Origin of the sequence: Streptomyces sp. CB03238, from assembly GCF_002099185.1 — a bacterium.
Taxonomy (GTDB): domain Bacteria; phylum Actinomycetota; class Actinomycetes; order Streptomycetales; family Streptomycetaceae; genus Streptomyces.
In genome coordinates this window covers 1-56,749 of record NZ_NBCN01000025.1, presented here as the reverse complement: position 1 = coordinate 56,749, position 56,749 = coordinate 1, and the positions used below count along the sequence as shown (strand labels likewise).

Annotated in this window: 51 protein-coding genes, 2 pseudogenes and 1 riboswitch (1 of these 54 cut by a window edge); of the genes and pseudogenes, 16 read left to right on the top strand and 37 right to left on the bottom strand. The window is 71.3% G+C overall.

All coding sequences use genetic code 11. From position 1 onward, the window contains the following. The 7 genes from gatA to BKD26_RS32490 form a co-directional block, all read right to left on the bottom strand. Window positions 1-957: the 5' portion of an Asp-tRNA(Asn)/Glu-tRNA(Gln) amidotransferase subunit GatA gene (gatA, locus tag BKD26_RS32520; RefSeq protein ID WP_084905711.1), read on the bottom strand. 537 nt of this gene lie to the left of the window's left edge; the window shows 957 of its 1,494 coding nt (coding positions 1-957); the start codon lies at window positions 955-957; its stop codon lies off the left edge, out of view. A 4-nt stretch (window positions 958-961) separates the two neighbouring features. Further along, a complete protein-coding gene (gene gatC, locus BKD26_RS32515; RefSeq protein ID WP_016642027.1) occupies window positions 962-1,258 on the bottom strand; it encodes an Asp-tRNA(Asn)/Glu-tRNA(Gln) amidotransferase subunit GatC in 297 nt (98 codons plus the stop codon). 469 nt (window positions 1,259-1,727) lie between these two features. Continuing rightward, window positions 1,728-3,836 (bottom strand): bifunctional diguanylate cyclase/phosphodiesterase, encoded by a 2,109-nt coding sequence (locus tag BKD26_RS32510; protein WP_084905709.1) that lies wholly within the window; start codon window positions 3,834-3,836, stop codon window positions 1,728-1,730. Window positions 3,837-4,062: 226 nt separating this feature from the next. Beyond that, window positions 4,063-6,252, bottom strand: coding sequence for an NAD-dependent DNA ligase LigA (gene ligA / locus BKD26_RS32505; RefSeq protein WP_084905707.1), 2,190 nt, complete (start codon window positions 6,250-6,252; stop codon window positions 4,063-4,065). Window positions 6,253-6,269: 17 nt separating this feature from the next. Beyond that, window positions 6,270-7,274, bottom strand: a complete 1,005-nt coding sequence (locus BKD26_RS32500; protein ID WP_084905705.1) for a methionine synthase — start codon at window positions 7,272-7,274, stop codon at window positions 6,270-6,272. Then, complete coding sequence (locus tag BKD26_RS32495; RefSeq protein ID WP_084905703.1) at window positions 7,271-7,969, bottom strand: SDR family oxidoreductase; 699 nt, start codon at window positions 7,967-7,969, stop codon at window positions 7,271-7,273. Before BKD26_RS32495 ends, BKD26_RS32500 begins: the two co-directional genes overlap by 4 nt. 19 nt (window positions 7,970-7,988) lie before the next feature. Continuing rightward, window positions 7,989-8,528 (bottom strand): TIGR00730 family Rossman fold protein, encoded by a 540-nt coding sequence (locus tag BKD26_RS32490; RefSeq protein ID WP_084905701.1) that lies wholly within the window; start codon window positions 8,526-8,528, stop codon window positions 7,989-7,991. Window positions 8,529-8,579: 51 nt separating this feature from the next. Here BKD26_RS32490 and BKD26_RS32485 point away from each other — a divergent pair, with 51 nt between their 5' ends. Continuing rightward, window positions 8,580-8,903: a DUF427 domain-containing protein gene (locus BKD26_RS32485; RefSeq protein ID WP_084905805.1), complete on the top strand. Its 324-nt coding sequence runs from the start codon at window positions 8,580-8,582 to the stop codon at window positions 8,901-8,903. Window positions 8,904-8,945: 42 nt separating this feature from the next. Further along, entirely contained in the window at window positions 8,946-9,734 is a 789-nt protein-coding gene (locus tag BKD26_RS32480) for an alpha/beta hydrolase (protein ID WP_084905700.1), read from the top strand. A gap of 7 nt (window positions 9,735-9,741) precedes the next feature. Here the strand turns inward: BKD26_RS32480 and BKD26_RS32475 are convergent, their stop codons facing one another. The 4 genes from BKD26_RS32475 to mnmA all read right to left on the bottom strand — a co-directional run bounded on the left by BKD26_RS32475 (window position 9,742) and on the right by mnmA (window position 13,825). Further along, entirely contained in the window at window positions 9,742-10,221 is a 480-nt protein-coding gene (locus BKD26_RS32475; RefSeq protein ID WP_084905698.1) for a hypothetical protein, read from the bottom strand. A gap of 107 nt (window positions 10,222-10,328) precedes the next feature. Then, complete coding sequence (locus tag BKD26_RS32470; RefSeq protein ID WP_084905696.1) at window positions 10,329-12,077, bottom strand: alpha/beta hydrolase; 1,749 nt, start codon at window positions 12,075-12,077, stop codon at window positions 10,329-10,331. Continuing rightward, window positions 12,074-12,517, bottom strand: a complete 444-nt coding sequence (locus tag BKD26_RS32465) for a hypothetical protein (protein WP_347106025.1) — start codon at window positions 12,515-12,517, stop codon at window positions 12,074-12,076. Before BKD26_RS32465 ends, BKD26_RS32470 begins: the two co-directional genes overlap by 4 nt. A gap of 186 nt (window positions 12,518-12,703) precedes the next feature. After that, window positions 12,704-13,825: a tRNA 2-thiouridine(34) synthase MnmA gene (gene mnmA, locus BKD26_RS32460; protein ID WP_084905694.1), complete on the bottom strand. Its 1,122-nt coding sequence runs from the start codon at window positions 13,823-13,825 to the stop codon at window positions 12,704-12,706. 60 nt (window positions 13,826-13,885) lie between these two features. Here mnmA and BKD26_RS32455 point away from each other — a divergent pair, with 60 nt between their 5' ends. Together BKD26_RS32455 and BKD26_RS32450 are read left to right on the top strand one after the other, a co-directional pair. Next, window positions 13,886-14,569: an N-acetylmuramoyl-L-alanine amidase gene (locus BKD26_RS32455; RefSeq protein WP_084905692.1), complete on the top strand. Its 684-nt coding sequence runs from the start codon at window positions 13,886-13,888 to the stop codon at window positions 14,567-14,569. 160 nt (window positions 14,570-14,729) lie between these two features. Next, a pseudogene (locus tag BKD26_RS32450) lies at window positions 14,730-15,559 on the top strand (helix-turn-helix domain-containing protein). Here BKD26_RS32450 and BKD26_RS32445 read toward each other — a convergent pair. The 3 genes from BKD26_RS32445 to BKD26_RS40645 all read right to left on the bottom strand — a co-directional run bounded on the left by BKD26_RS32445 (window position 15,556) and on the right by BKD26_RS40645 (window position 17,222). After that, complete coding sequence (locus BKD26_RS32445) at window positions 15,556-16,725, bottom strand: cysteine desulfurase family protein (protein ID WP_084905690.1); 1,170 nt, start codon at window positions 16,723-16,725, stop codon at window positions 15,556-15,558. The pseudogene BKD26_RS32450 and the gene BKD26_RS32445 overlap by 4 nt on opposite strands. Before the next feature lie 70 nt (window positions 16,726-16,795). Then, window positions 16,796-17,065, bottom strand: coding sequence for a DUF4190 domain-containing protein (locus BKD26_RS32440; protein WP_084905688.1), 270 nt, complete (start codon window positions 17,063-17,065; stop codon window positions 16,796-16,798). Window positions 17,066-17,075: 10 nt separating this feature from the next. Then, entirely contained in the window at window positions 17,076-17,222 is a 147-nt protein-coding gene (locus BKD26_RS40645) for a hypothetical protein (RefSeq protein WP_179166785.1), read from the bottom strand. A gap of 117 nt (window positions 17,223-17,339) precedes the next feature. Here BKD26_RS40645 and BKD26_RS32435 point away from each other — a divergent pair, with 117 nt between their 5' ends. Continuing rightward, window positions 17,340-17,957, top strand: a complete 618-nt coding sequence (locus tag BKD26_RS32435; protein ID WP_084905686.1) for a TetR family transcriptional regulator — start codon at window positions 17,340-17,342, stop codon at window positions 17,955-17,957. Here BKD26_RS32435 and BKD26_RS32430 read toward each other — a convergent pair. The 11 genes and pseudogenes from BKD26_RS32430 to BKD26_RS32380 form a co-directional block, all read right to left on the bottom strand. Then, entirely contained in the window at window positions 17,926-18,909 is a 984-nt protein-coding gene (locus BKD26_RS32430; RefSeq protein WP_084905684.1) for a YafY family protein, read from the bottom strand. The two genes, BKD26_RS32435 and BKD26_RS32430, sit on opposite strands and share 32 nt — an antisense overlap. A 10-nt stretch (window positions 18,910-18,919) precedes the next feature. Continuing rightward, window positions 18,920-19,738, bottom strand: a complete 819-nt coding sequence (locus BKD26_RS32425) for a thioesterase family protein (RefSeq protein ID WP_084905682.1) — start codon at window positions 19,736-19,738, stop codon at window positions 18,920-18,922. A gap of 26 nt (window positions 19,739-19,764) precedes the next feature. Next, window positions 19,765-20,438, bottom strand: a pseudogene (locus BKD26_RS32420) (trimeric intracellular cation channel family protein). A gap of 565 nt (window positions 20,439-21,003) precedes the next feature. After that, window positions 21,004-22,227, bottom strand: a complete 1,224-nt coding sequence (locus BKD26_RS32415; protein WP_084905801.1) for a dipeptide ABC transporter ATP-binding protein — start codon at window positions 22,225-22,227, stop codon at window positions 21,004-21,006. Window positions 22,228-22,238: 11 nt separating this feature from the next. Then, entirely contained in the window at window positions 22,239-23,303 is a 1,065-nt protein-coding gene (locus BKD26_RS32410) for an ABC transporter ATP-binding protein (protein WP_084905680.1), read from the bottom strand. After that, on the bottom strand, window positions 23,300-24,307 hold the full coding sequence (locus BKD26_RS32405; RefSeq protein ID WP_084905678.1) for an ABC transporter permease: 1,008 nt from the start codon (window positions 24,305-24,307) through the stop codon (window positions 23,300-23,302). Before BKD26_RS32405 ends, BKD26_RS32410 begins: the two co-directional genes overlap by 4 nt. An 81-nt stretch (window positions 24,308-24,388) precedes the next feature. Beyond that, entirely contained in the window at window positions 24,389-26,140 is a 1,752-nt protein-coding gene (locus BKD26_RS32400; RefSeq protein WP_179166784.1) for an ABC transporter substrate-binding protein, read from the bottom strand. 85 nt (window positions 26,141-26,225) lie between these two features. Further along, window positions 26,226-27,224 (bottom strand): ABC transporter permease, encoded by a 999-nt coding sequence (locus BKD26_RS32395; RefSeq protein WP_084905674.1) that lies wholly within the window; start codon window positions 27,222-27,224, stop codon window positions 26,226-26,228. A 327-nt stretch (window positions 27,225-27,551) separates the two neighbouring features. Further along, the gene (locus tag BKD26_RS32390) at window positions 27,552-28,367 is read right to left on the bottom strand and encodes an enhanced serine sensitivity protein SseB C-terminal domain-containing protein (RefSeq protein WP_084905672.1); all 816 of its coding nucleotides are present in this window, start codon (window positions 28,365-28,367) and stop codon (window positions 27,552-27,554) included. Between the two features lie 36 nt (window positions 28,368-28,403). Beyond that, the gene (locus tag BKD26_RS32385; protein ID WP_084905670.1) at window positions 28,404-29,144 is read right to left on the bottom strand and encodes an enhanced serine sensitivity protein SseB; all 741 of its coding nucleotides are present in this window, start codon (window positions 29,142-29,144) and stop codon (window positions 28,404-28,406) included. 73 nt (window positions 29,145-29,217) lie between these two features. Then, complete coding sequence (locus BKD26_RS32380) at window positions 29,218-29,889, bottom strand: AAA family ATPase (RefSeq protein WP_084905668.1); 672 nt, start codon at window positions 29,887-29,889, stop codon at window positions 29,218-29,220. A 172-nt stretch (window positions 29,890-30,061) separates the two neighbouring features. Beyond that, window positions 30,062-30,154: riboswitch (glycine riboswitch) on the top strand. Between the two features lie 155 nt (window positions 30,155-30,309). Between BKD26_RS32380 and gcvT the strand changes: the two genes are divergently transcribed. The 5 genes from gcvT (at window position 30,310) to bla (ending at window position 35,712) form a co-directional block, all read left to right on the top strand. Then, window positions 30,310-31,425 (top strand): glycine cleavage system aminomethyltransferase GcvT, encoded by a 1,116-nt coding sequence (gene gcvT, locus BKD26_RS32375; protein WP_084905666.1) that lies wholly within the window; start codon window positions 30,310-30,312, stop codon window positions 31,423-31,425. A 58-nt stretch (window positions 31,426-31,483) separates the two neighbouring features. Beyond that, entirely contained in the window at window positions 31,484-31,861 is a 378-nt protein-coding gene (gcvH, locus tag BKD26_RS32370; protein ID WP_084905664.1) for a glycine cleavage system protein GcvH, read from the top strand. 12 nt (window positions 31,862-31,873) lie between these two features. Beyond that, window positions 31,874-33,133, top strand: coding sequence for a serine hydroxymethyltransferase (gene glyA / locus BKD26_RS32365; RefSeq protein WP_084905662.1), 1,260 nt, complete (start codon window positions 31,874-31,876; stop codon window positions 33,131-33,133). A 163-nt stretch (window positions 33,134-33,296) separates the two neighbouring features. After that, a complete protein-coding gene (locus BKD26_RS32360) occupies window positions 33,297-34,667 on the top strand; it encodes an L-serine ammonia-lyase (RefSeq protein WP_084905660.1) in 1,371 nt (456 codons plus the stop codon). A gap of 52 nt (window positions 34,668-34,719) precedes the next feature. Beyond that, window positions 34,720-35,712, top strand: a complete 993-nt coding sequence (bla, locus tag BKD26_RS32355) for a class A beta-lactamase (protein ID WP_084905658.1) — start codon at window positions 34,720-34,722, stop codon at window positions 35,710-35,712. Here bla and BKD26_RS32350 read toward each other — a convergent pair. Together BKD26_RS32350 and BKD26_RS32345 are read right to left on the bottom strand one after the other, a co-directional pair. Continuing rightward, window positions 35,705-36,601, bottom strand: a complete 897-nt coding sequence (locus BKD26_RS32350) for a CopD family protein (RefSeq protein WP_241518962.1) — start codon at window positions 36,599-36,601, stop codon at window positions 35,705-35,707. The two genes, bla and BKD26_RS32350, sit on opposite strands and share 8 nt — an antisense overlap. A 62-nt stretch (window positions 36,602-36,663) precedes the next feature. Further along, the gene (locus BKD26_RS32345) at window positions 36,664-36,879 is read right to left on the bottom strand and encodes an EF-hand domain-containing protein (protein ID WP_084905655.1); all 216 of its coding nucleotides are present in this window, start codon (window positions 36,877-36,879) and stop codon (window positions 36,664-36,666) included. 93 nt (window positions 36,880-36,972) lie between these two features. On the opposite strand from BKD26_RS32345, the gene BKD26_RS32340 reads away from it, so the two are divergent. Continuing rightward, window positions 36,973-37,611, top strand: a complete 639-nt coding sequence (locus BKD26_RS32340) for a GNAT family N-acetyltransferase (RefSeq protein ID WP_084905653.1) — start codon at window positions 36,973-36,975, stop codon at window positions 37,609-37,611. Window positions 37,612-37,627: 16 nt separating this feature from the next. On the opposite strand, the gene BKD26_RS32335 is transcribed toward BKD26_RS32340, so the two are convergent. From BKD26_RS32335 to BKD26_RS32305, 6 genes are all read right to left on the bottom strand, one after another. After that, window positions 37,628-38,266, bottom strand: coding sequence for an ADP-ribosyltransferase (locus BKD26_RS32335; RefSeq protein ID WP_084905799.1), 639 nt, complete (start codon window positions 38,264-38,266; stop codon window positions 37,628-37,630). Window positions 38,267-38,375: 109 nt separating this feature from the next. Next, window positions 38,376-39,566, bottom strand: a complete 1,191-nt coding sequence (locus tag BKD26_RS32330; RefSeq protein WP_084905797.1) for a YncE family protein — start codon at window positions 39,564-39,566, stop codon at window positions 38,376-38,378. A gap of 400 nt (window positions 39,567-39,966) precedes the next feature. Next, window positions 39,967-40,482: an ATP-binding protein gene (locus BKD26_RS32320; RefSeq protein ID WP_084905650.1), complete on the bottom strand. Its 516-nt coding sequence runs from the start codon at window positions 40,480-40,482 to the stop codon at window positions 39,967-39,969. A gap of 230 nt (window positions 40,483-40,712) precedes the next feature. Beyond that, a complete protein-coding gene (locus tag BKD26_RS32315; protein WP_084905648.1) occupies window positions 40,713-41,480 on the bottom strand; it encodes an enoyl-CoA hydratase-related protein in 768 nt (255 codons plus the stop codon). 78 nt (window positions 41,481-41,558) lie between these two features. Next, a complete protein-coding gene (locus tag BKD26_RS32310) occupies window positions 41,559-42,824 on the bottom strand; it encodes an Ig-like domain-containing protein (protein WP_084905646.1) in 1,266 nt (421 codons plus the stop codon). Window positions 42,825-43,087: 263 nt separating this feature from the next. Next, the gene (locus BKD26_RS32305; RefSeq protein ID WP_107418076.1) at window positions 43,088-44,290 is read right to left on the bottom strand and encodes an Ig-like domain-containing protein; all 1,203 of its coding nucleotides are present in this window, start codon (window positions 44,288-44,290) and stop codon (window positions 43,088-43,090) included. A gap of 198 nt (window positions 44,291-44,488) precedes the next feature. Here BKD26_RS32305 and glgX point away from each other — a divergent pair, with 198 nt between their 5' ends. Further along, a complete protein-coding gene (gene glgX / locus BKD26_RS32300) occupies window positions 44,489-46,765 on the top strand; it encodes a glycogen debranching protein GlgX (RefSeq protein ID WP_084905642.1) in 2,277 nt (758 codons plus the stop codon). On the opposite strand, the gene BKD26_RS32295 is transcribed toward glgX, so the two are convergent. The 4 genes from BKD26_RS32295 to BKD26_RS32280 are packed head-to-tail and all read right to left on the bottom strand — an operon-like array spanning window position 46,762 to window position 50,310. Next, entirely contained in the window at window positions 46,762-47,418 is a 657-nt protein-coding gene (locus BKD26_RS32295; protein WP_084905640.1) for a response regulator transcription factor, read from the bottom strand. The two genes, glgX and BKD26_RS32295, sit on opposite strands and share 4 nt — an antisense overlap. Next, complete coding sequence (locus BKD26_RS32290) at window positions 47,411-48,643, bottom strand: sensor histidine kinase (RefSeq protein WP_084905638.1); 1,233 nt, start codon at window positions 48,641-48,643, stop codon at window positions 47,411-47,413. Before BKD26_RS32290 ends, BKD26_RS32295 begins: the two co-directional genes overlap by 8 nt. A gap of 21 nt (window positions 48,644-48,664) precedes the next feature. Then, a complete protein-coding gene (locus tag BKD26_RS32285; protein WP_084905636.1) occupies window positions 48,665-49,399 on the bottom strand; it encodes an ABC transporter permease in 735 nt (244 codons plus the stop codon). Continuing rightward, entirely contained in the window at window positions 49,396-50,310 is a 915-nt protein-coding gene (locus BKD26_RS32280) for an ABC transporter ATP-binding protein (protein ID WP_084905635.1), read from the bottom strand. The genes BKD26_RS32285 and BKD26_RS32280 overlap by 4 nt, the downstream gene beginning before the upstream one ends. A 152-nt stretch (window positions 50,311-50,462) precedes the next feature. On the opposite strand from BKD26_RS32280, the gene BKD26_RS32275 reads away from it, so the two are divergent. The 4 genes from BKD26_RS32275 to BKD26_RS32260 form a co-directional block, all read left to right on the top strand. Continuing rightward, the gene (locus BKD26_RS32275; protein WP_084905633.1) at window positions 50,463-52,244 is read left to right on the top strand and encodes an ABC transporter ATP-binding protein; all 1,782 of its coding nucleotides are present in this window, start codon (window positions 50,463-50,465) and stop codon (window positions 52,242-52,244) included. Window positions 52,245-52,582: 338 nt separating this feature from the next. After that, a complete protein-coding gene (locus BKD26_RS32270) occupies window positions 52,583-54,586 on the top strand; it encodes an ABC transporter ATP-binding protein (RefSeq protein WP_084905631.1) in 2,004 nt (667 codons plus the stop codon). Window positions 54,587-54,906: 320 nt separating this feature from the next. After that, window positions 54,907-56,031 carry a hypothetical protein gene (locus BKD26_RS32265; protein WP_179166783.1) on the top strand — a complete coding sequence of 375 codons (1,125 nt, stop codon included), beginning with the start codon at window positions 54,907-54,909 and terminating at the stop codon, window positions 56,029-56,031. Beyond that, window positions 56,016-56,749: hypothetical protein (locus tag BKD26_RS32260; protein ID WP_143662742.1), on the top strand; the 734-nt coding region annotated here is incomplete at its 3' end. The genes BKD26_RS32265 and BKD26_RS32260, both read left to right, overlap by 16 nt.

Here is a 56,749-nt window from a genome sequence, read left to right as displayed (position 1 = left end):
GCACTCGGACGGGGCGATGAGGTAGTACGCCGACAGCGCCAGGTCGAAGGACGGGCAGTCCAGCTCGACGATCTCGGCGCCCAGCTCCTTCAGGAGCTCGACCGACTCGTCGAACCGCTGGAGCACACCGGCCTGGTAGCCCTCGCCGCGGAACTGCTTGACCACACCCACCCGCATGCCCTGCACCGAGCCGTTGCGGGCCGCCTCGACGACCGGCGGTACGGGCGCGTCGATGGACGTCGAGTCGAGCGGGTCGTGACCGGCGATGACCTCGTGGAGCAGCGCCGCGTCCAGGACCGTACGGGCGCAGGGCCCGCCCTGGTCGAGGCTGGAGGAGAAGGCCACCATGCCGTAGCGGGAGACACCGCCGTACGTCGGCTTGACGCCGACCGTGCCGGTGACCGCCGCGGGCTGGCGGATGGAGCCGCCGGTGTCGGTGCCGATGGCGAGCGGCGCCTCGTACGACGCCAGCGCGGCGCTCGATCCACCGCCGGAGCCGCCGGGGATCTTCGTCAGGTCCCAGGGGTTGCCCGTCGGCCCGTACGCGCTGTTCTCCGTCGACGACCCCATGGCGAACTCGTCCATGTTGGTCTTGCCGAGGATGACGACGTCGGCGGCCTTGAGCTTCTTGGTCACGGTCGCGTCGTACGGCGGGATCCAGCCCTCAAGGATCTTCGAACCGACGGTCGTCGGCATGTCCTGGGTGGTGAAGATGTCCTTCAGCGCGAGCGGTACGCCGGCCAGGGGGCCGAGTTTCTCGCCCCTGGCGCGCTTCTCGTCGACGGCGCGGGCCTGGGCGAGGGCGCCCTCGCGGTCGACGTGCAGGAAGGCGTGGACCTTCTCGTCGACGGCGTCGATCCGGGCCAGGTGGGCCTCGGTGACCTCGACGGCGGTGAGCTCGCCGGAGGCGATCTTCTCCGCGATCTCGGCGGCGGTGAGCCTGATGATGTCCGTCATGGTGTTAGTCCTCCCCCAGGATCTGCGGCACCTTGAAACGCTGCTGCTCCTGGGCGGGCGCACCGGAGAGCGCCTGCTCGGGGGTGAGCGACGGACGGACCTCGTCCGCCCGCATGACATTGGTCAGCGGCAGCGGGTGGGAGGTCGGGGGTACGTCTTGGTCGGCGACCTCGGAGACGCGGGCGACCGCGCCGATGATGTCGTCGAGCTGTCCGGCGAAGTGGTCGAGCTCTTCGTCCTTCAGCTCCAGACGTGCCAGCCGGGCGAGGTGGGCGACCTCCTCGCGCGTAATGCCAGGCATGCAGCGATCCTCAGGGGTGAGTGTGATGGTTTTGGCCCAATCCTATGGGGCGGGGCCCCATACCCGTTAAACGGTTTGCCGCGGGGCCTCGCGGGCCGCCCACCAGCCACTGACCCGCAGCCGGCCACCGGCCGGGACGGGGCCGTGCAGGGTCGCCCCCGCGGAGGTTGGCGGCGAAGGACGGGCTCCCGCTGCTGGAACCCAAGGCCGCCGGCCTCGAGAAGGTGAGCCCGGAGGGGCCCCGTCCCCACCCACCGGCGGTGTCCGCACCGCCCCAAGGCGCACCGGGAACAGGCACCGCCCCCGGGGAACCCGGGAACAGGCACCGCCCCGGTCCGTTGTGCCCACCCTCCCCCAAGCTCTCGGCTTCGCTCGAGCAGGGGGACCCCCATCGCCCCTGCGGGACGACTGCCCACAACGAGGTAACCGGCCCGGCGGGGGCGCATGGGGGTGGTCCGGCCGCGGGGGGCTACTGGACCACCTGGTCCGCGTCCTGGGGCGCCGGGGGGAGCTCGCGGGGCGGGCGGTGCCAGCCGGCTTCGCCGCGGGCGCGGAGCCAGGCCGTCGTCTCGGCCGGCGGCATCGCGGCGGCGACCAGCCAGCCCTGGACCGCGTCGCAGCCCAGGTCCCGCAGCCGCTCCCACGTCTCGTCGTCCTCGACGCCCTCGGCGACCACGAGGAGGCCCAGCGAGTGGGCCAGGTCGACGGTGCAGCGGACGATCTCGGCGTCCTCGTTGTCGACCGCCAGCCGTGCCACGAACGAGCGGTCGATCTTGAGCTCGCTCACCGGGAGGCGCCGCAGGTGGACCAGGGACGAGTACCCGGTGCCGAAGTCGTCGAGGGACATCTTCACGCCGTGGCCGGTGAGCCCGGCCAGGGTGTCGGCGGCGCGCTGCGGGTCCTCCAGCAGGACGTGCTCGGTTATCTCCAGTTGCAGGGCGCCCGCCGGGACCCCGTGGCGGGCCAGCCGCGCGGCGACGGCGCCCGCGAAGCCGGGGGTGTGGACGTCGCGCGGGGAGACGTTCACGGCGACGGGGACGTACAGGCCCTGGGCGCGCCACTTGGCGACCTGGCCGAGCGCCGTCTCCAGGACGTACTCGGTGAGGTGCGGCATCAGGCCGGAGGACTCGGCGATGGCGATGAACTCGTCGGGCGGGACCTTCCCCCGCTCCGGGTGAACCCAGCGCACCAGCGCCTCCAGCCCGGCCACGTGGCCGTCGAAGCGGACCTTCGGCTGGTAGTGCAGCTCGACGTCGCCGGCGTCCAGGGCGCGCCGCAGGTCGCCGAGGAGGCCGAGCCGGTCGGGGGTGTTGGAGTCGCGCTTCGACTCGTACACCTCGACGCCCGTGCGGTCCCGCTTGGCCTGGTACATGGCGACGTCGGCCCGCTGGAGCAGCCCTTCCGCGTCGAGCGCGTGGTCGGGGAAGACGGCGACGCCCGCGCTGGCCTCCAGGACCAGCGTGAGGCCGTCGAGGTCGAGCGGCGAGGACAGCTCGGCCGCCAGCTGCCGGGCCACCCGCTGGGCGCTGGTCGTGGAGTCGGCGGTGGGCAGCAGTACGGCGAACTCGTCGCCGCCCAGCCGCGCCACCTCCGCCCCGCGCGGCAGGGCGAGGCGCAGCCGGTCGGCGATCTGGAGCAGCAGCCGGTCGCCCGCGAGATGCCCGAGCGTGTCGTTCACGGACCGGAAACGGTCGAGGTCGATCAGCACGAGTGCCGCCCTGACGCCCTCGCCCTCGGCGTCCTCCAGCGCGGACCAGGTCCGCTCCAGCAGCCACTGCCGGTTGGGCAGTCCGGTGAGCGGGTCGCGCAACTGTTCCTCGGCCCGCGCGCGGGCGATCCAGAGCGTGGAGTCCAGGGCGATCAGCGGTACGGCGAACAGCGGCAGCACCACCGGCAGGGAGACGGCGACGACACAGATCAGCGGTGCGATGCCGAGCAGCGCGACCGCGACGAGCCCCTGCCGCAGCAGCGCCGTACGGGCGGCGGTGGGCAGCCCGCCGCTCTGCGGGGCCAGCGTGTACCACAGCAGCAGCCGGGTCACCACCAGGTACGCGGCGGCCGCCAGTGCCACTTCCGGCACGGCCTCGATCCCCCATTCGAGGGGCCGCCACGGCTGTTCGACCGTCGGTACGTCCCCGAACGCGGCGAGGACCAGGGCCGCCGACCCGATGCCGAGGATGTCCGCCGCGCCGTGCAGCAGCCCCTGCCGCCAGCGGTGCCGCCGCGCCGCGCCGACCAGGACGACGACGGCGAGGCTGACCAGTCCGGCCGGCACCCACCCGTACAGGAGGAGCACCGCGAGGGTGAGCGCGGCACCGGAGCCGGTGCCGCCCCACCAGCGGTCGCGGCCGAGCGCCACGAGGTGGCCGACGATGATGCCGGTGAGCACGGCCAGCGACCAGCCGGCCGTGGAGCCGGGGAAGAGCGCGTGGCCGCCGCTCACGGCGCCGTACAGCCCGGCCATGAGGACGAAGGCGGCGACGGCCACCACGACGGTGGGGAGCCTGGTTGCGATGCCCGTGGAGGCCACGTACGCACGCGGCCGTGAAACCGGGGCGGCACTCTCGGTCGGTTTCATTCCGTCCCTCTCACAGCCGGCGGTGCCGTTGCCACGCGATAGCCCGTTGTCATGCCGGCACGGCCGGAATCGACCCCGCGTCCATGCACGACAGGCGCCGTCTCAACAGTAGGCCGCAGAAGGCTCCGACGGGCAGCGCTCTACTGGTCTTGCCCGAATGCGACCCGGCCACCCTTATCCATCTGGTATGCGCTGAACGGGTGACCTTCCCCGGGCGTTCCCCGCCCTACTGTTCGAGCGGAACCGCCACCTCGCGCGCCGCGTCCGGACCCTGTTCGAGCAGCACACGGAAGCCGTCCTCGTTCAGAACCGGAACCTTCAGCTGCATCGCCTTGTCGTACTTGGAACCGGGGTTGTCACCCACAACCACGAAGGCTGTCTTCTTCGAAACGGAACCCGTCACTTTCGCTCCGAGGCTCTGGAGGGCCTCTTTTGCGCCATCCCTGGTGTGGTTCTGCAGGGTGCCGGTGACGACCACGGTCAACCCTTCCAGCGGACGCGGCCCTTCGTCCTCGCCCGAGCTCTCCTCCTCCATCCGGACCCCCGCCGCCCGCCACTTGCGCAGGATCTCCCGGTGCCAGTCCTCCTCGAACCACTGCTTGAGCGAGGCCGCGATGGTGGGGCCCACGCCCTCGACCGCCGCCAGCTCCTCCTCGCTCGCCTGCTCGATACGGTCGATCGAGCGGAACTCGCGCGCGAGTGCCTCCGCCGCCACCGGCCCCACGTGACGGATCGACAGGCCGGTGATGATCCGGGCCAGCGGGCGCTGCTTGGCCGCCGCGATGTTCTCCAGCATGGCCAGGGCGTTCTTGCGGGGCTCGCCCTGCTGGTTGGCGAAGACCGTGGCGATCTTCTCCTCGCCCGTCTTGGGGTCGCGCTTGGGCAGGCCGCTGTCCTGGTCCAGGACGTACGCCCTGATGGGCAGCAGCCGCTCGATGGTGAGGTCGAAGAGGTCGCCCTCGTCCACCAGCGGCGGCTCGGCCGGCTCCAGGGGCTTGGTGAGCGCGGCCGCCGCCACATAGCCGAAGTTCTCGATGTCGAGGCACTTACGACCGGCGAGGTAGAAGAGGCGTTCACGCAACTGCGCCGGGCACGTACGGCCGTTCGGGCAGCGCAGGTCGACGTCACCCTCCTTCATCGGCCGCAGCGCCGTCCCGCACTCGGGACACTCGGCCGGCATCACGAACTCGCGCTCCGTGCCGTCCCGCAGGTCCGCGACCGGCCCGAGGATCTCCGGGATGACGTCACCGGCCTTACGCAGCACGACGGTGTCCCCGATGAGGACGCCCTTGGCCTTCACCACGTCCTGGTTGTGCAGGGTGGCGAACTCGACCTCCGACCCCGCGACCGTGACCGGCTCCACCTGCGCGTACGGCGTCACCCGGCCCGTCCGGCCCACGCCCACCCGGATGTTGACCAGCTTGGTGTTGACCTCCTCCGGCGCGTACTTCCAGGCGATCGCCCAGCGCGGCGCCCTTGAAGTGGAGCCGAGGCGGCCCTGGAGCGGGATCTCGTCCAGCTTGACGACCACGCCGTCGATCTCGTGCTCCACCGAGTGCCGGTTCTCGCCGAAGTACGCGATGAACTCCCGTACGCCGTCGATGTCGTCGACCACCTTGTTGTGCCGGGCCGTCGGCAGGCCCCACTCGCGCAGCAGCCCGTACGCCTCCGACAGCCGGCTGATCTCCAGGCCCTCGCGCGCGCCGATGCCGTGCACCACCATGTGCAGCGGGCGGGTGGCGGTGACCTTCGGGTCCTTCTGGCGCAGCGAACCGGCCGCCGCGTTGCGCGGGTTGGCGAACGGCTTGTCACCGGCTCCCACCAGGCGGGCGTTGAGCTCCTCGAACTTCTCCATCGGGAAGTAGACCTCGCCGCGGATCTCGACGAGGTCCGGGATCCGGTCGCCCTTCAGCCGGTCGGGCACGTCCGCGATGGTGCGGATGTTCGGCGTGATGTCCTCGCCCGTGCGGCCGTCGCCGCGCGTGGCCGCGCGCGTGAGGCGCCCCTTCTCGTACGTCAGGTTCACGGCGAGGCCGTCGACCTTCAGCTCGCACAGGAAGTGGTAGGCCGAGGTGCCGACCTCCTTGGCGACGCGGTCCGCCCAGGCGGCCAGCCCCTCGTCGTCGAAGGCGTTGTCCAGCGACAGCATCCGCTCGCGGTGCTGGACGGCCGTGAACTCCGTCTCGTACGAGCCCGCGACCTTCTGGGTCGGCGAATCGGGCGTACGGAGCTCCGGATACTCCTCCTCCAGCGCCTCCAGCGAGCGCAGCAGCGTGTCGAACTCGGCGTCGCTGATGACCGGCTGGTCCTTCACGTAGTACCGGAAGCGGTGCTCCTCGACCTGTTCGGCCAGCTGCGCGTGCTTGTCCCGTGCCTCCGCCGGCACGACGTCCTGCTGTTCGACAGCCACCGTCATTCCTCCCGTTACTCACGTCACTCAGGGTTGTCCGCGAGCGATCTCGCCGCCTTGACGCAGTGGGCGAGCGCGGCACGGGCATACGCGGGTGAGGCACCCGCCAGCCCGCACGACGGGGTGACCACGAGCGACTCGGCGAGAGTCCCCGGATTCAGCCCCAGCCTGCGCCACAGCGTCCTGACACCCATGACGCTACCGGCAGGGTCTGACAATGGAGCATCGGCCGACTCGACCACGCCCACCAACAGCCTCGTGCCGCCCTCGACCGCTTCACCGATCTGCTCCTCGTCACGCTCCGTGAACAGCCCGAAATCGAACGAGATGCCCGCCGCGCCCGCGCGCCGCAGCAGTGCGAAGGGGACGTCCGGGGCGCACGAGTGCACGATCACCGGGCCGTCGTTCACGGCCACCACGTCTCTGAGCGCGCTCTCCACGACCTGCCGGTCCACCGCCCGGTACGTCCGGTAGCCGCTCGCGGTCCGCACCTGCCCGGTCAGTACGGCGGTGAGGGACGGCTCGTCGAGCTGGAGCACCACCCGCGCGCCCGGCACCCGGCGCCGCACCTCCGCGAGGTGCGCGCGCAGCCCCTCGGCCAGCGAGGCCGCCAGGTCCCGGCAGGCGCCGGGGTCGCCCAGCGCGGCCTCGCCGCCCCGCAGCTCCAGGGCTGCGGCCAGCGTCCACGGCCCCACGGCCTGGACCTTCAGGAGCCCCTCGTACCCCTGCGTGAACTCCTCCAGGGCGTCGAGGTCCTCGCCCATCCAGGACCTGGCCCGCCGGGTGTCGCGGCCCGGCCGGTCGCTGACGCGCCAGCCGCTCGGCTCGACGTGCGCGTACATCTCGACGAGCAGCCCGAGGGTGCGCCCGATCATGTCGGCGCCCGGCCCGCGCGCCGGCAGCTCCGGGAGGTGCGGGAAGTCCTCGAAGATCCCGGTGACGGTCTTGGCGGCCTCCCGCGCGTCGCCGCCCGGCATGGACCCGATCCCGGTGGCCGGGCCCCAGCTGAAGTCCTCGTGCTCGCTCATCGTCCCGGCCGCACCGTCAGGTCGTTGATCTCCGCGTCACGCGGCAGGTCGATGGCCGTCAGGATCGCCGTGGCGACCGACTCCGGGTCGATCCAGCGGGAGGCGTCGTACTCCTTGCCCTCCTGCTGGTGCACCTTGGCCTGCATGGGGCTGGCCGTACGGCCCGGATACACGGACGTGACGCGCACGCCATTGCCGTGCTCCTCCTGGCGCAGCGAGTCGGCCAGCGCCTTGAGACCGTGCTTGGAGGCGGCGTACGCGGACCATTCGGCGTGTGCGTTCAGACCGGCGCCGGAGTTGACGAACACCACGTGCCCCTGGGAGACGCGCAGTTGCGGCAGGAGCAGCCGGGTCAGCTCGGCGGGCGCGATGAGGTTGACCTCCAGCTGGCTCCGCCAGGCCTTGGTGGTGAGGTCGCCGACGCGCCCGAGGTCGACGACGCCCGCGATGTGCAGCAGCGAGTCGAGCCGGTCCGGGAGGGTCTGGTGGGAGAAGGCCCAGGAGAGCCGGTCGGGACCCGCGAGGTCGCCGACGAGGGTGCGGGCACCCGGGTAGGTGTCGGCCAGTTCCTTGGCGCGCCCGGCGTCACGGGCCAGCAGGACGAGGTCGTCGCCCCGCTCGTGCAGGCGGCGCGCGACGGCCGCGCCGATGCCGGAGCCCGCCCCGGTGATCATGTGTGTAGCCATACGGCCCATGCTCGCATCCGGACGGCGGCTACCGGATCCCCGCACTCTCCTCCAGGTAGGCGAGGGCCGAGACCCCGTCCTCGGCGAAGAACACCAGGTCGGTGAGCGGCAGCGGCAGGAAGCCCTCGGCCTCCATCCGCCGGAACTGCTCCTTCAGGCCGTCGTAGAAGCCCGCCGCGTTGAGCAGCACCACAGGCTTGGTGTGCTTGCCGTGCTTCTTCAGCTCAAGGATCTCGGTGGCCTCGTCGAGGGTTCCGGTCCCGCCGACCATGACGACGACCGCGTCGGACTTGGCGAGCATCAGTGCCTTGCGCTCGGCGAGGTCCTTGGCGAAGACCATCTCGTCGGCCCCGGGTCGCGCCTTGGTGGCCAGGAAGTCCACGGACACGCCGACGAGCCGGCCGCCCGCCTCCTGGACCTCGTCCGCGACGACCTTCATCAGGCCGACGTCGCTGCCGCCCCACACCAGGGTGTGCCCGCCCTTGCCGAGCAGCTCGGCGAATTCGCGGGCGGGCACGGTGTAGCGCTCGTCGAGATCGGCGGCGGACAGGAAGACACAAATGTTCATGACGAAACTGTACGGGGAATGGGGTCGCCGGTCCCGGCCGTTGAACCGGCCATGACGACAGGACACCGCATCACCATCGAGCAGGGCACCGACCATGTACGCGTTGTCCACGACGGTCACGTGATCGCGGAGAGCCGGCACCCGCTGGTGCTGCGCGAGACGGGCTGTCCCGTGCGCTACTACCTGCCCGCCCAGGACGTCCGTACGGAGCTGCTGTCGCCGTCCGACACGCACACGTACTGCCCGTTCAAGGGCACGGCGTCCTACTGGTCCCTGCCGGGCGGGAAAGACGCCGTGTGGGCGTACCCCGACCCCAAGCCGGAGGTCGCGGAGATCAAGGGCCACTTCTGTTTCTACGAAACAGAGGTGGTGTGACGGCGAGCGATGAGTTCCGCGCGCGGCACCGGTCTACCTCGTATGGAGAACCTCAGCGGAAAGATCACGTCTGCCGACGGCACCCCCATCGCGTACGAGCGGCGCGGTGACGGCCCGCCACTGATCCTGGTCAGCGGGGCGCTGTGCACGGCCGCGAGCGAGGCGCCGCTCGCGGACCTGCTGGCGCCGCACTTCACCACGTACACCTACGACCGGCGCGGCCGGGGCGGCAGCGGGGACGCCGCCCCTTACGCCGTCGAGCGCGAGGTCGAGGACCTGGCGGCGCTCGTGGCGGAGGCCGGCGGCAGCGCGAGCGTGTACGGCATGTCGTCGGGCGGCGTAATGGCCCTGGAGGCGGCGGCGGCCGGGGTTCCGATTCCCCGGCTGGCCATGTACGAGCCGCCCTACAGTGCCGACCCGGCGAACCGGGAGAAGTTCGCCGAGCAGACACAGCGCCTGGAGCGGCTCCTCGCCGCCGGGCGGCGCGGTGACGCGCTGGCGCTGTTCCTGTCCGAGATGCCGCCCGCCCAACTCGCGGGCCTCCGCGCCTCCCCCGTGTGGGCCGCGCTGGAGGCGGTGGCCCACACCCTGCCGTACGACCACGCCGTGCTCGGCGACAGCCTGGTGCCCACCGAGCGCCTGGCCGCCCTCACCACGCGCGTCCTGGTCGTCGACGGCGGCGCGAGCCCGTCCTGGCTCCGCGATGCCGCCCGCGCAGTCGCCAGGGCCCTCCCGAACGCCCGCCACAGCACCCTGACGGGCCAGACCCACGCGGTGGCCCCCCAGGTCCTGGCACCGGTGCTGGTGGACTTCTTCTGCGAGCTCGGCTGAGCGCGGCTCAGGAGGACGGCGAGGGCGAACCGGGTACGGGGGTCTCGGCGGACCAGAAGTCGGAGCGGACGTTGGGGGTGGGAATCTTGCCAAGCGGGTAGGCCGGCCCGTTCGGCTTGGTCGTCGGCTCGGCGACCTCGGACTCCTGTACGCAGGGGGTAGCGACCTCGAAGAACGCCTGCCCCTTGTAGCCGAAGCTCAAAGAAAGCTGAAACCCGTCCCGGGACTTGGCAAAAATGGCGGGCATCTCTCGGGACTGGTTCACGGAGGTGATTTTGTATCCACTCTTGTTCCAGAAGCGCTCGACAATACCCAGAAAGCTGCCGCGCCGCTGCTCGGAGATGATGGTCGTTACCGTCCGGCGTCGGTTCACATTGCAGCTTCCAGCCGTCGTGGTGGCATGGTCCCACTGGACTTCCGGTACCACCGCATTCAGGGTCGCGTCCAGCATCGCATCCGCGCGCTCGGCAGCTTCCTGCATGTTCATGTTCGCAGCTCCCCTTCCCTCCGTGCCCCCCAGAATGGTGCAGCCTGAAGCCAGCCCGACTGCCAGCGCAATTGAAAAAACTGACCTTACAGCCCTTCCCACTTCCCTCATCGCCGCTCCTCCTTAGTGATCTCCTCGGGCTTTCCACCAACGATTCTGGCGATGTTCTCCGCGGACTCCAGGTCCAAATCCGGATCGAAGTACTGCGAGTGGGCGTCCATCAGACCAAGCTCCAGCCCTCCCGGAAGACTTATGCCGATGAAAGGAGGCCCGTCGTCCACCTTGAAGCGCCGGGCACCGAAAGCTTCACTGGCCGGGTCCTTGCCGAAATAGTTGTCATCGTCTCGCCAGTCGAATGCCTCACCCACCATTGGCGCTTTGGTGACCAAGTCGTTGTCGGCCGCGCCGACAAAAACGTGGTTTTTGCCGACACCGAGGTCCTCCGCCTTGTCCACTCCGATACCTGGACTGCCGAGCAGAACGACGTCGTCGACCCCGGGGATTCCGCCGGACTGCCTGGCCGCCGTGCCCACCGTAAGAGAGCCGTAGGAATGGCCAATCGCCGTCAAGTGAGGATCCTTATTGCTGTTCGTGGCTTCCAAACCCGCCATGAACTGGTTGTAGGCGGGAGCTCCTCGTTCCGCGTCACCGGTCGTGGCGACGTCTACATGCTGAGGTGCGTCGTAACCGAGCCAGATGATGGCCGCGCTGGACGGATCCACCTTCCGCGCGCCGATCGCCGTGTCCTGGGCGCGCTTCATCGTCTCATCGGCGAACTCGTCGTCCAGCTTGGTGCCGAGACCCGGCACGTACGCCGACACGTTCTTCGACACGTCCGGGTTGCCGTACGAGACGATCGCACGGCCGTTGCCCTCGTCCCCGATACCCAGCAGGAACATGGGCGGGTCGCTCGGCTTGCTGAGCTTGTCCTGGATCAGGCGCAGCGCGTCGAGCTTCGTCTGCGAGTCACCGTCATCGTGCTTCGCCAGGTCGCCGATGAGCATCGGCAGGTACGTCCGGTTCGCCTCGTCGCGCACCACCGCCGGGATGCCGTCCACGCCCCCGATGAGGTCCGGTGCGATGTCGAGGTACTCCCGGCGCTGCTCCTCGGGCAGACTGTCCCACCATGCCTTGCGCTCGGCAGGGGACTTGTCCATCGGAATCTCGCGGCCGAGGTGCGTACCCGCCGTATCGCGTACGCCGGCGGTGTCCTGGGCGACGTCTTTCAAGGTCGCCGCGGTGACGTCGAGGCCCTTCGCCGCCTTGAGCTTGTCCAGCGTTCCGGCGTACCTGCGGTCGATCTCGGCGGCGGACCGCACGGCTTGGCCGATTCGGTCAGCGATTTCCTGAGCCTTCTCCGCGTTGGGATTGAGCGGCTTCAGGGGCGTGTGGCCGCCATCGCCCAGGCCTGGCCGATCCAGGGGGAGGCGCCCGCTGACCTTGCCACCGGGGGCCTCGTTCTTCCCGATGAGCGTCTCGGCGGGGGCGGCCGGATAACTGACCGAGCCGTCCTCGTGGACGGTGAACTTCAGCTCGGCCGCCTCGTCCAGTGCCTGCTTCAACTGCCGCTGCGGTACCGCCAGATCGGCGGCCAGGCCGTTCAGGGTCGTACGGACGAGCCCGCACTCGGTGTGCAGGTACTGGTAGTTGCGGCTGAGCCGCTGCAGCCGGCCGAGGGCCGCCCCCGCGGACTGGCTCTCCTGGGTCTCGCGCAGCTTCGCCGTCATCAGCCGGTCCACCCGGATCCGGTCCGAGTCGGACCGACTGGACACCTCGTGCCACTTGTCGCCCGCGTCCTCGAACTCGGCCGGCTTCAGGTCCCGCAGGAGCTGCCAGGTCAGTGTGGTGCCGGTCACCGGTCCTGGCCGCCCTTCCGGGCCGCGTTGAACGAGCTTTCCACCGCTGTGTCGGTCTCGCCCATTTCCTTGGCGACCTTCGACAGCGCCCCGGTGAGGTACTCGCACTCGTCCCGTACCCCGGCAAGGCGTTCCTCCCAGGAGGTCAGGACGGCCTTGAGGGAGGCCACGGCCGTCAGGCCCGTCGTGCCCGCGTCGATGCCCTCGTGGCCCGGGCCGAGCGAGCTGCGGCTCGTCTCCGTGTTGGTGCGCAGCTCGCCGGCGGTACTGGACGCCTTGGTCCACGGCCCGCCGCTGTGGTTCAGCTTGTCGCCCCCGGGGCCCGGCGCGCTCGCCGAGGCCAGCGACATCCGCTCCTGGCCCGTCCCTGCCGCGGCGCTCGGTGCCGACGCCAACTCGTACAGTTCCTGCCACCGGTCCGAATACGTCACGGACTCCATCCCCCGTATGCCTCCTTGGACGCGTACAGCGGCACGCTGTGCGCCCCGTGACATTAACGCAGGCCAGCGGGGTTTCCGTGACCGTGGATGGATCAGTCCGAAGGTTGACGCCCCGCACGTAGCAGGGTCGGCCGGGCCCGCGCAAGGGTGCGGTCACTCAACCGCACCCCGCGCGACCGCCCCCCTTCAGGCGCTGACGGTCGTCCGCCGGGTCGTCGTGGCGATGGTGGCCGAGCCGACCACGCGGGTGTCGTCGTACAGGACGATCGCCTGGCCGGGGGCGACGCCGCGGACCGGCTCCGCGAAGGTCACCCGCAGCTCGCCGTCCGCCAGGGTGGCCGTGACCGGGGTCTCGCCGCCGTGGGCGCGGAGCTGGGCCGTGTAGGCGCCGGGGCCCGAGGGGGCCGTGCCGCACCAGCGGGGCTTGATGGCGGTCAGGGCGGTGACGTCGAGCGCCTCGGCCGGGCCGACGGTGACCGTGTTGTTCACCGGCGAGATGTCCAGGACGTAGCGGGGCTTGCCGTCCGGGGCCGGGTGGCCTATGCGGAGGCCCTTGCGCTGGCCGATCGTGAAGCCGTACGCCCCCTCGTGCGTACCGACCTTCGTGCCGGACTCGTCGACGATGTCGCCCTCCGCCTTGCCCAGGCGGGAGGCGAGGAAGCCCTGGGTGTCACCGTCCGCGATGAAGCAGATGTCGTGGCTGTCGGGCTTCTTCGCGACCGCCAGGCCCCGGCGCTCCGCCTCGGCGCGGATCTCGTCCTTGGTGGTGAGGGTGTCGCCCAGCGGGAACATCGCGTGCGCGAGCTGCTTCTCGTCCAGGACGCCGAGGACGTACGACTGGTCCTTGGCCATGTCGGAGGCCCGGTGGAGCTCCCGGGTGCCGTCCTCGCGGGTCACGATCGTCGCGTAGTGACCGGTGCAGACCGCGTCGAAGCCCAGCGCCAGCGCCTTGTCCAGCAGCGCCGCGAACTTGATCTTCTCGTTGCAGCGCAGGCAGGGGTTGGGGGTGCGCCCGGCCTCGTACTCGGCGATGAAGTCGTCGACGACGTCCTCACGGAACCGCTCGGCCAGGTCCCACACGTAGAACGGGATGCCGATCACATCGGCCGCGCGGCGGGCGTCGCGCGAGTCCTCGATGGTGCAACAGCCCCGTGCGCCGGTACGGAAGGACTGCGGGTTCGCGGACAGGGCGAGGTGCACCCCGGTGACGTCGTGGCCCGCCTCGGCGGCGCGGGCGGCGGCGACGGCGGAGTCCACGCCGCCCGACATGGCGGCGAGCACACGGAGGGGCTGGGAAGTCTGAGTCATAGCCCTACCAGGGTACGGGCCCCGGGAACCAAGGCGACGTGCGTAGGCGTTGGTGATCACATGGGCGAGAAAAAGCGGGGGGTCGGCCGACGGGCCGTGCTGATCGGCGGCGGGGCGGCCGTCGTGGGCGCGGCGGTGCTGGCGCGCGACGAGCTGCGGCAGGCCTGGTACCGGGTGCCGGGGGTGGAGAAGGAGCGGGTGGCCGGCGAGCTGGACCATCCGGGCGCGCAGTGGACGGCGGCGTCACGGGCGAACTGGCGGCCGGCGGACCGCCCGGACGACTTCACGATCGACCGGGTGGTCATCCATGTCGTCCAGGGCGACTTCCCGACCGCCCTGAAGGTGTTCAAGGACCCGGGCCACGGGGCGGCGACGCATTACGTCGTACGCAAGGACGGGCACGTCGCCCAGATGATCCGCGAGCTGGACGTGGCGTTCCACGCGGGCGACCGGGACATGAACGAGCGGAGCATCGGCATCGAGCACGAGGGGTTCGTGGACCGGCCGCAGGACTTCACGGCGGCGATGTACGCGTCGTCGGCGCGGCTGACGGCCGGGATATGCGCGCGGTACGGCATACCGGTGGACCGCGAGCACATCATCGGCCATGTGGAGGTGGAGGGCACCGACCACACCGATCCGGGGCCGCACTGGGACTGGGACCGGTACATGAAGCTGGTACGGGACGCCTCCCAGGTGCGCGCGGCGGCTGGGGGCGTCCGGCGGATCAGGCTGGATCAGTGAGCGGCGTCATGCGGCTTCGGATCCAAGGCGGAGGAGCGAGTCGACGAGCGGCGGCGACCGACGACAACGCCGGAGACCGAGTCGCAGGGCGTCGCGAGCCCAGCAGGATCCGCCGGACACCCCCTAGTGACCTGAGTCAGAGATTCACCGTTAGTCGGGCATGAGTCGTCCGGGTCCGATGATTCCGCCGTTGTCGGTCACTGATGCCCAGCGGGCGGTGCTGGAGGGCTGGTTACGTCGCCGTACGACGGCCCAGGCTTTGGCTCAGCGGTCGCGGATCGTGCTGGAGTGCGCCGAGGGACACTCGATCATGGAGGTGTCCCGCCGGCTGCGGATCGCTCCGGACACGGTCCGCACCTGGCGGCGTCGCTTCATCGAACGCGGCCTGGACGGCTTGTGCGACGACCCCCGGCCCGGCGTCCCGAGGAAGATCACCGATGCCGACGTTGAGCGGGTCATCGTCAAGACGCTCGAGGAGACACCGAAGAACGCCACCCACTGGTCGACGAGGTCGATGGCCGCGGCCACGGGGATGTCACAGTCGACGGTCTCGCGGATCTGGCGGGCGTTCGCGTTGGCCCCGCACCGGTCGCAGACGTTCAAGCTGTCGACGGATCCGCTGTTCATCGACAAGGTCCGGACAAGGAAGTCCCGGCTGATCTGCAGGTGCATCTGATCCTGGACAACTACGCGACCCACAAGATCCCCGACATCAAGAAATGGCTGTTGGCGCATCCCCGGTTCCATCTGCACTTCACACCGACCAGCGCGTCCTGGCTGAACCTGGTCGAGCGGTGGTTCGCCGAGCTGACCCAGAAGAAGCTCAAGCGCGGCGTCCACCGCTCCGTCCAGGCCCTCGAACGCGACATCCGAGCCTGGCTCGCCGACTGGAACGAGCACCCCAGACCGTTCGTCTGGACGAAGACAGCAGACGAGATCCTCGACAAAGTCGCCGCCTACTGCCGACGAATCTCTGACTCAGGTCACTAGCTGAGGCCCGCCGTCCGGGCCCGCTCCACCGCCGGGCCGATCGCCTTGGCGACCGCCTCGACGTCGGCGCGCGTCGAGGTGTGGCCGAGCGTGAAGCGCAGCGTGCCCCGGGCCAGGTCCGGGTCGGTGCCGGTGGCCAGCAGGACGTGGCTGGGCTGGGCGACCCCGGCGGTGCAGGCCGAGCCGGTGGAGCACTCAATGCCCTGGGCGTCCAGGAGCAGCAGCAGCGAGTCGCCCTCGCAGCCGGGGAAGGTGAAGTGGGCGTTGGCGGGCAGGCGCCCCGCCGGGGCCGGGTCGCCGCCGAGGATCGCGTCCGGGACGGCCGTGACGACGGCGTCGACCAGCTCGTCGCGCAGGGCACCGATCTCGCGGGCGTACCCCTCGCGGCGCTCGGCGGCCAGCCGCCCCGCCACCGCGAACGCGGCGACGGCCGGGACGTCGAGCGTGCCGGAGCGGACGTGGCGCTCCTGGCCGCCGCCGTGCAGCACCGGCACCGGGCTGTACTCGCGGCCCAGCAGCAGTGCCCCGATCCCGTAGGGGCCGCCGATCTTGTGGCTGGAAACCGTCATCGCGGCGAGCCCGGAGTCGGCGAAGCCGACCGGGAGCTGGCCGAAGGCCTGGACGGCATCGGAGTGCAGCGGGACGTCGAAGTCCCGCGCCACCTCGGCCAGTTCACGTACCGGCATGACGGTGCCGATCTCGTTGTTGGCCCACATCACGGTGGCGAGGGCGACGCTCGACGGGTCGCGCTCGATGGCGTCCCGGAGCGCCTCGGGGTGCACGCGCCCGTACCGGTCGACGGGCAGGTACTCGACGGTGGCGCCCTCGTGTTCGCCGAGCCAGTGCACGGCGTCGAGGACGGCGTGGTGCTCGACGGGGCTGGCCAGCACCCGGACGCGGCGCGGGTCGGCGTCCCTGCGGGCCCAGTACAGGCCCTTGACGGCGAGGTTGTCCGCCTCGGTGCCGCCGGAGGCCAGGACGACCTCGCTGGGGCGCGCCCCGAGCGCGTCGGCGAGGGCCTCGCGGGCCTCCTCGACGGTACGGCGGGCCCGGCGGCCGGCGGCGTGCAGCGAGGACGCGTTGCCCGTCACGGCGAGCTGGGCGGTCATCGCCTCGATCGCCTCCGGCAGCATCGGAGTGGTCGCGGCGTGGTCGAGGTAAGCCATGGTGCAACGATTCTACGAGCCCCCCGACCGCGAAGGATCAGCGCCGTACCAGCCGTATCGCGTCAGGCCGTCAGGCGATGCTCCAGGACACCGTGCCGTCCAGTGTGACCAGCGCGGCCAGCACGACGAGGTCGGCGACGCCGAGGCCGAGCCCGAGCAGGGCCCGCCCCCGGCGCGCGGTGCCGCGCCGCAGGGCGAGGACGGCGAGACCGATGGCGATCGGGCCGAGCAGGATGTTCATCACCAGCAGGCCCACCAGCCCCAGGACGAACGCTGCGACGGCCATCCCGTCGGCGTCACGGGTGCCGACGGCACGAGAGCGGATTGCGGCGAGTTGCATGGTGGTCTCCTCAGCGGTGCTGTCGTTCCCGGACGGCGAAGATCAGCAGCCAGGCACCGATGACGGTGGCGGCGACGAGGGTGACCGGGAGCGGCACGTGCGCCACGGTCCCGAGAACGACACCCAGCATGAGCAGGGCGGCGACGATGAAGAACATCAGATGACCTCCCTCGGTCCTCAGTAGGGTTGAAAAGAGAAACAGTTGTTCACTGACTATCCAGTCTAGCGAGCCCCGCACTGGAGCAGCGAGGAGAACAGTTGTTTACTGAATGACATGAGTCACACCTCCGGGATCCGGCAGGCCCAGAAACAGAAGACCCGTCAGGCCCTCCTGGACGCCGCCCTCCACCTACTGGAGGAGCAGAGCCTGAGCAGCCTCGGCCTGCGGGAGGTGACCCGCGCGGTCGGCGTCGCCCCGGCGGCCTTCTACCGGCACTTCCGCGACACCGCGGACCTCGGCGTCGCCCTCGTCGACGAGGCCCTGGGCAGCCTGCACGGCACGATCCGTACGACCCTGGCGGCGACCGGGGACAGCGACGAACGGATCGCCGCCACCGTCGAGTTGATCGCCGGGCTCGTACGCGAGTACCCCGCACACGTCCGGTTCATCGCCCGCGAACGGCACGGCGGCGTGGCATCCGTACGCGAGGCGATCGGCGGCCAACTCGACCGGTTCGCCCGGGAGGTGGCCGACGAGCTGGCCAAGCATCCCGAGAGCGAGGGCTGGGACCGGGACGATCTGCTCATGCTCGCCGGGCTGTACGTCGACCACATGGTGATGACGGCCTCCGCGTTCCTGGCGACGCCTGCCGGCGACTGGGACCGGGTGGCGCGGACGGCCCGCCGGCAGTTGCGGCTGATCAGCCTGGGACGCCGTCACTGGCTGGACTGACGTCCCCGTACAACGCGAGAACCGCCGCCGCCCGCCGCGCCAGTTCGGCCCGCACCTCGGGCGGGTCGAGGACCTCCAGGCTCGGCCCGAAAGCCAGCAGCGCGCGGGTGTGCGGCACGTCCGGGAAGGCGAGCTCGACCCGTGCCCACTCCCCTGCAGGCTCCGGCTCCCGCACCAGATGCGGGCCATGGATCCGTACGAACAGGTCGAGGCGCGACGCCTCCACCCGGGCCCGTACGCGCAGCCCCGCCGGCCGCTCCTCCACCTGCCTGCGCAGCACCTCCCACACCTCCGCCAGTTCCACCCCGGCGCGCCGCCGCACAGGATCCTCGGTGACGGTCGCCCGCCGGATCCGGTCCGCGCGGTAGAGGCGGGACGCGCCGCGGTGGTCGGCGACCAGGTACCAGACGCCCGCCTTGACCACGAGTCCGTACGGATCGACCGTGTACGTCCTGGCCGCCTCCGTACCGCTGTGGCGGTAGCGCAGCCGCAGCCGCCGGTCCGTGAAGACGGCGTCGTGCAGGACGTCCAGGTCGACGGCCGGGCTCGGCCCGCGCAGCCAGCGGTCCGGGTCGACGAGGATGCGGCGGCTGGTCAACTCGGCCGCCGGGCGGTGCGGTTCCGGCAGGGCGGCCATGACCTTGCGCAGCGCGGAGCCGAGGGCCCGGTCGAGCCCGAGCGCGGCGTGGGTGCCCTCGGCGGCCAGCACGAACAGGGCGCGTGACTCGTCGGCGGTCAGGCCGGTGACGTCCGTACGGAACCCCGGCAGCAGCGCGATGCCGCCGTGCCGGCCGCGCTCGGCGTAGACGGGGACGCCGGACGCGGAGAGCGCCTCGACGTCCCGGTAGATGGTGCGTACGGAGACGTCGAGGCGCTCGGCCAGTTCGGCGGCGGGGACCAGACCCCGCGTCTGGAGCAGGAGGAGGATGGAGAGCAGCCGGTCGGACTTCACCCCCCGGACATTAACCCCGTGGTGCGCGCGCGAGTTGACGGGACTGGGCGACCAGCCGGTCGGCGCTGTCCCAGACTTCCGCGTCCTCCTCCAGGAAACCGCCGGCGAGGTTGCGGGTGGTGATGGAGACCCGCAGCGGACCGGGGGCGGGGCGGCAGCGTATGTGGGTGGTGAGCTCGACGGTCGGGGTCCAGCCGGTGAGGCCGAGCTCGAAGGAGGTCGGGGGCAGGGCGTCCACGGTGAGCAGCAGGGACAGCGGGTCGGGCTCGCGGCCGTCGGCCAGGCCGAACCAGCCGCGCATCTCACCCTTGCCGGAGGGGGCGCCGACGGCCCAGCCCAGGGTGGTGGGGTCGAGCTTGATGTCGAGGCGCTCGGTGATGGCGGAGGAGCCGGGGATGGGAGCCGGGCCGTCGGACGGGCCGAGGCAGTGCTCGCGCGGCGGGATGGCGGGCGGCTTGGCCGTCGTCCGTACGTCGTCGGGCAGCGAGTCCAGGTCGCCGTAGGAGGCGAGGACCCGGATGCGCTCGACCTCGGTGCCGTCCTCCGCGTACTGGAAGAGCGAGGCCTGGCCGGTGGAGAGCGTACGGCCGGTGCGGACCGTCTCGGTCCGGATCACGGCGGGGCCCGGCACGGACGGCGTCAGGTAGTGCGCCGAGATCGTGAACGGGTCGGGGTGCGGCAGGGCGTCGCCCAGGGCGCGGCCGAGCAGGGCGAGCAGGTAGCCGCCGTTGACGGCCTGGATGATCGTCCAGCCGGCGGAGAGCTCCGCGCCGTAGACGCCGGGCTCCCGGAGGGTCACCGCGGTGTCGCGGTCGAACTCGCTGTCCATGCCCGGCACAGTACAACAGGAAACTACTAAGCGGTAGCTTTCTCTGGCTCCTCCCTAGCGGCGGAACGACGGTTCCAGGCACGGGGCGCCCGCCAGTGGAAGCGCATCGCGAGGAGACGGAGCAGGAACGTGGTGAGGGCCGCCAGGCCACTGGTGAAAGGGTTCAGCATCTCGAACCGGATGCACAGCGCGACCATCGTGGCGCCCACGATGGCGGGCACCGCGTAGAGGTCCCGGTCCCAGCGGAGCAGGGACGGCACCTCATTGGCGAGTACGTCACGCAGAACGCCGCCGCCCACGCCGGTGGCCAGCCCCAGCACGGCCGAGAAGGTCAGGCCCAGGCCGTGCTCGTACGCCTTGGTCGTACCGGCGACGCAGAAGAGCCCGAGCCCGGCGGCGTCGAAGACGTTCACGGCCGCCTGGGTGCGCTCCACCACCGGATGCAGGAAGAAGACCAGCACGGTGGCGACCAGGGGCATGACGAAGTACCCGAGGTCGGTGAACGCGGCGGGCGGCACGGCGCCGATCACGAGGTCCCGGAACAGCCCCCGCCCAGGGCGGTGACCTCGGCGAGTACGGCGATGCCGAACACGTCGAAGTTCTTGCGCACGGCGAGCAGCGCGCCGGAGATCGCGAACACGAAGATGCCGGCGAGGTCGAGCGCGTGTTGCACGGAGGGGGTGAAGAATTCCTGAAGCACCGCCCAATTGTGCCGGTTCCCCCCGGGGGCTCCGCCCCCGCCGGACGGCTACCCCCGCGCGCCGGCACCCGCGCCGTGCCGACGGGCGCGCGGCGGGGCGCTGCCGAGCCCTGCCGGGCACGCTGCCGGACTCGGCTCGGGCCGGTGGCCTGCCGGGGGTGGGCCGGCCCCAGGAGGCAGGGCGCGGCCGGGACTGCGGTGTGCCGGTTCCCCCCGGGGGCTCCGCCCCCGCCGGACGGCTACCCCCGCGCGCCGGCACCCGCGCCGTGCCGACGGGCGCGCGGCGGGGCGCTGCCGAGCCCCGGCCCGGTGCCCGGCGGGGACCGGGTCCGCCCGGGGGGCAGGGCGCGGCCGGGGCTGCGGTGGGGGGTGCGGACTCTCCCTCGCAAGCTCGGTCTTTTTCCGTCCGCGCACCCCCCACCTCCGCCCCCGTCCCCTCACGCGGGTGGGCGGCAACGGGTTCCCGTCGACCGTCTGGGCGTAAAACGAGTGAGCTTGCGAAGGAAAGCCCAGGACATGCCCCACGGAGCGGACCCAACGGCAACCGACCCGGAGGGCTGACCCGTCAGAGCTTCTTCGGGGCCTCGCCCTCCGTGGACGGCTCCGCGGCCGGGGCCTCGGGGGCAGCCGGCTCCGAGGCCGGCGCCACGCCCTCCGTGGAGGTCCCCCCGGCCGGGGCCTCGCCCTCCGCGGCCGGCCCCGCGGCCGGCCCCGCGGCCGGCTCCGCCGCCTTCGTGGCCGGGACTATCTCGATCGCCTCGCCCGCCGAGGCCAGCGCCGGGTCGCCCGGGGCCTGGTCGGGGGCGTTCTCGGGGTGGTGGCAGGCGACGCGCCGGCCCGGGGCCAGCTCCAGCAGGGGCGGCTCCTGGACGCGGCAGATCTCCGTGGCCTTCCAGCACCGCGTGTGGAACCGGCACCCGCTCGGAGGGGCGATCGGCGACGGCACGTCGCCCTTCAGCAGGATCCGCTCGCTCCTGGCCCCCCGCCGCCTCGGGTCCGGTACCGGGACCGCCGACATCAGGGCCTTGGTGTACGGGTGCATCGGCGCCTCGTACAGCGAGGTGCGGTCCGCCAGCTCCACGATCTTGCCGAGGTACATCACCGCGATCCGGTCCGAGACGTGCCGGATCACCGACAGGTCGTGCGCGATGATCACGTACGTCAGTCCCAGCTCGTCCTGGAGGTCGTCCAGCAGGTTCACCACCTGCGCCTGGATCGAGACGTCCAGCGCCGAGACCGGCTCGTCCGCCACGACGAGGCGCGGCTTCAGGGCGAGCGCCCGCGCGATGCCGATGCGCTGGCGCTGGCCGCCGGAGAACTCGTGCGGGTAGCGGTTGTAGTGCTCGGGGCTCAGGCCCACCCGCTCCAGAAGGCCCTGGACCTCCTTCTTGACCCCGCCCTCCGGCTCGACGCCCTGGAGCCGGAACGGCGCGGAGACGATCGTGCCGATGGTGTGACGCGGGTTCAGCGAACCGTACGGGTCCTGGAAGATCATCTGGATGTCGCGCCGCAGCGGCCGCATCCCGCCCGTGCTCAGGTGCGTGATGTCGGTGCCGTCGAACTCGACCTTGCCGCCGCTCGGCTCCAGCAGGCGCGTGATCAGCCGGCCCATCGTCGACTTGCCGCAGCCCGACTCACCGACCACGCCGAGGGTCTCGCCGCGGCGCACCTCGAAGTCGATGCCGTCGACCGCCTTCACGGCGCCGACCTGCCGCTGGAGCAGGCCCTTCTTGATGGGGAAGTGTTTGACCAGGCCCTGGACCTTCAGCAGGGGCTCGGTGTCCGTCATCGGTTCGTTGGTCACAGCTTCGGCGCAATCTCTTCGGTCCAGATCCGCGTGCGCTCTTCCCGGTCCATGTGGCAGGCCGAGAAGTGGCCGGAGCCCACTTCACGCAGTTCCGGGCGCTCGGTGCGGGTGATCCCGCCCTTGGGCACATCCGCGTACGGGCAGCGCGGGTTGAAGGCGCAGCCGCTCGGTACGTTGATGAGGGACGGGGGCTGCCCCTTGACCGGGATGAGCCGGTCGGTCTGCTCCCGGTCGATGCGCGGCATCGACCCGAGCAGGCCCCAGGTGTAGGGGTGCTGCGGCTCGTAGAAGATCTTGTCGACGGGGCCGCGCTCCACGCACCGCCCGCCGTACATCACCAGGATGTCGTCGGCGATCTCGGCCACCACACCCAGGTCGTGCGTGATGATGAGGACCGCCGAGCCGAACTCCTTCTGCAGGTCCCGGATCAGGTCGAGGATCTGCGCCTGGACGGTGACGTCGAGCGCGGTCGTCGGCTCGTCGGCGATCAGCAGCTCGGGGTTGTTGGCCAGCGCCATGGCGATCATGGCGCGCTGGCGCATACCGCCGGAGAACTCGTGCGGGTAGGAGTCCACGCGCTTGCCGGGCTCGGGGATGCCGACGCGGTCCAGCAGCTCGATGGCGCGGGCGCGGGCGACCTTCTTCGACACCTTGTTGTGGATGCGGTACGCCTCCACGATCTGGTTGCCGACCGTGTAGTACGGGTGCATCGCGGACAGCGGGTCCTGGAAGATCATCGCCATCTCGCGACCCCGCAGCCGCCGCACCTCGTCGGGGTCGGCGCTCACCAGCTCCTTGCCGTCGAGCCAGATCTCGCCGCTCATCCGTACGTTCTTCCCGCGCGCGCCGAGCCGGTGCAGGCCCATGATGGCGAGCGAGGTGACGGACTTGCCGGAGCCGGACTCGCCGACGACGCCGAGGGTCTTGCCCTTCTCCAGCTGGAAGGAGAGCCCGTCGACGGACTTGACCAGGCCGTCGTCGGTCGGGAAGTGGACCTTGAGGTCGCGTACGTCGAGGAACGCGCGCGCTTCCGCTGAGGGCTTGGACAGTTCGGTCATGACACCCTCACGCGCGGGTCGACGACGGCGTACAGAAGGTCAACCACGAGGTTGAGGAAGACGACGAAGAACGCCGCGAGCAGGGTGACGCCGAGGATCGGCGGCAGGTCGTTGGCGACGATCGACTGCACCGCGTACTCGCCGATGCCGTGCAGCGAGTACACCGACTCGGTGATCACCGCGCCGCCGAGCAGCAGGCCGATGTCCATGCCGAAGACGGTGACGATCGGGGTGAGCGCGGCCCGCAGACCGTGCTTGGCGACGACCCGCCGCTCGCGCATGCCCTTGGCGCGGGCGGTGCGGATGAAGTCCTCGCTCATCGCCTCCAGCATCCCGGACCGGGTGAGGCGGGCGTAGATCGCCGCGTACAGCAGGGCGAGCGAGCACCACGGCAGGAACAGGGTGTTGGCCCACTGCGCGGGGTTCTCGGTGAACGGGACATACGTCCGGCCGAAGATCTCCAGCTTGTAGCTGAAGAGCAGCAGGAACAGCTGGGCGGTGAAGAAGATCGGCAGCGAGACACCGGCGAGCGCGCCGCCCATGGCGGCCCGGTCGAAGAACGAGCCGGGCTTGAGGGCGGAGATGACGCCGACGACGATGCCGGAGACCAGCCACAGCACGGCCGCGCCGATGGCGAGCGAGACGGTGATCGGCAGCCGGTCGACGAGCTGCGGCCACACCTCCAGGTTGTTCTTGAAGGAGTAGCCGAAGCAGGGCGCGTCGCACTGGACGGTGGTGGGGCCCCGCTCATAGGTGGCGCCGGTGACGATCCCCTTGATGAAGTCCCAGTACTGCAGGTAGACCGGGTCGTCGAGGCCAAGATTCCGCTTGACCGCCTCGATGTCCTCGGGCGTGGGGTTCTTGCCGATGTACTGCTGGGCCAGTTGATCGGCGGTCTGGCCGGCCAGCTTCGGCAGGATGAAGAAGATGCCGAAGGTGACCGCCGTGACGACCAGCAGCAGGATCACTGCCGCGATCAGCCGGCGGATGATGTACGAGATCACGGGGACCGGCGCCGGTGCCCGCGGGCCGCACCGTGGATGCGGGGGCCCGCGGGCACCAATGCCTTCACCTGCCTTCCGGGGCTACTTCTTCGTGGTGCCGATGTTGAGGTAGTCGTACTGACCGCTCCAGGCCGCCGAGGCTGCCATGTTGGTGCCGTACGGCGAGCGGTAGTTCAGGACCTTGAAGTAGGTCAGCGGGACGATTACCGCCTGCTCCATGACCTTCTTGTCGACCTCGACGTACGCCGCGTCACGCGCCGCCTTGTCGGTGTTGGCGATGGCCGCGTCCAGCAGCTTGTTGACCGTCGGGTCGTCCAGCTCGGAGAGGTTGGTGTTGCCGGACTGGCCGATGGCCTTGCCGTGCACGATCTGCTTCAGGTAGCCGTAGCCGGTCGGCCAGTCGGCGCCCCACTGCATCATGATCAGGCCGATGTTCTCCTTCTTGGTGAAGGACGGGACACCGGCGTAGTCGGTGAAGTACTTGCTGCCCGGGTACTGCTTGATCTTGGCGTCGATGCCGACCTTCTTCAGCGACGCGACGACGGCGGTGGCGGCGTCGATCTCGGTCTGACGCTCACTGCGGGCGGAGATGAAGGTGGAGATCTTCTCCTGGCCGCACGCCTTCAGGTGCTGCTTGGCCTTGGCGATGTCGCCCTTGTGGCCCTCAGTGGGGTACAGGTCGAACTTCTGGTGGCCGGGCAGGTCGTTCGGCATCACCGTGGTGGCGATCTCACCGCGGATCGGTCCGCCCATCGAGGTCTGCACGGAGACCTTGTCGATGGCGTACTGCACGGCCTTGCGGCACTCGACGTTGTCGAACGGCTTCACCTTGGTGTTGATCGCCATGTAGGCGAGCCGGCCGCCGAGCGCGTTGTCGGTGTTGGCCTTCAGGTCCTCCTTGGCGAGGATCTGCGCCTGCGTCTGGGCGTCGACGCCGCCGCCCTTGAGGTCGGCGATGATCTCGCCGGCCATCAGGTCCTTGTCGATGGTCGACTGGTTGACCTTCAGGTTCAGGACGATCTTGTCCGGGTACTGCTTGCGCAGCGGGTCGGTCTTGGCGTCCCAGTGCTCGTTGCGGACGAGGACGACCTGCTTGCCGTCCTGGTAGGTCTCGAACTTGTACGAGCCCGAGGAGAGGATGGACTTGGTGTAGTCCGCGCCCTTGTCCTTGGCCTTCGGCACCGGGGCGGTCTGCGGGGCGCTGACCAGGTAGTCGAAGTCCGCGAACGGTTCCTTCAGCTTGAAGACGATCGTGTGGTCGTCCGGCGTCTGGATGGACGAGAGGCCCTTGTCGCTCTTGTCCTTGTAGGGGCCCTTGTACGTGTCGCCGTCGGCCATCAGCGTCTGGAAGTAGTTGGGGCCGTTGGAGAGCACGTCACGCGCGAAGTTCGAGCGCTCGACGGCGTACTTGACGTCCTTGGCCGTGACCGGCGTGCCGTCGCTGTACTTGACGCCCGGACGGATCTTGTACGTCCAGGTCTTGCCGCCGTCGCTGGGGACACCGAGGCCCGCGGCGAGGTCGGGGACCAGCTCGTTGCCCTTCTCGCCGGGGCCCGGCTTGAAGGTCGTCAGCGGGCGCGCGTACAGCCGGCTGAAGTTGTAGATGAAGGAGTAGTACGTGTCGCCCGGGTCGAACGACTCGGGGGCGTCGGCCATCGCGTAGGTGACCGTACCGCCCTTCGCGTCCGAGGCGTTGACGACACCGGTCGTCGCCGCGTTCGCCTTGGCATTGCCCTTCACGCCGTCCTTGCCGTCGTCCGCCTTGCTGCAGCCCGCGAGGAGCAGGCTGGCACTGCTGACGACCGCGAGAGCGGCCACTGCTGACCTTCGCATTTTCGTCGAACTCCCCTTTGTTTTCGGAAATTGTCGGTACGGTCCCGGCCCGCTGGTGCGGCCGCCGTGGATGACGTGGCAGACGTCAGCGGCTGCGCGGGTCGAGAGCGTCCCGAAGGCCATCACCGAGCAGGTTGAAGGCCAGTACGGTGATGAAGATCGCGAGGCCGGGGACGAGCATGAACTGCGGATCGACTTCGAAGAAGGTGACCGCCTCCCTCAGCATGCCGCCCCATGAGGCCTGCGGTGGCTGGATCCCGACGCCGAGGAAGCTGAGCGATGCCTCGAAGATGATGTTGGTCGGAATGAGCAGTGTCGCGTAGACGGTGATCGGCCCCACGAGGTTCGGCAGCAGCTCGCGGAAGAGGATGTACGGGCCCTTGGCCCCCATCCCGCGCGAGGCGTCGATGAACTCGCGTTCCCGCAGGGCCAGGGTCTGGCCGCGCACGATACGGGCCATGTAGGGCCAGTTGAAGAACCCGATGACGAAGATGAGCACGCTGATGTGCAGGGGCAGGCCCTCCAGGCCGAAGGCACCGCCCTGCAGGGTCGCCGAGATGGCGATGGCGAACAGCAGCAGCGGGAAGGCGAGGAACGTGTCCATGAGCCGGCTGATGAAGGTGTCCACGCGCCCGCCGTAGTACCCGGCGATCAGGCCGAGCATCACGCCGATGACGTTGGACAGGATCGTCGCGCCGAAGGCGACGACCAGCGAGACCCAGGAGCCCTCCAGGATGCGGGCGAGGATGTCGCGGCCGAACTTCGGGTCGACGCCCAGCGGGTGGTCCCAGCTCATCCCGCCGAACCCGCCCTTGGGCAGCGAGGTGTTGGGATCGACCAGGTCCTGCTGGAAGGCGTTCGGGTCGAGGCCCAGCAGCGACTGGAGCGGCCGGGAGAGCACGGCGATCAGGATGAGCAGGATGACGACCACGCCGCCGGTCACGGCCAGTTTGTCCCGCTTGAAGCGGGCCCAGGCGATCTGACCGAGTGAACGGCCTTCGATCTGCTCGGACTTGACGCCTTCAAGTACGGCCTCAGGCGCCGCCTCGGCCTGTGATCCGGTGGTCTCAATGGGTGCGGTCATCGTCCCTCGTGCTCGCCGTGCCGACGGTCGCCGACAGTGCTCGACAGGCCGCCCGGGTCTGCGGTGCGGTCCGTTCAGGGAGTGCGCGAGTGCGCTGCACGCATGTACGACGCCCCCTGGTTGGGGGGAGTCTTCAATGGGTTCACGATCACCCGCCAGACCTCACGGGGAATGTTTGCGCAACCGTGATGCGGGTCGTGGGCTTCCGTTATCCGGACGAGGTGATCGTCTCAGCGGACCAACTCGGCCGCTATTCCACCGAAACGGACAGTGGGCGCGCCGCCCGGTACGCGGGCGGACGCGTCGGCCGGTAGGCCGGCGGACGCGTCAGCCGCGGGGCGGGTAGCCGTACCCCGTACCGGGCACGACGGGCGCGGTGGCGTGGGCCTCGCGGTCGTAGAAGGGGCGCGCGTTGGCCCGCAGCCACATCGTCACCGGGTCGTACTCGTCCGACATCGCCACCGTGGACACGGGCAGGCCGTCGGGGACGGCGGCGATGGACTGCTGCATCATGGCGCGCACCGCGTCGACGGACGCCTGGCCGGTGTCGTACAGGTCCAGGCCGATCGCCAGGTACGGGGTGCCGAGGGCCGGCTGGACCCAGGCGCGGCGCAGCGAGCGGACGGCGGGGGTGCGGTGGGCGTTCTGGGTGAGCAGGGCGTAGAACTGCGGGATCTGGATGCCCGGTTCGGACAGCTTCAGCGGTCCGGCGGGCATCCGGTCCAGGCCGGTGGCGATCCGGCGCAGGTCGGGCCACGGGATGCCGACGCCGCCGCCGGGGGCGTGCGGGTTGAGCCAGATGCCCCAGCGGTCGGGGTAGAGGGCGCGGGCGATGTCCCGGCCGCCGATGATCTCGTGGGCGCGGTTCCAGCCGGAGGCGGCGAGCTCCTGGGCGGAGGTGACGCACGGGGCGTACCCGAGGCCGTCGACCTCCATGTTCCCGTACTGGGCGTCGGGCGAGCCGGCCTGGCCGTGCCAGAGGAGCATCCACAGCCGGCCGTCGGCGAGGGCGTGCAGGAGCGCCTCGTACGTGTCGTAGCGTCCGGGCGTGACCTGGCTCAGCAGGTGCTCGACCTGCCCGGCCGCCGCTCCGGCCGCGTGCCCGGCCGACGCTCCGGCCGCCGCGGTGCCTGACGCGCTCACCCTGGGTCCCGCCCCTCTTCCGTCCACCGGACCAGCTTATGCGTGCCCGCGCTGGTAGAAGGGCCGTACCTTCTCCAGCATCCAGTCGCCCACCGGGTCCTGCGCGACGTCGAGCAGGACCAGGTTGACCGGCCACGGCACCTGGACGCGGCCCAGCGCCCGGCCGAGGGCGTCCATCGGTACGTTACGGTCGGCGCCCTCCCAGGAGGAGAGCTGCACGCCGACGAAAAGGACCGGGCTGTCGCCCTCGATGCTGGCGAGGCAGCGGCGGGCCGTCAGGACGGTACTGGTGGCGTCGAACTCGGCGGCCGCGGCGGACAGGAAGTCGACCGGGTCCTCCTGCCAGTCCGGCTCGAACAGCCGCACCCGGGCGCCGCTCGCGGGCCCGTCCAGCGGGGTGCGGCCGGTGCGGCACAGCTCGGCGACGGCGGGCGGTGGCAGCGGGGCGCCGACGGCCCCGCCGGGGTTCACGGCGATGCCGAGCTGCGGCGGCAGGCCGCGCGCGAACTCGACGGCCGGGGCGACGGTGTACGCCATGTGGGCGCCGACGCAGTGGGTGAACTGCTGCTCGGAGCTGAAGACCGGGACGTACGCCTGCCCGTCGATCTCCAGGGTGGGCAGGTCCAGGTTCGGGCTGTCGGGGCCGCCGCCGTTGGGGAGCGGCACCCAGACGTGGCTGCGGCCCAGGACCTCGACGAGGCGGCCTCCGGCCGCGGGGTTGCCGAGGGAGGCGGCGAGCACCTCTTCGAGCTCGTTGCCCGGCCATGCAGTGTCCACTGGTGCTTCTGGTCCTTCCCGCGCGTGCCTGTCGCTGCCCGGAGCACCCTAACGCGGTCCGCCGTACGGCGGATCAGCCGAACGAGATCCGGGTCAGCGCGGACGCCGCCGGCCGGTCCAGCAGGACGGCGGACGCGCATCCGCGCGGCACCACGCCCCGCTCCGCGTCCCGCACCAGCCGGCCCACCGCCCGGCGGTGCCGCCCGAAGGCGTACCCGGACACGCCGCGTCCCCGCTCGCGCTGCCCCTCGCGGGCCGTGCCGGGCGTGACGTCCAGCAGGAGGAGGTGCAAGGCCTGCCCCCGGCGTGCGGCCTCGCGGGCCAGCCAGCGCCGCACCCAGGCCTGCGTACCGCAGTCGTGGACGACGACGCTCTCGCCGGAGCGCAGCGCCCGCCGCAGCCCCGCGTAGTGCGCGAACCGGACGAGGGGCCGGTAGACGGCGTACGGCAGGAAGCCGGGCACCCGGCGCTCCCACCGCTCCCGGGCGTTCTGCGAGTCGATGCCGCGCCCCTGGGCGGTCCGGGCGATCAGCGTGGACTTGCCGCTGCCGGGCAGGCCCGAGACGACCACCAGGTCACCGGCCGCGAAGGTCAGCGCCCGGGGGACGCGCCCGCCGCGGTCCCTGAGGTCGCGCACGACCGGCAGGGCGGCCGCGCCCGCCGCGGCCCGGCCCCGCGCGGGCAGGCCCGGCTGCCCGGGCACTCCCGTGGTCGTCGCGTACGCCCCGGTCCGCTGCAACGTCATCGCTACTCCCCCTGCTAGGGCCCTGGCGGTCCCTGGGTCGGCTTGTCCCGACCCTTGCCCAAGAAGTGTAAAGAAAGGGTAATAAGGCACAAGCGATTTGCCGACGAGACCCCGCGTGCAATGATGTGCGCGCCGACGCACACACGTGCGCCACAACCGCATACCGGCCGCTTGAATCCGCGCGGGAGAGTTCCGGGTCACACCCGGGCGCCGAAGGAGCAAGTTCCTCCCTTGAATCTCTCAGGCCCCGTACCGCGTGGATGAGGCAGATCTGAAAAGCGGGCCGCCCCGGCGGCTCCACCCAAGGTGCAAGCCGAGGACCGTCCCCGTACGGTCACGGTGAACCTCTCAGGTTCCGATGACAGATGGGGAGGATCGTCTTCGAGCCATGCCCGTCCTGGGACCTGGGAGCCACATCCAATGAGCACTGCCCCCCGCCTGACCGCCCTCGATGCCGTGCATCGGGCGCTCGGCGCGACCATGACCGACTTCGCCGGCTGGGACATGCCGCTGCGGTACGGGAGCGAGCGCGACGAGCACAACGCCGTCCGCACGAAGGCCGGACTCTTCGACCTCTCTCACATGGGTGAGATCACCGTCACCGGACCGCAGGCCGCGGACCTCCTGGACTTCGCGCTCGTCGGCAACATCGGCAGCGTCGGTGTCGGCCGCGCCCGCTACACGATGATCTGCCAGGAGGACGGCGGCATCCTCGACGACCTGATCGTGTACCGGCTCCAGGAGCAGGAGTACATGGTCGTCGCCAACGCCTCCAACGCCCAGATCGTGCTCGACGCCCTCACCGAGCGGGCCGCCGGCTTCGACGCCGCCGTACGCGACGACCGCGACGCGTACGCGCTGCTCGCCGTCCAGGGCCCGGAGTCCCCCGGCATCCTGAAGTCGCTGACCGACGCCGACCTGGACGGGCTGAAGTACTACGCGGGCCTGCCCGGCACCGTCGCGGGCGTCCCCGCGCTGATCGCCCGCACCGGCTACACGGGTGAGGACGGCTTCGAGCTGTTCGTCGAGCCGCAGCACGCCGAGAAGCTGTGGCAGGCGCTGACCGAGGCGGGCGCCCCGGTCGGGCTGATCCCGTGCGGGCTGTCCTGCCGCGACACGCTGCGCCTGGAGGCGGGCATGCCGCTGTACGGGCATGAGCTGACGACGTCCCTGACCCCGTTCGACGCGGGTCTGGGCCGGGTGGTCAAGTTCGAGAAGGAGGGCGACTTCGTCGGCCGCGAGGCCCTGGCCGCCGCCGCCGAGCGCGCCCAGATCGCCCCGCCGCGCAAGCTCGTCGGCCTGATCGCCCAGGGCCGCCGGGTCCCGCGCGCCGGGATGGCCGTGGTCGCCGGCGGCACCGTGATCGGCGAGGTCACCTCGGGCGCCCCGTCGCCGACGCTGGGCAGGCCGATCGCCATGGCGTACGTGGACGCGGCGCACGCCGCGCCGGGCACCGAGGGGGTCGGGGTCGACATCCGCGGTACCCATGAGCCGTACGAGGTCGTGGCGCTGCCCTTCTACAAGCGCCAGAAGTGACCACCCGCACCACTCCCCCGTTCACCAGCACTCCCCCGCGTACAGGAGAATTCCCGTCATGAGCAACCCCCAGCAGCTTCGCTACAGCAAGGAGCACGAGTGGCTGTCGGCCGCCGAGGACGGCGTGTCGACGGTCGGCATCACGGAGCACGCGGCGAACGCCCTCGGCGACGTCGTGTACGTGCAGCTCCCGGCGGTCGGCGACACGGTGACCGCGGGCGAGACCTGCGGTGAGCTGGAGTCGACCAAGTCCGTGAGCGACCTGTACTCCCCGGTGACCGGTGAGGTCGTCGAGGCGAACCAGGACGTCGTCGACGACCCGTCGCTGGTGAACACCGCCCCGTTCGAGGGCGGCTGGCTGTTCAAGGTACGCGTCGCGGAGGAGCCGAAGGAGCTGCTCTCCGCCGACGAGTACACCGAGTTCTCCGGCAGCTAAGGACCCTCCCCGATGTCGCTTCTGAACACCCCTCTCCACGAGCTGGACCCGGACGTCGCCGCCGCCGTCGACGCCGAGCTCCACCGTCAGCAGTCCACCCTCGAAATGATCGCCTCGGAGAACTTCGCTCCGGTCGCGGTCATGGAGGCCCAGGGCTCCGTTCTGACCAACAAGTACGCCGAGGGCTACCCCGGCCGCCGCTACTACGGCGGCTGCGAGCACGTCGATGTCGTCGAGCAGATCGCCATCGACCGCATCAAGGCGCTCTTCGGCGCCGAGCACGCCAACGTCCAGCCGCACTCGGGTGCCCAGGCCAACGCGGCCGCGATGTTCGCGCTGCTCAAGCCGGGCGACACGATCATGGGTCTGAACCTCGCCCACGGCGGGCACCTGACCCACGGCATGAAGATCAACTTCTCGGGCAAGCTCTACAACGTCGTCGCCTACCACGTCGACGACGCGACCGGCCAGGTCGACATGGCCGAGGTCGAGAAGCTGGCCAAGGAGCACAAGCCGAAGCTGATCGTCGCCGGCTGGTCCGCCTACCCCCGCCAGCTGGACTTCGCCGCCTTCCGCCGCGTCGCGGACGAGGTCGGCGCGTACCTGATGGTCGACATGGCCCACTTCGCGGGCCTGGTCGCCGCCGGTCTGCACCCCAACCCGGTGCCGCACGCCCACGTGGTCACCACCACGACCCACAAGACGCTGGGCGGCCCGCGCGGTGGCGTGATCCTGTCGACGGCCGAGCTCGCCAAGAAGATCAACTCGGCGGTCTTCCCCGGTCAGCAGGGCGGGCCGCTGGAGCACGTGATCGCCGCCAAGGCGGTCTCCTTCAAGGTCGCGGCGAGCGAGGAGTTCAAGGAGCGCCAGCAGCGCACCCTGGACGGCGCCCGCATCCTGGCCGAGCGCCTGGTCCAGCCGGACGTCACCGAGCACGGCGTGTCGGTCCTGACCGGCGGCACCGACGTGCACCTGGTCCTGGTCGACCTGCGCAACAGCGAGCTGGACGGCCAGCAGGCCGAGGACCGGCTCCACGAGGTCGGCATCACCGTCAACCGCAACGCGATCCCGAACGACCCGCGGCCCCCGATGGTCACCTCGGGCCTGCGGATCGGCACCCCGGCCCTGGCCACCCGTGGCTTCCAGGCCGAGGACTTCACCGAGGTCGCCGACATCATCGCCGAGGCGCTGAAGCCGTCGTACGACGCGGACGCGCTCAGGGCCCGGGTGACGGCTCTCGCCGCGAAGCACCCGCTTTACCCTGGTCTGTAATCTCCGTAGAGGTTACGTACGTAACAGACCGACATGCGGGGCACCGCGCACACTGGACCAGTGAGTGCGGTGCCCCGTGTCTTGCCCCGCTTTCCGCCCCACCCCGCGTTGTCCCTGCACCACCCCGGCAGACAGCGACGTCTTCCACCCAAGGAGTCTCCCCGTGGCCATCTCGGTCTTCGACCTGTTCTCGATCGGCATCGGCCCGTCCAGCTCCCACACGGTCGGCCCCATGCGCGCCGCCCGGATGTTCGCCCGCCGTCTGAAGAACGAGGGCCTGCTGGCCCCGACCGCCTCCATACGGGCCGAGCTGTACGGCTCGCTGGGCGCGACCGGCCACGGCCACGGCACGCCCAAGGCCGTCCTCCTCGGCCTGGAGGGCGACTCCCCCCGCACGGTCGACGTCGAAACCGCCGACGAGCAGGTCGAGCGGATCAAGAGCACGGGGCGCATCAACCTGCTGGGCGCGCACGAGATCGGCTTCGACTTCGACGAGGACCTGGTCCTGCACCGCCGCAAGGCGCTGCCGTACCACGCCAACGGCATGACGCTGTGGGCGTACGACGGCGAGGGCGCCACCCTGCTGGAGAAGACGTACTACTCGGTGGGCGGCGGGTTCGTCGTCGACGAGGCCGCGGTCCAGGGCGATAACCCGATCGTCCCCGACGACACCGTACTGAAGTACCCCTTCCGCACCGGTGACGAGCTGCTGCGCCTGACCAAGGAGACCGGCCTGTCGATCTCCGCGCTGATGCTGGAGAACGAGAAGGCCTGGCGCACCGAGGAAGAGATCCGCGAGGGTCTGCTCGAGATCTGGCGGGTCATGCAGGCGTGCGTGTCGCGCGGCATGTCCCGCGAGGGCATCCTGCCGGGCGGCCTGAAGGTCCGCCGCCGCGCCGCCAACACCGCGCGCAAGCTGCGCTCCGAGGGCGACCCGCTGGCCCTCTCCATGGAGTGGATCACGCTGTACGCGATGGCCGTGAACGAGGAGAACGCCGCCGGCGGCCGCGTCGTCACCGCCCCGACGAACGGCGCCGCCGGCATCATCCCGGCGGTCCTGCACTACTACATGAACTTCGTCCCCGGCGCCGACGAGGAGGGCGTGGTCCGCTTCCTGCTGGCCGCCGGCGCGATCGGCATGCTCTTCAAGGAGAACGCCTCCATCTCCGGCGCCGAGGTCGGCTGCCAGGGCGAGGTCGGCTCGGCCTGCTCCATGGCGGCGGGCGCGCTCGCCGAGGTGCTGGGCGGCAGCCCGGAGCAGGTGGAGAACGCCGCCGAGATCGGTATGGAGCACAACCTGGGCCTGACCTGCGACCCGGTCGGCGGCCTGGTCCAGATCCCGTGTATCGAGCGCAACGGCATGGCGGCGGTCAAGGCGGTCACGGCGGCGCGGATGGCGATGCGCGGCGACGGCAGCCACAAGGTCTCCCTGGACAAGGTCATCAAGACCATGAAGGAGACGGGCGCCGACATGAGTGTCAAGTACAAGGAGACGGCGCGCGGCGGCCTGGCGGTCAACATCATCGAGTGCTGACACGCCGCCGGAACGTTTCCTTCCGGTGACGCGCCCGTGATGGGCTCGGCCCATGACCGACAACGAGATCTCGACGATACGAGGCCGGGCGGCCCGCCGCACCCTTCTCACGGCTGCCGCGGGGGCGGCCGCGCTGCTGGCGACCGGCGCGGCGGCCGGCCCTTCCGCCGCTACCCCGCCTGCCGCACCTCGCGCCGGTGCCGGGCCCCGCGGTGCCGGGCCGCGCGGTGCCGCGCCTCGCGGTGCCGCCCGGCGCGCGGCCGCCATCGGGCAGCTGAGGGCGCTGGAGCGGCGGCACGGGGCCCGGCTGGGCGCGGTCGCCCGCAACACGGTCACCGGCGCGACGGTGCTGTACCGGGCGGACGAGCGCTTCCCCATGTGCTCGACGTTCAAGACCCTGGCCGCGGCGGCCGTACTCCGGGACCTCGACCGGCACGGCGAGGTGCTCGCCAAGCGCGTCCGGTACACCAGGGACGACCTCGTGGAGAACTCCGACAAGGCGGAGGAGTACCTGGCCACGGGCATGACCGTCGCGGAGCTGTGCTGGGCCGCCATCTGTTTCAGCGACAACACGGCGGCCAACCTGCTCCTGCGCGAACTCGGCGGCCCCGCCGCCGTCACCCGTTTCTGCCGGTCCCTGGGGGACGGCGTGACCCGGCTCGACCGCTGGGAACCCCAGCTGAACACCGCCGAGCCCTGGCGCGTCGAGGACACCACCACCCCGGCCGCCATCGCCGGGACCTACGAACGGCTGGTGCTCGGCACCGCGCTCAACCGGCCCGACCGCGAGCGGCTGACCGGCTGGCTGCTGGCCAACACCACCAGCACGTACCGGTTCCGCGCCGGGCTGCCGGCGGACTGGCGCCTGGCCGACAAGACAGGCGGCGGCGCGTACGGGACGAACAACGACGTCGGTGTCGCCTGGACGCCCGACGGCGCCCCGGTCGTCCTCGCCGTCCTGACGACCAAGCCGGAGCAGGACGCCCCGGCGGACAACCCGCTCGTCCGCGACACGGCCTCCGTACTGGCCGCGGCGGTCACCTGAGGAGCGCCGAGCGCAGGCTGAGCCAGTGGGGGTCGGGCACCACGGTCAGGACCGCCGAGACCAGTACGACCCCCGCCAGCGCGGCCACTTCGGCGCGGGCCGGGCGGGTCGCGTCCCCGCCGCGGCGCAGGCGGCGGCGCGCGGCCAGTGCCAGGGCGCTCGCCACCGCCACCAGCGCCAGCTTGGCGATCAGGACCCTGCCGTACGCCGTCGAGAACACCACGTCGGCCGGGAGGCGGCGCAGCGTCGAGCAGGTGCCGGTGGCGGCGAGCGCCACGTACAGCCATCCGGCGAGGCGCGCGTACCGCACGAGCACCTCCCGCGCCGCGCCGCCGCGCAGCCGCGTCGTCCGCAGCGCGTACAGCAGCCCGCCCACCCACAGGGAGGCGGCCGTCAGGTGGACGACCGTGAGGGCGGTGCCCCACTCCGGGGTGTACGGCTCGGGGTGCGCGCGCATCGCCTCCGCGCCGATCACCAGGGCCAGCGGGCCGGTCGCCCAGCCGGGGCGGCGCAGCGCGACGCAACCGGCCGCCAGGGCGAAGCCGTTGGCCATGGCCAGCAGCAGCCCGCCGTCCCGCGTCCCGTACGTGGCGGTGAGGTCGAGGTCGCTGACCTCGGCCAGCAGCACGATCTGCCCGGCCGCCGCGGCCGCCCCGCCGAGCGCGGTCCACAGGGCCCAGGAGCGGGGCGTGGGGCCGGTTCCGGTGAGCCGGGCACCGGCCAGTTCGCCGAGGTGCAGGGCGAGGGCGGTGAAGACGGCGGCACGCAGCACGGTGGTGGTGCCGGGCGCGGGGATGTGCAGCTCGCCGGTGCCGCGCGCGGCGATCCCGGCGCCGAGCAGCGCCACGGTCACGGCCGACGCCCCCGCCACCGCCACGAGCGCGCCGATGGCGAGCGCGGCACGCGTACGGCGCCGCCCGGTGGCCCGGACGGCGCCGTTGGTCGGTGTGGTCACGCCTTGTTGAGGTGCGCCCAGAACTCGTCGAAGGTGAGCTGCCCGTCGCCGTTGCCGTCCTGCGCGTTGATCACGGCCTGGGCCACGGTCTCGGTGACGTTGAAGTCGCCCAGCTGCGCCATGACGCTCTTGTACTCGGCGGCCGAGATGCGCCCGTCCCCGTTCACGTCGTACCGCTCGAACGCCTTGCGCGCCGCCTCGATGTCCGCCACTGGTCCACCCCTTCTTGGTGCATAACTGACGCCGGTCAGATTATCGGCAGGGGCTGTGGAGGGAGTTCGGGGGCCATGGTCCACCATGGGGGCATGAGCGATGAGGTGGCGCGGGTCCTGGCAGCCGCCGCCCAGGGAGTCTTCCCGCCGGCGGACGGCACGGTCACGGTGGTCGCGCAGCCGAACGAGCGCGACGCCGGGGTGCTGGCCTTCACCGCGCACTCGGTGGTCTTCACGGACGAGGACCCCGACTGGGTGCGGGCCGAGCTGGCGGCCACGTCGAGCGACGCGCTGGCCGCCGCGATGAACCCGGTGTTCCTCGCCCGGATGACGGCCCGTTGTGGCCGGCACATGAACACCATCGACCTGCTGACAGTCGCCGACGCGCTGCCCGGCCCGCCGCCCGTCGCGCTGCGCGAGATCGACGACCCGGAGCACCCGCGGGTCGCCCGGGCGGTGAAGTTCCGTGACGGCGTACGGGTCTGGGCGGCCGACGGCGGCATGGTCGTCCTCGGGCGGGGCGTCGCGGGCCGCTGGGAGGCGGCCGTCGAGGTCGACGAGGACGCCAGGGGCCGCGGGCTGGGCCGGGACCTGGCGGTCGCGGCCCGCCACCTGGTGCCCGGACCGGCGGTGTGGGCCCAGCAGTCCCCGGGCAACGCCCGCAGCGTCCGCACCTTCCAGGCGGCGGGCTACCGCCCGGTCGGCTCGGAGGCGCTGTTCATCGCGGGCTGAGCCCCCGGCGGGCCGGTCAGCGGCGCCAGGGCTCGTAGTACGGGTTGTCCTCGCACTCCGTCATGATCTCGATCTTCTTCACCAGGTCGACCGGACAGACGCCGACGATGTGCTTGCGGGCGATCCCACCGGGGAAGGCGACCTCCTCCTGGTCGGCGTACTTGTGCGTGTCGCCGATGGTCTTGTTGACCTCCACGCCCTTCGGGGCGTCCACGTAGTAGTTGAAGCCGCTCTTCCACTTCTTGTAGAGGTCGTGGTCGTATGTCGTCGAGACGTACGGCGAGGGCTGGTTGACCAGGACGTACTTCTCGATGTCGTACTGGCCGTCCAGCGGCGCCTTCGGGTGGAAGCCCTGCTCGAAGATCACCGCCGGCGGGCGGTTGTCGGCACGGTAGAGCTGCTTGCAGTCCTTGCGCCAGGCGGGGGCCGGGGTGATGCGGTCCGGGTCGACCCGGCGGTCCGCCGCCGGGTACAGGCGGTCCTCGACGACCGGGCAGCTCGCCGCCGCCTTGGAGGCGAAGGCCGGGGCGGCGGCGGGAGCGGCGGCACGGGCCCCGGCGGCCGGGGCGGCCTCGGTGGACGCGGCGGGTACGAGGAGGGCGGCGACGGACACGGCGAGCGCGGCGGCGCGGCGCCGCAGGCGAGAAGTGATCATGGCGAGGAGAATGGCCGCCGCACCCCGCCACGCCATGGATCTTCACCCGATCGACGGCGCGTCGGGCGACGTGCCGGGCGACGTGCCGGGCGGCCGTCAGGTCCGCGGGTCAGCGGAAGACGCCGGTGTGGCCGAGCGAGTACCGGCCGGGCTGCGGGTAGACGGCCAGGCCGTGCGGGCCGCCGCCGACCGGGATGCGGGCCAGCTGCCTGCCGGTCGTGGTGTCGATGGCGTACACCTCGGAGTCGTACCGCCCGGACAGCCACAGCACCTTGCCGTCGGCCGACACCCCGCCCATGTCCGGTGAACCGCCGTCCGGCAGCCACCACTTCTTGGTCAGCTCGCCGCGCGCGAAGTCGAAGACGGAGATGGAGCCCTCGCCGCGGTTGGGGATGTACATCTCCTTGGAGTCGCGCGAGACGTACAGGCCGTGCGCTCCCTTGCCGGTGGGCAGGAGCCTGGGGGTGGCGAAGGAGTCGCCGTCCAGGACCCACACGCCGTGCGCCATCATGTCGGCGACGTAGAAGGTCCTGCCGTCCGGCGAGACCTTCACGTCCTGCGGCATGGCGCCCTGGAAGGGCAGCTTCTGCTGGGCGACGACCTTCATCCGCTCGGTGTCGACCTTGAGCAGTTCACCGGAGAACTCGCAGCTGACGATGAAGTACCGGCCGTCGGCGGAGAAGTCGGCGTGGTTGACGCCGTAACAGGTGACCGGCTCGGTGTGGCGCCGTTCCATGGTGTGCGGGTCACGGAAGACCAGCTCGCGGTCGAGGGAGGCCATGACGATCGCGTACTTGCCGTGGGGCGTGAAGTACAGGTTGTAGGGGTCGTGGACGTCGACGTCCTTGCCCCGGGTGCCGGTGGCCGGGTCGATGGGGGTGAGCGTGTGGCCCCGGTTGTTGTTGACCCAGAGCGTCTTGAGGTCCCAGGACGGCACGACGTGCTGCGGCTGGACGCCGACCGGGATGGTCTCGATGACCTTGTACGTCTTGGGGTCGATGACCGAGACGGTGTTGGAGAGCGTGTTGGGGACGTACACGCGGGACGGGAAGCCCTTGACCACCGGGGACAGCCGGCCGGGCCGGTCGGCCGCGTAGATGTCCTTGGGGTCGAGGACGGGCGGCATGCCCGGCAGGCCCGCCGGGGCGGCCTTCTTCGGTACGGAGACGGGGACGGCGGCCTGGCTGCCGTGCGCCTCGGGCCGGTCACCGCCGCTGCCGCAGCCCGGGAGCACGGCCGCCGCGGCGAGCAGCGCGGTGGCCGCCAGGAGGCTCTTCGGTCGGTTCGTCAGGTGCGGCATCGTCACGCGCCCCATTAAGGGCGGCGGGGCCCTCGACGCGCTCCCCTACCGAGTCCGCCGGCCCCGGCTCCCATGGAGCCGGGGCCGATGAATCACCCACCGTGCCTCATATTTATTCATGCTTTATGAGGCTCGTGGCCCATCTCACCTGCGATTCATTTATCGGCTGACCCGATTTGCTGATTTCGCCCGGTTTGGTCTTTTGGTGGCAAGGCCGCCCCTCTGCCATAGTCGTGACACACGACCCCCATTGACCCGGGCCAGGTCGTCTCCGCGTCCGTGGATACACCCCCACGTCCACGGCGCTCCCATGGAAGCCCCCGCGGCGCCTCACCACGGCCGCCAGGGGGCTTCCGTGCGTTCCGGGCACCCCCGGGGCGTCCCGGGGCGCGTAACGGCGTCAGCGGTCGGAGACGCGCATCTCGAACCAGGTGGTCTTGCCGCGCGGCAGCAGGTCCACACCCCACCGGTCGGAGAGCTTGTCGACGAGGAAGAGCCCCCGTCCACTGGTGTCCATCTCCTGCACCGGCATCAGACAGGGAAGCCCGCGCGAGGGGTCGCGCACCTCGATACGGATCCACCCGCGGCGGCGCAGCATCCGCAGGCCGAAGACCCGCGCCCCGGTGTGCCGGACGGCGTTGCCGACGAGCTCGGAGACGAGCAGGATCGCGTGCTCGGCGATCTGCGGGGTCAGCCCCCACTGGCGGAGCACCACGCACTGGGTGAGCCGGCGGGCGGTCGCGGCGGATTCAGGGCGGGAGGGCAGCCGCACCTCCTCCTCCGTCGGGTTGCCGAACAGTTCGAGCGCCTTGAGCGCCTGTTCGTCATCCGCGGCGGGTACCCACCGCGCGGCGGTAGCGCTGCCGCGCTGCCCCGGTTGCTCCACACCTTCCAGCCCCGCCATGCCCACCATCATGGCCGCCCGGCGACCTCCGCGTGGCCGTTCCCGCGGATTCGATGCCCCGGAATGAACGGTTCCGGGAGCACCGCCCGGCATATGACACTGGCATGGAAGACCTGGAAAAGCGATCCTGACCTGCGGTGACGCGGCTGACCCGAAAGAGTGGCGCGCCCATGCAACCCGAACCCCTCAAGACCCCCTCGGGCTCCGCCAAACCACCCACACGGCTGACAACTCGCTTCCCCCTAGAGGAACTTGGCCTTGCCCGGTCCTTCCTCCACGAAGCTGCGCATCCCGCGCTCCCGGTCCTCGGTGGCGAACAGCCCGGCGAACCAGTTGCGTTCCACGGTCAGGCCCGTGTCGATGTCCGTCTCCAGGCCCGCGTCGATGGACTCCTTGGCGGCCCGCAGCGCCAGCGCGGGCCCCTGGGCCAGCTTCGCGGCCCACGCGTGCGCCTGCTCGTACACCTCGGCCGCGGGTACGACCCGGTCGACGAGCCCGATCGCGAGGGCCTCGTCGGCCTTCACATGACGGCCCGTGAAAATCAGGTCCTTGGCCTTGGACGGGCCGACGAGGCGGGCCAGGCGCTGCGTACCGCCCGCGCCGGGGATGAGGCCCAGCAGGATCTCGGGCTGGCCCAGCTTGGCGTTCTCCCCCGCGATGCGGAAGTCGGCGCACAGCGCCAGCTCGCAGCCGCCGCCCAGGGCGTACCCGGTCACGGCGGCGACGACGGGCTTGGGGATGCGGGCGACGGCGGTGAACGAGTCCTGCAGGGCCTTGGAGCGCAGCACCATGGCCGCGTGGTCCATCGCCTGCATCTCCTTGATGTCCGCGCCGGCCGCGAACACCTTCTCGCCGCCGTACAGCACCACGGCACGGACGTCGTCGCGACGGGCCGCCTCCTCGGCGAGCTCGCGCAGCCGGTCCTGGGTGGCGATGTCCAGCGCGTTCATCGGCGGGCGGTCCAGGCGGATGGTGCCGACGCCTTCGGAGACTTCGAGAGTGACTGTCATACGGGGCAGGTTAACCGGCGTTAATGACAACGGGCCCGGTGCTGTGAGGAACAGCACCGGGCCCGTACGTACCAGGCGTTACTTGATCCACTCCGACCAGGCCATGTTCCAGCCGTTGAGGCCGTTCTCGGGCTGGATCTGCTTGTCCTTGGAGTTCTTCACGACCACCACGTCGCCGATGATCGAGTTGTTGTAGAACCAGGCCGCCGGGGTGGAGCCGTCGTAGGCCCCCCGCACGTCCCGCAGGCCCACGCAGCCGTGGCTGACGTTGGCCGAGCCGAAGGTGCCCGCCGACGCCCAGTAGTTGCCGTGGACGAAGGTGCCCGAGGTGGACAGGCGCATCGCGTGCGGCACGTCCTTGATGTCGTACTCGCCGCCGAAGCCCACGGTGGCGCCGTTCATCCGGGTCACCTTGTACTTCTCGCTGATGACCATCTGGCCGTTGTACGTCGTCGTGGACGGCGCGCCCGCGGTGATCGGGATCGTCTTGATCAGCTTCCCGTCGCGGACGACCTTCATGGTCTTCGCGCTCGCGTCGACCGTGGAGACCTGGCTGCGGCCGATGGTGAACTTCACCGTCTTGGCCTGCTTGCCGTAGACGCCCGGGCGGCCCTCGACGCCGTCCAGGTTCAGCTGCACGGTCACCTTGGTGCCCGCCGCCCAGTACTTCTCGGGGCGGAAGTCGAGGCGGTCGTTGCCGAACCAGTGGCCCTCGATCGGCACGGACGGCTCGGCGGTCACCTTGATGGCCTTCTCCACGGCCTCCGGGTCGGTGATGCCCCGGGTGAAGTTGATGGAGACCGGCATGCCGACGCCGACGGTCGAGCCGTCCTCCGGCGTGTAGTGGCCGATGAAGGTGTTCTTCGGCACGAGGGTGGTGAAGGTGGTGTCCTTCGCCGACTCGCGCCCCTCGGCGTCCTTGGCGACCGCGTGCACCTTGTACTTGGTTGCGGCGGCCAGGTGCCGCACCGGCTCCCAGCTGGTGCCGTCCGCGGCCAGCGTGCCCTCGACCTGGTTGCCCTTGGAGTCGGCCACGGCGACCGTGGTCAGCTTGCCCTTCTCGGCGGTGACCTTCAGGGCGCCGCTCGTGGCGACCGCCTCGGCACCGTCCTTGGGCGTGATGGTCACGACGGCCTGCGAGGCCGCGTTCTCCACCTTCCCGCCGTCCTTGACGCCCTTTTCCCCGCCCTTGCCGCTGTCGGCGGACCCGGACCCACCGCACGCCGTCACCAGCAGCAGCAACGCCCCCAGCACCAGGGCCAGCAGACCCTTGCCCGCCCCGGTTCCACGTCCGCGCCCGGAACCCACCCCGGCCGATGCACCCGATATCGGCTGCACGTTCACTTTGCTGTTCTCCCCTCGCACGGCCTGGCCCCGCCACGGCCCGCACCCCCGCACGCCCACTCGCGCGTGCACCGCGATAGATAATCACACCGCGGGCGCGCCCGAGCGCCCGCGAATGTCACCGTTCAGTCCCAACTTGTCCAGGACCGGGGCGAGGCATGCCGGATCGTGCCGGAACGGCGAGGGTCAGCCAGGCCGATGGGGTCAGCCAGGCCGATGGGGTCAGCCGGGCCGATGGGGTCAGGCGGGGCCGCCGACCGGGGTCAGCGCAGGGCGGAACCGGCCTTCCACTGCTTCCAGTCCATGTTCCAGCCACCCAGGCCGTTGTCGGGAGAGACCTTCCGGTCGGTCGAGTTGACCACCTCCACGACGTCCCCGATCAGGGTCCGGTCGAAGAACCAGCCCGCGGGGGAGTCCGCGCTGCCGCCCTTCACATCGCGCAGCCCCACGCACCCGTGACTGACGTTGGCCTCGCCGAACGTGGACGCCGGCGCCCAGTAGTTGCCGTGCAGGAACGTCCCCGAGTCGGTCAGCCGCATCGCGTGCGGGACGTCCTTGATGTCGTACTCGCCCTTGCCGTCCTTGTCCTTGAATCCCACCGTGGCACCGTTCATCCGCGTCACGTCGAACAGCTCCGTCACCACCATCTTCCCGTTGTACGTGGTGGTCTTGGGCGCCCCGGCCGTGATCGGCAGCGTCGTGACGAGCCGGCCGTCACGCCGTACCTCCATGGTGTGCTTCTCGGCGTCCACCAGGGAGACCTGTGAGCGGCCCACCGTGAAGCCGATCCTCTTGTGCTGGATCCCGTACACCCCTGGCGCCCCCTCCACATCCCGCAGCCGCAGATCGACGGTGACCCCGGTGCCCGGCTTCCAGTACGCGCGCGGACGGAAGTCCAGGCGCTCCTTGCCGAACCAGTGCCCCACCACCTCCACCGGCGGACGGGAGGTGACGCGGATGGCGCGCTCGACGGCCGCGCGGTTCTCGATGGGCCGGTTGAAGGAGAAGGAGACGATCATGCCGGTGCCCACCGTGGAGCGGTTCTCCGGCTTGAAGTAGCCGATGAACCGGTGCTCGGGGACCGCGGTGGTGAACGTGGTGTGCCGGGCCGAGCGCCGCCCGTGCGCGTCCAGCGCGACCGCGTCCACGCTGTACTTGGCGGCCAGCGCGAGGCGCGTACCGGGCGCGGGGCGCCAGCGCAGCCCGTCCTCCGAGATCTCGCCTTCCACCTCCTCCGGCTGCGCGTCCTCGACCTTCACGACCTTGACCCGCTCCAGCCGCCCGCTGGGCACGCGCACCTCCACCCGGCCGTCCGGGGCCACCCCCTTGGCCCGGTCCTCCGGCATCACCCGGATGGTGTCCTCGGGCGACCGCCCCTTGCCGCCCATGCCGAGGTCCAGACCGCCGTCACTGGTGCACCCGGCCAGCCCCGCCATCAGCCCTGCACATGTCACGGCAGCGGCCATGCCGAGCCCTGCCCGCTTCAGTACGTGTCTCACGATGCGACCAACGACTGCCACCCTCCAGGGGAAACGTGAGTGCGGGTCATGTTGGGAGCGAGGCAGTCCGGGCAGAACAGGTGGAGGACCATGTGCGGGGCCGCGGCCGGGACGCCGCGGCCTCGCAGCAAGCCGGGAGCCGGACGAGCCGCAGGAGGCCGGCAGGTGTCGAGCGCAGCCGAGCAGCAGGCAGTGCAGCGTGCGGTGGGTGAGGCGACTCCGGACGGGAGGCCCGCCCCCGCCCGGGCACGGCGCCACGGGCTGAACGGGCTCCCCCGGGAACCCGACACTCCCGTACCACCCGTCTGGCCGGGCGCGTCCACGCCGCTCGGCGCCCGCTTCCGGGCCGGGCCGGGCGGCGCCACGGGGACGAACTTCGCGCTCTGGGCGGGCGGGGCGGAGGCGGTCGAGCTGTGCCTGTTCGACGGGGACGGCACCGAGACCCGGCTGCCGCTGACCGAACTGACGCACGAGATCTGGCACGGCTTCGTCCCGGGCGTACGGCCGGGGCAGCGGTACGGCTACCGGGTGCACGGCCGCTGGGACCCGTGGACGGGCGCCCGCTGGAACCCGGCGAAGCTGCTCCTCGACCCGTACGCGCGGGCGGTGGACGGAGACTTCACGCTGCCGCCCGAGGTGTACGGCCATGTGCGGGACTGGCCCGAGCAGCATGTCGCCGACACCGTCCGCGACACCCGGGACTCCGCCCCGTACGTCCCCAAGGGCGTGGTCGTCCACGATGACGACGACTGGTCCGACGACCGGCGGCCCAAGACGCCGTGGGCGGACTCGGTCATCTACGAGGTGCACGTACGCGGCTTCACCAAGCGCCACCCGGGCATCCCCGAGGAGCTGCGCGGTACGTACGCGGGCCTCGCCCATCCGGCCGCCATCGAGCACCTCGTGAGGCTCGGGGTGACGGCGGTCGAGCTGCTGCCCGTGCACCAGTTCGCGCACGAGGACCACCTGCTGCGGCGCGGGCTGAAGAACTACTGGGGCTACAACTCCATCGGCTACTTCGCCCCGCACGCCGCGTACAGCGCGTCGGGCACGACGGGGCAGCAGGTCGGCGAGTTCAAGCGGATGGTCAAGGCGCTGCACGCGGCGGGCATCGAGGTCATCCTGGACGTGGTCTACAACCACACCGCCGAGGCGAGCGAGCTGGGCCCCATGCTGTCGCTGCGCGGCATCGACAACCGCGGCTACTACCGGCTGGCCGCCGACCCCCGCCGGTACGCCGACTACACCGGCTGCGGCAACACCCTGCACGTGGTCCAGCCCCACGTACTGCGCCTGATCACCGACTCGCTGCGCTACTGGGTCACGGAGATGGGCGTCGACGGGTTCCGCTTCGACCTGGCGGCGGCGCTCGCCCGCTCCATGCACGACGTCGACATGCTCTCGCCGTTCCTCGCGACGATCGCCCAGGACCCGGTGCTGCGGCGCGTCAAGCTGATCGCCGAGCCGTGGGACGTGGGCAACGGCGGCTACCAGGTGGGGGCCTTCCCGCCGCTGTGGACCGAGTGGAACGACCGCTACCGGGACGCCGTGCGCGACTTCTGGCGCGGCGCCCTGCCCGACGTACGCGACCTCGGCTACCGGCTGTCCGGGTCCAGCGACCTGTACGCGTGGGGCGGGCGGCGCCCGTACGCCTCCGTCAACTTCATCACCGCGCACGACGGCTTCACGCTGCGCGACCTGGTGTCGTACCAGCTCAAGCACAACGAGGCCAACGGGGAGGGCAACCGGGACGGCACCAACGACAACCGGTCGTGGAACTGCGGCGCCGAGGGCGAGACCGACGACCCGGCGATCAACGTGCTGCGGCGGCGGCAGGTGCGCAACCTGCTCACCACCCTGCTGCTGTCGACGGGCGTGCCGATGCTGGTGGCGGGCGACGAGATGGGCCGCACCCAGGGCGGCAACAACAACGCGTACTGCCAGGACAACGAGACCGGCTGGGTCGACTGGTCGCTGCCGGAGCGGCCCGGTCCGAAGGGGCTGCTGGAGCTGACGTCCCGGCTGCTGGCGCTGCGCCACGCCCACCCGGTGCTGCGGCGCCGGGCGTTCTTCTCGGGCCGCCCCCAGGGCGCGGACGGGCTGCGGGACCTGGCGTGGTTCACGGCGGCGGGCGCGGAGATGACGGAAGGGGACTGGTACGCCCGGACCGCGACGATCGGGATGTACCTGTCGGGGCGGGACATCCCGGGCCGGGACGCGCGCGGTGAGCCCGTCACGGACGACAGTTTCCTCGCGGTCCTCCACGCGGGCGCCGAACCGGTCGGCTTCCGCCTGCCGGGCCCGCCGTGGGCGGAGGAGTACGAGCTGGTGGTGGACACCTCGCGGGAGGACCAGGCGGAGGCGCCCGGGACGGTGCACCCGGGCGGGGAGGTGGTGACGGTGCCGGCGAGGGCCGTGCTGCTGCTGAAGGTGCGGGACTAGGACGAGCCGAGGATCCCGCGCTCGTACGCCACGGCGACCGCCGCGGCCCGGTCGCCCACGCCCAGCTTGCCGTAGATGTGCGTGAGGTGCGTCTTCACGGTGGCCTCGCTGATGAACAGCTCGGCCGCGATCCGCCGGTTGGAGGTGCCCTTGGCGACGAGTTCGAGGACCTCCCTCTCGCGGGCGGACAGCGCCTCGCCGCCGGGGCCACCTGGCGCGTTCGGGGATCGGACGGCGGAGACCAGGCGGGACGCGACGGCGGGCGACAGGACGGTGCGGCCGTCGGCGGCGGCGCGGACGGCCGTGAACAGCTCCTCGCGCGGGGCGTCCTTGAGGAGGTAGCCCGTGGCGCCCGCCTCGATGGCGGGGATCGTGTCGGAGTCCGTGTCGTACGTCGTCAGGACGAGGACCTTCGCGCGGGCGCCGTGCCGGGTCAGCTCCCGGATGGCGTCCACCCCGCCACCGCCCGGCATGCGCAGGTCCATCAGGACGACGTCCGGGTCCAGGCGCATCGCGCACGCCACGCCCTCGACACCGCCGGACGCCTCACCGAGCACCTGGAAGCCCGGCTCGGTGGTGAACATGCCGCGCAGACCGTCCCGTACGACGGGGTGGTCGTCGACGATCAACAAGGTGATCAGGCGGTCAGTCATGGGGCACCAACGGTACGCGAGCCGACACCGCCGTACCGCCGCCCGGTTCCGATTCGACCGACACGGTGCCCGCGATGCGGGCGGCGCGGGCGCGCATGCCGTCCAGGCCGAAGCCGCCGGTGCCGGAGCGGGGCGGCAGGGCGGCGGGCCCGAAGCCGCGGCCGTCGTCGCGTACGTCCAGGGTGACCTCGTCGCCCATGTAGGACAGGGTGACGCCGGCGCGGGAGGCGTGCGCGTGGCGGGCGGTGTTGGCGAGGGCTTCCTCGGCGATACGGAGGAGCGTGGCGGCGACCTCCTCGTGCAGGGGCTCTTCGGTGCCGGTGACGGTGAACCGGGCGGTGACCCCGGTGCGTTCGGACCAGTCGGCCACGGTCTTGTGGAGCGCGTCGGGGAGGGTGTCGTGTTCCAGGGCGGCGGGGCCGAGGTTCTGCACGGAACGGCGGGCCTCGCCCAGGCTGTGACGGGCCAGTGCGGTGGCGCGCTCCAGGTGCACGCGCGCGAGGCGGGGGTCCGGGGCGGCGGTGACGACCTGGAGCTGGGCGATGATGCCGGTCAGGCCCTGGGCGATCGTGTCGTGGATCTCGGCTGCCAGGCGGCGGCGCTCGTCGGCGACGCCCGCCTCCCGGGCCTGCACGAGGAGCTGCGCGTGCAGGCCCGCGTTCTCGGCGAGGGCCTGTTCCAGGCGGGCGTTGGCGCGTTCCAGTTCGGCGATGGTGGCGGCCCGCTCGGCGGTCCGCTCGGCCTCCTTGTCGCCGAGGTGGGCGAAGACCAGGGCGAGGCAGACGTTGAGCATGAGCAGGGCACCGAACAGCGCCCAGTGGAGCGGTGTGACCGGCGGCAGACCACCGGACTGGGCGCCGGCCATGGTGACGGCGGTGGCGAGGAGCCCCAGGCGAGCCCGGCGGGCGGGCAGCAGCCGGCCGGCGTCGAAGTAACCGACGACGGCGAAGATCGAGAAGAGCGGGTTGAGCCAGGTCAAGGTGCCGGCGAGCACGGTCCGTACGGCGAAGTACATCTGCATGCGTGCCGTGTGGTCCGGCTCCGGCGCGCCCCACCACACCTGGAGGGCGAGCGTGGCGACGACGAGGCCCCCGGCCACGTACATCTCCGGCCGTGTCATGAAGAAGTGCGCGGCGGCCGCCCCGATGGCGGTGGCCAGGGCCAACAGGCCGTAAGGGCCCCAGCGGTGGAGCTGGTCCCAGCGTTCCTCGACGGTCGTCGTCATACGGCCAGTCTTCCTCGCGGATCATTCCCAGCGGAACCAGCGGGCGGCCGCCCATGTCAGCAGCGCGGTCCACAGCGCCAGCACGCCCAGGTGCGTCCAGCCGGGCCAGCCGCCCGCCGCCGCGTTGTCCAGCGCCCCGGAGGCCGCGCCGAACGGGGTGAGGTGGACGATGCGCTGGAGGGTGTCCGGCATGGCCTGCACGGGCACCCACACGCCGGCGGTGAACATCGTGGGGAAGAAGACCGCCGAGCCGACGGCCGTCGCGACCTTCTGGGTGCGGGAGACCGCGCAGACGGCCGCGCCGAGCGCCAGGGCCCCCGCGACGGCGAGGAGCAGCGCCAGGGCGTACCCGGCGGGCTGTCCGGGGAGGCGTACGCCGAAGGCGGCCCGGCCGACGGCGACGACCAGGACGGCCGAGACCAGCGCCACGGCGGCATGGACGACCAGTTGGGCGGCCAGGAGGGCGGAGGGGCGGACGGGTGTGGTGGACATGCGGCGGAGGATGCCGCGTTCCCGGTAGCCGGCCAGGACGGGCGGCATGGCCTGGAGCCCGGCCATGGTGAGGGCGAAGAGGACGGAGACGGGGACGTACAGGTCGATGACCCGCAGCCCGCCGAGGTCGTCGGACGCCTCCCGGAAGCTGGGGATGAGGCCGAGGATCACCAGGAGGAGGGTCGGGGAGACGGTCACCCAGAACACGGAGCCGGGTTCGCGGGCGAACAGGCGGGCCTCGGTCTTCAGGACGGTGGTGTTCATCGGTCGGCTCCCGTGGTGAGGTCCAGGAACGCGTCGTCCAGGGTGGCTTCGGTGACGCGCAGTTGGTGGGCGGTGATGCGGTGGCGGGCGAGCAGTGAGATGACGGCGTTGACGGTCTCGTCGGTGCCTTCGACGACGACCCGGCCTTCCTTGGTCCGTACGGAGGCGGCGTGCGGGAGCGCGGTCAGCTCCCGGTCGTCGAGCGGGCCGGAGGGCGTGAAGGAGATGACGGTGGAGACGGTGGCACGGCGGATCAGCCCCGCGGGGGTGTCGAGCGCGGCGACCCGCCCCTTGTCGATGACGGCGATCCGGTCGCAGAGCCGCTGGGCCTCTTCCATGAAGTGGGTGACGAGCAGGACGGTGACGCCGCTGTCGCGTACGTCCTCGATCAGCGCCCAGGTCTCGCGGCGGGCGCGCGGGTCGAGTCCGGTGGTCAGCTCGTCCAGGACGACGGCCTTCGGGTTGCCGATGAGGGCGAGGGCGATGGACAGCCGCTGTTTCTGGCCGCCGGAGAGCGTGGCGTAGCGGGCGGTGAGGTGATCGGTGAGGCCGAGCCGTTCGGCGAGGGCCCGCCAGTCGGCGGGGCGGGGGTGGAAGGAGGCGTACAGCTCCAGCGCCTCGCGGACGGTGAGCTTGGGCTGGAGCTCGCTCTGCTGGAGCTGGGCGCCGAGAAGGCGGGTGACCTTGTCGTGATCGGTCACGGGGTCGAGCCCGGCGACGCGTACGGTGCCGGCGTCGGGGACGCGGAGCCCTTCGACGCATTCGACGGTGGTGGTCTTCCCGGCGCCGTTGGGGCCGAGGATCCCGAAGATCTCGCCCTCCGCGACGGCGAAGGAGACGTCCGCGACGGCCGTCCTGCCGCCGTAGGCCTTGCGCAGCCCGTTCACTTCCATCATGTGTGTCGTCGACATGGGACGAGTTTGCTGGTGGGGCCGGGTGCGCCACATCGGCCGTCCCGCTCGGACCGGCATCAGCCGATCGGTTGATGCCTGGGTACGACCGTTGACGAGATCGGGGAAAAGCGGGTGAGCGATGTCAGTGGCGAACCGTAGGCTCGCTGCTGATGTCGGAACAGGGTGCAACGACCAAGGACCGTTCAGCCGTTCGCACGTTGCTGCGGCTGTGGCCGTACGTGCGTCCGGTGCGGGCACGGGTGGGGACGGCGGCGCTCGTCGCGGTCGTGGCGTCCTGCCTGGGCCTGGTCATCCCGCTCGCACTGAAGTGGATCGTGGACGGGCCGGTGGCCGGACGCGACCCGGGAGGGGTGTGGTGGGGGGCGCTGTTGGTGCTGGCGCTCGGGGTCGGGGAGGCGGCGCTGTTCGGGCTGCGGCGGTGGCTGGTGGCGCGGCCGCTGGCGGGTGTCGAGGCGGCGATGCGCGCGGATCTGTACCGGCATCTGCAGCGGCTGCCGATCGCGTTCCACGACCGGTGGCCGTCGGGGCAGTTGCTGTCGCGGGCGACGACGGACCTGTCGCTGATACGGATGTTCCTGGCCTTCCCGCTGACGTTCCTGTTCGTCAACGGCGTGACGGTGGTGGTCGGGTGCGGACTGCTGCTCGCCCAGGACTGGACGCTGGGGCTGGTGCTGCTGGTGCCGGTGGCACCGCTGATCGCGGTCTGCTCGCTGTTCGAGTCGCGGTACTCGCTGGTGGCGCGGCGGGCGCAGGACCAGGTCGGTGACGTGACGACGGTCGTCGAGGAGAGCGTGCTCGGCATCCGCGTCATCAAGGGCTTCGGCCGCCACCGCAGCCAGGCGGAGGCGTTCCGCGCCCTGTCGGAGCGGCTGCGGGGCACGGAGCTGGGCAAGGCGCGGCTGCTGGCGGGGATCTGGGCGGTCATCACCATCGTGCCGGAGCTGGCGGTGGGGGCGGCGCTGGTGCTGGGCACGGTGCAGGTCGCGGACGGCGGACTGTCGGCCGGGACGCTGGTGGCGTTCCTGTCCACGGCGCTGGCGCTGCGGTGGCCGGTGGAGTCGATCGGGTTCCTGCTGGCGATGAGCCAGGAGGCGGCGACGTCGGTGGAGCGGTTCTTCGAGGTGATGGACGAGGCGGAGGAGGACGCGGGCGGGAGCGGCTCGGTCGCGGTGCGGTCCGGCGGGCTGCGTTTTGAGAACGTGTCGTTCCGCTACCCGGACGCGCCGGAGGGCGCGCCGCCGGTGCTGGCCGGGGTCGATCTGGTCGTCCGGCCGGGCGAGACCATGGCGCTCGTCGGTGCCACCGGCTCGGGCAAGACGACGCTGACGGCGCTCGTGCCGCGGCTGCACGAGGTGACGGGCGGGCGGATCCTGCTGGACGGGGTCGATGTGGCGGCCATGTCCCGGGAGCGGCTGCGGGAGCTGGTGTCGGTGGCGTTCGAGGAACCCACGCTGTTCTCCGCGAGCGTGGGCGAGAACGTCCTGATGGGCGCGGGCTCCGGGGGCGCGGGTGAGCCCGAGCTGCGGCGCGCCCTGGAGGTCGCCCAGGCCGGGTTCGTGCGCGACCTGCCGCAGGGCGCCGCGACCCAGGTCGGCGAGCAGGGCCTGAGCCTCTCGGGCGGCCAGCGCCAGCGCCTCGCCCTGGCCCGCGCGGTGGTGGGCCGGCCGCGGTTCCTGGTGTTGGACGACCCGCTGTCGGCGCTGGACGTCCACACGGAGGCGCTGGTCGAGGCGGCGCTGCGGGACGTTCTGCGGGACACCACCGCCCTGGTCGTGGCCCACCGCCCGTCCACGGTCATGCTGGCCGACCGCGTCGCCCTCCTCTCGGCGGGCCGCATCGCGGCGGTCGGCACCCACCAGGAACTCCTCCGGGACAGCCCGGAGTACGCCTGGCTCATGTCGGGAGCCGAATCGACGGGCGGTGCACGATGACGAACACGGTCGGTGGAATATCCCCGACGCCCCCTGAAGACCCCGCGGCGGACCCGGGCCCGGACCGGCTCGGCCGGTCAGCGCCCGGCGGGGCCCCGGCCTCAGACGCGCCCGCCAAAGGCCGTCCGCCCCGTGAGAGCCAGGCCCCCGACCGCACGGACCCGCCGGGCGTGCGCGGGGCACCCGGCGCACGGGCGACCTCCGAACCCGGCGGGGCACCCGGCGCGGGCGGGGCGCACGGCCCGCATGCGGCCTCCGGGCCCGGAGGGGCACCCGGCGCGGGCGGGGCGCACGGTGCCGGCGGGGATGGCCCGAGTGGGGCGCCCGCCGCAGGTGGAGTGCCCGGCCCGGCTGGTCCGCGCCCGAGTGGGGCGTCCGGCCCGGGTGCGGTCTCCGAACCGGGCGGGGCACCCGACACGGGCGGGGCGTCCGGCCCAGGTGGGGCGCCCGGCCCAGGTGGGGCACCCGACACGGGTCCGGCGTCCGGCACCAAGGCGACCTCCGGGACGGGCGGGGCACAGGGCGCGGGCGGGGCACACGTCACCGGGGTGAAGGATGCGTTCGACCGGGACGACTTGCCCGTGGCCGAGGGGGCCACGCGGGCGTTGTTGCGGTCGTTGCTGGTGCCGCGCCGCGCCCGTGTCGTGCTCGCCGCCGTGTTGCTGTTGCTGCAGCAGGCCGCCGTACAGGCCGGGCCGCTCCTCGTCGCGTACGCCATCGACCGCGCCGTGCCCGCCCTCCGGCGCGGCGACCAGGGCCCGCTGATCGCCGTGGCCGTGGGGTACGCGGTGTGTGCGGCGGGCGCGGGGCTGCTCCAGTTCGGGTTCATCCGCACGTCGGCCCGCGTCAACCAGGACGTCCTGCTCGATCTGCGCGGGCGGATCTTCCGGCACGCGCAGGCCCTCAGCATCGACTTCCACGAGCGGTACACCTCCGGCCGGCTGATCTCCCGCGCCACCACCGACGTCGAGTCGTTGCGCGAGCTGCTCAGCGAGGGGCTTCAGGAGCTGATCGGGGTCCTGCTCTCCTTCGCCGCCATCTCCGTCCTCCTGCTCTGGCTGGACCTCGGCATCGGCGCGGTCGCGGTGGCCTCCTTCGTCCCCCTGTACCTGCTCGTACGGCTCTACCGGCGGCGCGCGGCCGTCGCGTTCAGTGCGCGCTCGACGGCCATCGCCGCCGTCATCGTGAAGTTCGCGGAGACGATGAACGGCATCCGGCCGGTGCGTGCCTTCCGGCGGGAACGGGCCAACGACACGCGGTTCCAGGCGCTCAACCACCACCACGAACGCCGCAACGGCGACGCGATACTGGAGATGGCCCGCTATGTCGTCGGCTCCCGGCTGGTCGCGAACACGGCGGTCGCCGGCATGGTCCTGTGGGGCGCCCACCGGGTCGCGACCGGGACGCTCGCGCTGGGGGTGCTGGCGGCGGCCGTGCTCTACATGCGGCGGCTGTACGACCCGATCGACCGGCTCGCGATGTTCCTCAACTCCTACCAGTCGGCGGCCGCCTCGCTGGAGAAGATCGCCGGACTCCTCGCGCAGACCCCGACGGTCCGGGAGCCCGCCGCGCCGAAGGAGCTCCCGCCCCGCGCGGGCAACCCGGGCCGTGAGGTGGTCTTCGAGGACGTCCGTTTCGCGTACCGCACGGGCGGCGAGGTGCTGCCGCGCTTCGGGCTGACGATCCCGGCGGGGCAGACCGTCGCGGTGGTCGGTTCGACGGGCGCGGGCAAGTCGACGCTCGCCAAGCTGCTGGCCCGCTTCTACGACCCGACCGGCGGCCGGGTCCTGCTCGACGGCGTCGACCTCCGCAACCTGGCGACACCGGAGTTGCGGCGCGGAGTGGTGATGGTGACCCAGGAGGCGTTCCTGTTCTCCGGGACGGTCGCGGAGAACATCGCGATCGGGCGCCCGGACGCCACCCGCGAGGAGATCGAGCAGGCCGCGAAGGCCATCGGCGCCCACGACTTCATCGCGGGCCTCCCGGACGGCTACGACACCGACGTACGCAAGCGGGGTGGCCGTATCTCGGCCGGCCAGCGCCAACTGGTCGCCTTCGCCCGGGCCCTGCTCGCCGACCCGGCGGTCCTGATCCTCGACGAGGCGACCAGCTCCCTGGACGTCCCGGGCGAACGGGCCGTCCAGCGGGCCATGGACACGGTGCTGCACGGCCGCACGGCCGTGGTGATCGCCCACCGGCTCTCGACGGTGGAGATCGCGGACCGGGTGCTGGTGATGGAGGGCGGCCGCATCGTGGAGGACGGGTCGCCGACCGAACTGGTCAAGAGGGAAGGGCGGTTCGCGGGCCTGCACCGGGCGTGGCGCGAGAGCCTGGTGGGGTGACCGGTCATGTAGGGTCCGAGATTTCGTGAGCACTGTCGGCGGATCATGAGCACTGATCGAGCAAAACCAGGTGAACATGAGCACTGGCGACAGTCAGTAACGGTCAGTTCGCGGGATCTCGCGGCCAGTCGGAGCGGGGCATGGCCTGTATTCCATACAGGCCAGCGCATGGCGGTACGGAGCACGAAACGGGCTGTTGAGAGCGGACGGTTCCAACAGCGTCGATCCGGTGCGAGGACGGTTCGGTGCGTGAGGTCCCGTTCACAGGGTTGCGGTTGACGGACTTCGCGGGCTCCGGGCGGTGGCGGCAGGTGCGGTCGGTGCACGGCACGCTGCATTACTCGGGCAGATACGCTGCGGCGACGACGGGTGGGCTTGTGGTCTACGAGAGCCGTCTGGAGTTGGCCCTTCAGCTGCCCACCGCGCGTCCGCCGGCCTGCCTGGCTGCGGTCGACACCCAGCTGGCGGTGTCGCACGGCGGGCCGGATTTCGGTGTTCGGGTTCCGCCGACATTCACTCCGTGGCTAACCTCGATCAGGTCGAGCTGCGTCGGGGGGTGCGGAATGGGTGGTGGCGCCGACGAGGCGACCCCGAAGCCGGAAGTGGTGCGCAATCAGATATCTGACGGCACCGTCATATTCGGCCCGGTGGTGCAGGCCGGCACGTTCACCGGACAGATCCACCATCACTACACGGACGACCGACGACCGCTGGACTTACCCTCACTGCGGTTGTGGGTCGACCGTATCGCGGCGGACTACCGCACGATGGTCGAGGACTCCGGCGACCGGGCGGGCGTTGCACACGTCCGGCAGATTGACCTCGTGCGTGCCGGACTGGACGACTCCGGTCTCGAGAACGAGCGGCGCAAGGACGCGGTCCGGCGCCTCGTCGTCGCTGGCATCATCGGCTACCTGGCCCGGCCCGGCACGCCGGACGAGCCCGTGCCCGAGCAGATCCTCCTCGACCTGATCGTCTTCTCGCTGTGGCCGGTTGTCACCGCCAAGAAGCTGCCGCCGGGCTGGCAGGGCGAGCTCGCCCAGATCACCTCACCCCGTCTCGCGGCGCTCGTGGACCGAGCGCGAGCCGAGCGCAAGCCCACCGCCGAGACGTTCGCCCGCGCCACAGCCAACAAGTCGTTCTCCTCGGCAATGGTCACCTTGTTCGACGACCTGGCCGATCCCCGCCGCGGTGGCGCGCTGCTGACAGCGATGGCCGTCGCCGGTGGTCTGCCCGCCCCACCCACCGGACCACGGGAAGGCAAGAAGGTCGCCGCGTGGGCACTCGCCATCGCGGGTGGCGCCGCCCTGGCGGAAGCCTTGAGAGACCGCGATTCGCGGGCCGCCCGACTCATCGGCGAAGTGGTCATTAACCTGCCCGTCGACTCGAGCGACTCGTTCCACCCGATAGACCCGCTGGAGCTGGTCGGGTGGCTGCTCGGCTGATGGACACCTCACTCGACCTCGTGCTCAGCGCCGTGTGGCTCACGGCGAGGGTCATCTTCTTTGGCACCTTTGGGCTGTACCTCGTCACCCAGGGCAATCCCCGGGAGCTGCAAGGAACAGTCCGGATCTTCCACTACCTGAACGTGGCGCCTCCGACTACGGTCTTCCGCTGGCAGAAGCGCGAGGGGTACGAGGTCATCGTCTACAACTCCGCCACCGACGAGGAGGAGGTGAAGCCCGCGCTGTTCCAGCCGGTCAGGTGGTCTCCGACCTACCTGCTGTGGCCGAAGAAGCGCCCGCAGCCCAAGAACGTCATGGTGCGCACCGCGCTGCTTGCCTTACTGGTGCGGTTGGTCTTCTTCGTCTGCTTCTTCCTCGGCTCGTTCCTCCTGGTCGGGTGGCTGGCGGTCACCGAGAGCTGGCACTGGGGCGTCGCGCTAGGAGTCATGGCCGTCCATCAGCTCGCCTTCGCCCGCACCATCACCTACTTCGTGTGGCTGAGGGGGTGGCTCTTCGTGGTGGTCGGCCTCGGGGTGTGGGTGTACCTGCAGGGCGGGGCGTTCGAAACGATCGCGGTGTGCACCGTCGGTGCGCTGGTCACGATCGCCATCCTGGGCCAGTGGTACATGGCAACGAGCCGGCGGTTCCAGCACGTGCGCGATCTAGGTGTGCTGTCCGGAGACGTTGGTGACACGCGTGCTGGGTTCTTGAACGGGTG

Coding starts and splice junctions, on each gene's coding strand:
- gatC (WP_016642027.1), bottom strand. CDS start 1,258: ATGCCTGGCATTACGCGCGAGGAGGTCGCCCACCTCGCCCGGCTGGCA.
- BKD26_RS32510 (WP_084905709.1), bottom strand. CDS start 3,836: ATGAAACCGACCGAGAGTGCCGCCCCGGTTTCACGGCCGCGTGCGTAC.
- ligA (WP_084905707.1), bottom strand. CDS start 6,252: ATGACGGTGGCTGTCGAACAGCAGGACGTCGTGCCGGCGGAGGCACGG.
- BKD26_RS32500 (WP_084905705.1), bottom strand. CDS start 7,274: ATGAGCGAGCACGAGGACTTCAGCTGGGGCCCGGCCACCGGGATCGGG.
- BKD26_RS32495 (WP_084905703.1), bottom strand. CDS start 7,969: ATGGGCCGTATGGCTACACACATGATCACCGGGGCGGGCTCCGGCATC.
- BKD26_RS32490 (WP_084905701.1), bottom strand. CDS start 8,528: ATGAACATTTGTGTCTTCCTGTCCGCCGCCGATCTCGACGAGCGCTAC.
- BKD26_RS32485 (WP_084905805.1), top strand. CDS start 8,580: ATGACGACAGGACACCGCATCACCATCGAGCAGGGCACCGACCATGTA.
- BKD26_RS32480 (WP_084905700.1), top strand. CDS start 8,946: ATGGAGAACCTCAGCGGAAAGATCACGTCTGCCGACGGCACCCCCATC.
- BKD26_RS32475 (WP_084905698.1), bottom strand. CDS start 10,221: ATGAACATGCAGGAAGCTGCCGAGCGCGCGGATGCGATGCTGGACGCG.
- BKD26_RS32465 (WP_347106025.1), bottom strand. CDS start 12,517: ATGGAGTCCGTGACGTATTCGGACCGGTGGCAGGAACTGTACGAGTTG.
- mnmA (WP_084905694.1), bottom strand. CDS start 13,825: ATGACTCAGACTTCCCAGCCCCTCCGTGTGCTCGCCGCCATGTCGGGC.
- BKD26_RS32455 (WP_084905692.1), top strand. CDS start 13,886: ATGGGCGAGAAAAAGCGGGGGGTCGGCCGACGGGCCGTGCTGATCGGC.
- BKD26_RS32445 (WP_084905690.1), bottom strand. CDS start 16,725: ATGGCTTACCTCGACCACGCCGCGACCACTCCGATGCTGCCGGAGGCG.
- BKD26_RS32440 (WP_084905688.1), bottom strand. CDS start 17,065: ATGCAACTCGCCGCAATCCGCTCTCGTGCCGTCGGCACCCGTGACGCC.
- BKD26_RS40645 (WP_179166785.1), bottom strand. CDS start 17,222: ATGTTCTTCATCGTCGCCGCCCTGCTCATGCTGGGTGTCGTTCTCGGG.
- BKD26_RS32435 (WP_084905686.1), top strand. CDS start 17,340: ATGAGTCACACCTCCGGGATCCGGCAGGCCCAGAAACAGAAGACCCGT.
- BKD26_RS32425 (WP_084905682.1), bottom strand. CDS start 19,738: ATGGACAGCGAGTTCGACCGCGACACCGCGGTGACCCTCCGGGAGCCC.
- BKD26_RS32415 (WP_084905801.1), bottom strand. CDS start 22,227: ATGACGGACACCGAGCCCCTGCTGAAGGTCCAGGGCCTGGTCAAACAC.
- BKD26_RS32410 (WP_084905680.1), bottom strand. CDS start 23,303: ATGACCGAACTGTCCAAGCCCTCAGCGGAAGCGCGCGCGTTCCTCGAC.
- BKD26_RS32400 (WP_179166784.1), bottom strand. CDS start 26,140: ATGCGAAGGTCAGCAGTGGCCGCTCTCGCGGTCGTCAGCAGTGCCAGC.
- BKD26_RS32395 (WP_084905674.1), bottom strand. CDS start 27,224: ATGACCGCACCCATTGAGACCACCGGATCACAGGCCGAGGCGGCGCCT.
- BKD26_RS32380 (WP_084905668.1), bottom strand. CDS start 29,889: ATGACGTTGCAGCGGACCGGGGCGTACGCGACGACCACGGGAGTGCCC.
- gcvT (WP_084905666.1), top strand. CDS start 30,310: ATGAGCACTGCCCCCCGCCTGACCGCCCTCGATGCCGTGCATCGGGCG.
- gcvH (WP_084905664.1), top strand. CDS start 31,484: ATGAGCAACCCCCAGCAGCTTCGCTACAGCAAGGAGCACGAGTGGCTG.
- glyA (WP_084905662.1), top strand. CDS start 31,874: ATGTCGCTTCTGAACACCCCTCTCCACGAGCTGGACCCGGACGTCGCC.
- bla (WP_084905658.1), top strand. CDS start 34,720: ATGACCGACAACGAGATCTCGACGATACGAGGCCGGGCGGCCCGCCGC.
- BKD26_RS32340 (WP_084905653.1), top strand. CDS start 36,973: ATGAGCGATGAGGTGGCGCGGGTCCTGGCAGCCGCCGCCCAGGGAGTC.
- BKD26_RS32335 (WP_084905799.1), bottom strand. CDS start 38,266: ATGATCACTTCTCGCCTGCGGCGCCGCGCCGCCGCGCTCGCCGTGTCC.
- BKD26_RS32330 (WP_084905797.1), bottom strand. CDS start 39,566: ATGCCGCACCTGACGAACCGACCGAAGAGCCTCCTGGCGGCCACCGCG.
- BKD26_RS32320 (WP_084905650.1), bottom strand. CDS start 40,482: ATGATGGTGGGCATGGCGGGGCTGGAAGGTGTGGAGCAACCGGGGCAG.
- BKD26_RS32315 (WP_084905648.1), bottom strand. CDS start 41,480: ATGACAGTCACTCTCGAAGTCTCCGAAGGCGTCGGCACCATCCGCCTG.
- BKD26_RS32305 (WP_107418076.1), bottom strand. CDS start 44,290: ATGGCCGCTGCCGTGACATGTGCAGGGCTGATGGCGGGGCTGGCCGGG.
- BKD26_RS32295 (WP_084905640.1), bottom strand. CDS start 47,418: ATGACTGACCGCCTGATCACCTTGTTGATCGTCGACGACCACCCCGTC.
- BKD26_RS32290 (WP_084905638.1), bottom strand. CDS start 48,643: ATGACGACGACCGTCGAGGAACGCTGGGACCAGCTCCACCGCTGGGGC.
- BKD26_RS32285 (WP_084905636.1), bottom strand. CDS start 49,399: ATGAACACCACCGTCCTGAAGACCGAGGCCCGCCTGTTCGCCCGCGAA.
- BKD26_RS32280 (WP_084905635.1), bottom strand. CDS start 50,310: ATGTCGACGACACACATGATGGAAGTGAACGGGCTGCGCAAGGCCTAC.
- BKD26_RS32275 (WP_084905633.1), top strand. CDS start 50,463: ATGTCGGAACAGGGTGCAACGACCAAGGACCGTTCAGCCGTTCGCACG.